General features: G+C 64.0%; 48 protein-coding genes. 17 read left to right on the top strand and 31 right to left on the bottom strand.

Annotated features, from left to right (window positions below; all coding sequences use genetic code 11):
• Together BH683_RS02160 and BH683_RS02155 are read left to right on the top strand one after the other, a co-directional pair.
• Nucleotides 1-1,729: HNH endonuclease signature motif containing protein (locus BH683_RS02160; RefSeq protein WP_084834621.1), on the top strand; the 1,729-nt coding region annotated here is incomplete at its 5' end.
• Between the two features lie 127 nt (nt 1,730-1,856).
• The gene (locus BH683_RS02155; protein ID WP_084834620.1) at nt 1,857-3,170 is read left to right on the top strand and encodes a TetR/AcrR family transcriptional regulator; all 1,314 of its coding nucleotides are present in this window, start codon (nt 1,857-1,859) and stop codon (nt 3,168-3,170) included.
• A 20-nt stretch (nt 3,171-3,190) separates the two neighbouring features.
• Here BH683_RS02155 and BH683_RS02150 read toward each other — a convergent pair whose 3' ends face one another.
• The 12 genes from BH683_RS02150 to BH683_RS02095 form a co-directional block, all read right to left on the bottom strand.
• Entirely contained in the window at nt 3,191-4,282 is a 1,092-nt protein-coding gene (locus tag BH683_RS02150; protein ID WP_084834619.1) for an ATP-binding cassette domain-containing protein, read from the bottom strand.
• A 42-nt stretch (nt 4,283-4,324) separates the two neighbouring features.
• A complete protein-coding gene (locus tag BH683_RS02145; protein ID WP_246833147.1) occupies nt 4,325-5,389 on the bottom strand; it encodes an ecdysteroid 22-kinase family protein in 1,065 nt (354 codons plus the stop codon).
• 76 nt (nt 5,390-5,465) lie between these two features.
• Complete coding sequence (locus BH683_RS02140) at nt 5,466-6,125, bottom strand: hypothetical protein (protein ID WP_246833146.1); 660 nt, start codon at nt 6,123-6,125, stop codon at nt 5,466-5,468.
• A 49-nt stretch (nt 6,126-6,174) separates the two neighbouring features.
• The gene (locus BH683_RS02135) at nt 6,175-7,134 is read right to left on the bottom strand and encodes an MlaD family protein (protein WP_084834617.1); all 960 of its coding nucleotides are present in this window, start codon (nt 7,132-7,134) and stop codon (nt 6,175-6,177) included.
• Nucleotides 7,131-8,123 carry an MlaD family protein gene (locus BH683_RS02130; protein ID WP_246833145.1) on the bottom strand — a complete coding sequence of 331 codons (993 nt, stop codon included), beginning with the start codon at nt 8,121-8,123 and terminating at the stop codon, nt 7,131-7,133. The genes BH683_RS02135 and BH683_RS02130 overlap by 4 nt, the downstream gene beginning before the upstream one ends.
• A gap of 11 nt (nt 8,124-8,134) precedes the next feature.
• Entirely contained in the window at nt 8,135-9,178 is a 1,044-nt protein-coding gene (locus tag BH683_RS02125) for an MlaD family protein (protein ID WP_246833144.1), read from the bottom strand.
• Between the two features lies 1 nt (nt 9,179).
• Nucleotides 9,180-10,184: an MlaD family protein gene (locus tag BH683_RS02120; RefSeq protein WP_084834615.1), complete on the bottom strand. Its 1,005-nt coding sequence runs from the start codon at nt 10,182-10,184 to the stop codon at nt 9,180-9,182.
• The gene (locus tag BH683_RS02115; RefSeq protein WP_084834614.1) at nt 10,169-11,179 is read right to left on the bottom strand and encodes an MlaD family protein; all 1,011 of its coding nucleotides are present in this window, start codon (nt 11,177-11,179) and stop codon (nt 10,169-10,171) included. The genes BH683_RS02120 and BH683_RS02115 overlap by 16 nt, the downstream gene beginning before the upstream one ends.
• A complete protein-coding gene (locus tag BH683_RS02110) occupies nt 11,176-12,258 on the bottom strand; it encodes an MlaD family protein (RefSeq protein WP_084834613.1) in 1,083 nt (360 codons plus the stop codon). The genes BH683_RS02115 and BH683_RS02110 overlap by 4 nt, the downstream gene beginning before the upstream one ends.
• Nucleotides 12,259-12,262: 4 nt before the next feature.
• On the bottom strand, nt 12,263-13,045 hold the full coding sequence (locus BH683_RS02105) for an ABC transporter permease (protein WP_246833149.1): 783 nt from the start codon (nt 13,043-13,045) through the stop codon (nt 12,263-12,265).
• 86 nt (nt 13,046-13,131) lie between these two features.
• Entirely contained in the window at nt 13,132-13,941 is an 810-nt protein-coding gene (locus tag BH683_RS02100; RefSeq protein WP_246833148.1) for an ABC transporter permease, read from the bottom strand.
• A 216-nt stretch (nt 13,942-14,157) separates the two neighbouring features.
• Nucleotides 14,158-15,546, bottom strand: coding sequence for an aldehyde dehydrogenase family protein (locus BH683_RS02095; protein WP_084834611.1), 1,389 nt, complete (start codon nt 15,544-15,546; stop codon nt 14,158-14,160).
• Between the two features lie 188 nt (nt 15,547-15,734).
• Between BH683_RS02095 and BH683_RS02090 the strand changes: the two genes are divergently transcribed.
• Entirely contained in the window at nt 15,735-16,550 is an 816-nt protein-coding gene (locus BH683_RS02090; protein ID WP_084834610.1) for an enoyl-CoA hydratase-related protein, read from the top strand.
• A gap of 8 nt (nt 16,551-16,558) precedes the next feature.
• On the opposite strand, the gene BH683_RS02085 is transcribed toward BH683_RS02090, so the two are convergent.
• The 3 genes from BH683_RS02085 to BH683_RS02075 form a co-directional block, all read right to left on the bottom strand.
• Nucleotides 16,559-17,845, bottom strand: a complete 1,287-nt coding sequence (locus BH683_RS02085) for a TetR/AcrR family transcriptional regulator (protein ID WP_084834609.1) — start codon at nt 17,843-17,845, stop codon at nt 16,559-16,561.
• A gap of 39 nt (nt 17,846-17,884) precedes the next feature.
• Complete coding sequence (locus BH683_RS02080; RefSeq protein ID WP_084834608.1) at nt 17,885-18,703, bottom strand: alpha/beta hydrolase; 819 nt, start codon at nt 18,701-18,703, stop codon at nt 17,885-17,887.
• A gap of 76 nt (nt 18,704-18,779) precedes the next feature.
• Nucleotides 18,780-19,472, bottom strand: coding sequence for a nitroreductase (locus BH683_RS02075; RefSeq protein ID WP_084834607.1), 693 nt, complete (start codon nt 19,470-19,472; stop codon nt 18,780-18,782).
• A 198-nt stretch (nt 19,473-19,670) separates the two neighbouring features.
• Between BH683_RS02075 and BH683_RS02070 the strand changes: the two genes are divergently transcribed.
• The 4 genes from BH683_RS02070 (at nt 19,671) to BH683_RS02055 (ending at nt 26,173) form a co-directional block, all read left to right on the top strand.
• On the top strand, nt 19,671-20,990 hold the full coding sequence (locus BH683_RS02070; RefSeq protein ID WP_084834606.1) for an oxygenase MpaB family protein: 1,320 nt from the start codon (nt 19,671-19,673) through the stop codon (nt 20,988-20,990).
• Complete coding sequence (locus BH683_RS02065; RefSeq protein WP_084834605.1) at nt 20,987-22,138, top strand: CaiB/BaiF CoA-transferase family protein; 1,152 nt, start codon at nt 20,987-20,989, stop codon at nt 22,136-22,138. Before BH683_RS02070 ends, BH683_RS02065 begins: the two co-directional genes overlap by 4 nt.
• A 126-nt stretch (nt 22,139-22,264) precedes the next feature.
• A complete protein-coding gene (locus BH683_RS02060; RefSeq protein ID WP_084834604.1) occupies nt 22,265-24,289 on the top strand; it encodes an NAD(P)/FAD-dependent oxidoreductase in 2,025 nt (674 codons plus the stop codon).
• A 33-nt stretch (nt 24,290-24,322) separates the two neighbouring features.
• Nucleotides 24,323-26,173 carry an AMP-dependent synthetase/ligase gene (locus BH683_RS02055; RefSeq protein WP_084834603.1) on the top strand — a complete coding sequence of 617 codons (1,851 nt, stop codon included), beginning with the start codon at nt 24,323-24,325 and terminating at the stop codon, nt 26,171-26,173.
• Nucleotides 26,174-26,257: 84 nt separating this feature from the next.
• Here BH683_RS02055 and BH683_RS02050 read toward each other — a convergent pair whose 3' ends face one another.
• The 5 genes from BH683_RS02050 to BH683_RS02030 form a co-directional block, all read right to left on the bottom strand.
• Nucleotides 26,258-27,403 (bottom strand): acyl-CoA dehydrogenase family protein, encoded by a 1,146-nt coding sequence (locus BH683_RS02050; RefSeq protein WP_084834602.1) that lies wholly within the window; start codon nt 27,401-27,403, stop codon nt 26,258-26,260.
• Complete coding sequence (locus tag BH683_RS02045; protein WP_094647189.1) at nt 27,400-28,563, bottom strand: acyl-CoA dehydrogenase family protein; 1,164 nt, start codon at nt 28,561-28,563, stop codon at nt 27,400-27,402. The genes BH683_RS02050 and BH683_RS02045 overlap by 4 nt, the downstream gene beginning before the upstream one ends.
• 174 nt (nt 28,564-28,737) lie before the next feature.
• Entirely contained in the window at nt 28,738-29,079 is a 342-nt protein-coding gene (locus tag BH683_RS02040) for a DUF1801 domain-containing protein (RefSeq protein ID WP_084834601.1), read from the bottom strand.
• Between the two features lie 55 nt (nt 29,080-29,134).
• A complete protein-coding gene (ychF, locus tag BH683_RS02035; RefSeq protein WP_084834625.1) occupies nt 29,135-30,214 on the bottom strand; it encodes a redox-regulated ATPase YchF in 1,080 nt (359 codons plus the stop codon).
• Between the two features lie 79 nt (nt 30,215-30,293).
• Nucleotides 30,294-31,520 carry an AI-2E family transporter gene (locus tag BH683_RS02030; RefSeq protein WP_094647187.1) on the bottom strand — a complete coding sequence of 409 codons (1,227 nt, stop codon included), beginning with the start codon at nt 31,518-31,520 and terminating at the stop codon, nt 30,294-30,296.
• Nucleotides 31,521-31,638: 118 nt separating this feature from the next.
• On the opposite strand from BH683_RS02030, the gene BH683_RS02025 reads away from it, so the two are divergent.
• Complete coding sequence (locus BH683_RS02025) at nt 31,639-32,742, top strand: crosslink repair DNA glycosylase YcaQ family protein (RefSeq protein ID WP_084834600.1); 1,104 nt, start codon at nt 31,639-31,641, stop codon at nt 32,740-32,742.
• A gap of 3 nt (nt 32,743-32,745) precedes the next feature.
• Here BH683_RS02025 and BH683_RS02020 read toward each other — a convergent pair whose 3' ends face one another.
• Nucleotides 32,746-32,985: a hypothetical protein gene (locus BH683_RS02020; protein ID WP_084834599.1), complete on the bottom strand. Its 240-nt coding sequence runs from the start codon at nt 32,983-32,985 to the stop codon at nt 32,746-32,748.
• Nucleotides 32,986-33,180: 195 nt separating this feature from the next.
• Between BH683_RS02020 and BH683_RS02015 the strand changes: the two genes are divergently transcribed.
• The 5 genes from BH683_RS02015 (at nt 33,181) to BH683_RS01995 (ending at nt 38,086) form a co-directional block, all read left to right on the top strand.
• Complete coding sequence (locus BH683_RS02015) at nt 33,181-34,707, top strand: AlkA N-terminal domain-containing protein (RefSeq protein WP_084834598.1); 1,527 nt, start codon at nt 33,181-33,183, stop codon at nt 34,705-34,707.
• Nucleotides 34,704-35,228, top strand: coding sequence for a methylated-DNA--[protein]-cysteine S-methyltransferase (locus tag BH683_RS02010; protein WP_084834597.1), 525 nt, complete (start codon nt 34,704-34,706; stop codon nt 35,226-35,228). Before BH683_RS02015 ends, BH683_RS02010 begins: the two co-directional genes overlap by 4 nt.
• Nucleotides 35,229-35,258: 30 nt before the next feature.
• Nucleotides 35,259-36,410 carry a DNA recombination protein RmuC gene (locus tag BH683_RS02005; RefSeq protein ID WP_246833142.1) on the top strand — a complete coding sequence of 384 codons (1,152 nt, stop codon included), beginning with the start codon at nt 35,259-35,261 and terminating at the stop codon, nt 36,408-36,410.
• A gap of 149 nt (nt 36,411-36,559) precedes the next feature.
• A complete protein-coding gene (locus tag BH683_RS02000) occupies nt 36,560-37,060 on the top strand; it encodes a hypothetical protein (protein WP_094647185.1) in 501 nt (166 codons plus the stop codon).
• Nucleotides 37,061-37,267: 207 nt separating this feature from the next.
• Nucleotides 37,268-38,086, top strand: a complete 819-nt coding sequence (locus BH683_RS01995; protein WP_143695953.1) for a DUF6542 domain-containing protein — start codon at nt 37,268-37,270, stop codon at nt 38,084-38,086.
• A 20-nt stretch (nt 38,087-38,106) separates the two neighbouring features.
• On the opposite strand, the gene BH683_RS01990 is transcribed toward BH683_RS01995, so the two are convergent.
• Complete coding sequence (locus BH683_RS01990; protein WP_084834592.1) at nt 38,107-38,661, bottom strand: nucleosidase; 555 nt, start codon at nt 38,659-38,661, stop codon at nt 38,107-38,109.
• Nucleotides 38,658-39,425, bottom strand: a complete 768-nt coding sequence (locus BH683_RS01985; protein WP_246833141.1) for a fructosamine kinase family protein — start codon at nt 39,423-39,425, stop codon at nt 38,658-38,660. Before BH683_RS01985 ends, BH683_RS01990 begins: the two co-directional genes overlap by 4 nt.
• Nucleotides 39,426-39,470: 45 nt before the next feature.
• Here BH683_RS01985 and nadE point away from each other — a divergent pair, with 45 nt between their 5' ends.
• The gene (gene nadE / locus BH683_RS01980) at nt 39,471-40,295 is read left to right on the top strand and encodes an ammonia-dependent NAD(+) synthetase (RefSeq protein ID WP_084834590.1); all 825 of its coding nucleotides are present in this window, start codon (nt 39,471-39,473) and stop codon (nt 40,293-40,295) included.
• Here nadE and BH683_RS01975 read toward each other — a convergent pair.
• From BH683_RS01975 to BH683_RS01960, 4 genes are all read right to left on the bottom strand, one after another.
• Nucleotides 40,264-41,214, bottom strand: coding sequence for an SDR family oxidoreductase (locus BH683_RS01975; protein WP_084834589.1), 951 nt, complete (start codon nt 41,212-41,214; stop codon nt 40,264-40,266). The genes nadE and BH683_RS01975 overlap by 32 nt on opposite strands.
• 28 nt (nt 41,215-41,242) lie before the next feature.
• The gene (locus tag BH683_RS01970) at nt 41,243-42,535 is read right to left on the bottom strand and encodes an N-acetylmuramoyl-L-alanine amidase (RefSeq protein ID WP_084834624.1); all 1,293 of its coding nucleotides are present in this window, start codon (nt 42,533-42,535) and stop codon (nt 41,243-41,245) included.
• Between the two features lie 289 nt (nt 42,536-42,824).
• Nucleotides 42,825-43,838 (bottom strand): GTP-binding protein, encoded by a 1,014-nt coding sequence (locus BH683_RS01965; protein WP_084834588.1) that lies wholly within the window; start codon nt 43,836-43,838, stop codon nt 42,825-42,827.
• Entirely contained in the window at nt 43,835-44,692 is an 858-nt protein-coding gene (locus BH683_RS01960; protein ID WP_084834623.1) for a rhodanese-related sulfurtransferase, read from the bottom strand. The genes BH683_RS01965 and BH683_RS01960 overlap by 4 nt, the downstream gene beginning before the upstream one ends.
• A 19-nt stretch (nt 44,693-44,711) precedes the next feature.
• On the opposite strand from BH683_RS01960, the gene BH683_RS28565 reads away from it, so the two are divergent.
• Together BH683_RS28565 and BH683_RS28560 are read left to right on the top strand one after the other, a co-directional pair.
• A complete protein-coding gene (locus tag BH683_RS28565; protein WP_168186945.1) occupies nt 44,712-45,392 on the top strand; it encodes a hypothetical protein in 681 nt (226 codons plus the stop codon).
• Nucleotides 45,393-45,481: 89 nt separating this feature from the next.
• Nucleotides 45,482-45,976 (top strand): DUF4190 domain-containing protein, encoded by a 495-nt coding sequence (locus BH683_RS28560; protein ID WP_168186944.1) that lies wholly within the window; start codon nt 45,482-45,484, stop codon nt 45,974-45,976.
• Nucleotides 45,977-46,052: 76 nt separating this feature from the next.
• Here BH683_RS28560 and BH683_RS01950 read toward each other — a convergent pair whose 3' ends face one another.
• Genes BH683_RS01950 through BH683_RS01940 form a run of 3 tightly spaced genes read right to left on the bottom strand, consistent with a single transcriptional unit; the run spans nt 46,053 to nt 48,215 of the window.
• A complete protein-coding gene (locus BH683_RS01950) occupies nt 46,053-46,688 on the bottom strand; it encodes an LON peptidase substrate-binding domain-containing protein (RefSeq protein ID WP_084834586.1) in 636 nt (211 codons plus the stop codon).
• Between the two features lie 50 nt (nt 46,689-46,738).
• Nucleotides 46,739-47,599 carry an SDR family NAD(P)-dependent oxidoreductase gene (locus BH683_RS01945; protein ID WP_084834585.1) on the bottom strand — a complete coding sequence of 287 codons (861 nt, stop codon included), beginning with the start codon at nt 47,597-47,599 and terminating at the stop codon, nt 46,739-46,741.
• A gap of 55 nt (nt 47,600-47,654) precedes the next feature.
• A complete protein-coding gene (locus tag BH683_RS01940; protein ID WP_084834622.1) occupies nt 47,655-48,215 on the bottom strand; it encodes a type 1 glutamine amidotransferase domain-containing protein in 561 nt (186 codons plus the stop codon).
• Between the two features lie 439 nt (nt 48,216-48,654).
• Between BH683_RS01940 and BH683_RS01935 the strand changes: the two genes are divergently transcribed.
• The gene (locus BH683_RS01935) at nt 48,655-49,170 is read left to right on the top strand and encodes a sigma-70 family RNA polymerase sigma factor (RefSeq protein WP_168186943.1); all 516 of its coding nucleotides are present in this window, start codon (nt 48,655-48,657) and stop codon (nt 49,168-49,170) included.
• Between the two features lie 16 nt (nt 49,171-49,186).
• On the opposite strand, the gene BH683_RS01930 is transcribed toward BH683_RS01935, so the two are convergent.
• Entirely contained in the window at nt 49,187-49,810 is a 624-nt protein-coding gene (locus BH683_RS01930) for a DUF1707 domain-containing protein (protein ID WP_084834583.1), read from the bottom strand.
• Nucleotides 49,811-49,962: the final 152 nt, after the last annotated feature.

The raw sequence follows: 49,962 nt of genomic DNA, 5'->3' as shown, positions 1-49,962 counted from the left end.
GATGACGCGGATGCGCCCGGGTGCTGCGAAGGCGCGGGTGGAGGCGATGGATGCGTTGACGCCGTCGGTGACTCCGAGTGGTGAGGTGATCGGTCCGCGGTTCCCGGAAACAGCGCAGTTGTTGGCCGCGGGTGTGATCGACCTCGATCATGTCGGGGTGGTGATCGAGGTGATGGCGGATATCCCGCACAAGATCGATGCCGAGCAGCGCGCGAACACCGAGGTCGCGTTGGCCGATCTGTGCCGCAAGTATCCGCCGGGGCAGGTCAAGACGATCGGTGAGCGGATCGTCGACTACTTGGATCCCGACGGCAAACTCGCTGACGATGTTGATCGCGCGAAGAAGCGGGGTGTCGATCTGGGTAAGCCGGCGACGGATTTCATGGCGAAGGTGGCCGGTCATCTGGATCCGACGACGACGGCGTTGATGGAAGTGATGTTGGGGGTGTGGGCGGCGCCGGGGATGAACAATCCCGATGATGAGTTGTCCCCGTCGGGGGCTGCCGATGACCCGGCACTGGATCCTGCGGTTCTGCAGGCCGCGGCGGACAATGATCTTCGTACGCAGTCGCAGCGTAATCATGACGCTCTCAAGGCGATGCTCATGTATCTGCTCGAGTCCGGACAGCTCGGCAAGACTCATCGCGGGTTGCCGGTGCAGTTGATCATCACCATGACCAAAGACCAACTCGACGAAGCACTTCGGGAGCAAGAAGCCGCCGCCGAGCCCGAGTCAGAGTCCGAGTCTGAACCAACGCCAGAGCCTGAGCCGGAGCCAGAACCTGAGCCAGAGCCAGAGCCTGAGCCGGTACTAGATCCGGAGCCTGAGCCAGCGACCGAGCCGGAACCGGAATCTGAGCCTGAGCCGGAGCATCCCGATCCGCGGACGCAGTGGCAGGACCCGACGTGGTTGCCCGCGTTGACCGGTGGCCCGATGCGTCCGTACGGGAGGGGTGTTGTTTATACCGCGACGGGCACGGTGTTGCCGATCAGCGATGCCATCAAGCTGCTGGCGCGTAGCGACAAGACATTGGCGGTGTTCGCCAACCACAGCAACGAAGTGTTGTACCTGGGCCGGGCGAAGCGGTTGGCCAGCGAGGCTCAACGTTTGGCGATGTTCGCCGCGCACCGGGGTTGCTCGTTCGGTGGGTGCACGAACCCGGCGATGTGGGCCGAGGCTCATCACACCGTCGAATGGGCGCTCGGTGGGCTCACCGATATTTCGCACCTGGCCCCGGCATGCCCGCAGCATCACAAGCTGATCGGTCCGGCTGAGCATCAGTGGCAGACCATCATGATCACCGAAGGCCCCGACGCCGGACGCTGCGCCTGGATACCACCGGCCTTCCTAGACCCGGACCGACAACCCAGGGTCAACCGCGCCCACCACCCCGACGAAGCCCTCGTCGAGGCCCGCCAGGCCATGCTCGCACGCCGCACAGCCCAACTCGAACAACGCAACCGAGAACTCAGCGGCCACAATCCAGATCCACCATGCGACCCATCGCCCGACGAATCACCGCCAGGCGCCCCGTCGGAGGACGCGGATCCGCTCTCACAACGAGACGGCCAGAGTGCACCACGAAGCCTATGGTTGCGTGGTGCACTCCGATGCTGCAATCACTGCTGCGCGGTGCGTCATGACCGGGCCTCTTGTGCACCGAATGCCGCTCACCACTACCGACTTCCCTCGCACAATTCCGTGGCGCTCCTGCGCCGCTGGCTGTAAATGCGCTCCGACCGACACACCGTCGGAACGCGTCGTCCGATAATTACCGCCGGTGTCAACTGCGGTCGTCACCGATGAAGCGCGAGTGTCCAGTCATTGTGTTCAGACATTCGCTATCCTCGGAGGCGTGAGTGTCAACCCAGCGGCGCGCCGTCGCCCCCGTGCCCACGATGGCCGGACCAAGGCCGAGGTTGCTGTTTTCGCAGCAACCGAAGATCTGCTCAAGGAGTCATCCCTGCAGGACATCACGGTGGCGCAGATCATCGCCCGCGCCGGGGTGTCACGCGCGAACTTCTACCATTACTTCGCTTCGAAGTACGACGTGCTGATCGCCATGCTGTCCCGGTTCTTGGAGGAGACCTACTCGGAGGGGCCGTGGCAGGCCGAACTGGGTAAGTCGCGCGCGCGGGCGATGGACGCGACCCTCCGTCGGACGATCGAGATGTGGTCGCAGCACGGTGCCGTCATCTGCGCAGCGATCGAACACATGCACAGCGAGCCTGCACTCGCCGCGGCATGGAACTCCACCCTGGAGAAGTTCGTATCGGCCATCGCCGAGCAGATCACCTACGAACGCGCGAATGGCAACGCCCCGGAGGGATTTCCCGCGGACACCATAGGTGCCGTACTGGTGTGTGCCCTCCAGCGCACCTTCTACGTGGGAACGAGAGGACTGGACCCCCGGCTCCCGGGCCCCGAATCCGCTGTCGATTCCATCATCGAACTCGTCTTCGCCGCCATCTACGGCACCCAGCGGCCAAAGAGCCGGCTGCGTCGCCGCCCCCGCGCGCAACGAGTAAAAGCGGCCTCTCAGAGCCCCGTTCCGTCGGTCACGTCTCAATACGAAAGTCCATCGAAGGAAGGCGACCCCGGAACAGCATCCGTGATCCTGGAGGCGACCAAAGACCTGCTCGCGGAGACATCACTCGACGACCTGAGCGTTGCCAAGATCTTGGAGAGATCCGGCATTTCCCGGGCGACCTTCTACTTCTATTTCGGGAGCAAAGAGGCTGCGTTCATCGCACTCTTCCAAGAGATCGCCGTGTCGATTGCCGACGGATTCTCTGCGCTTGCCGCGATGGATCGTTCGAAGCCGGCGAAGGCCGGTGCGCTGGTGCAGAATTGGCTGGACCTCGATCCGGGATCCCTCGCCGTGGTCCGCAATGCAATCCACGAATGGCCGAGGCGACCTGAGTTGCGGGACGTCTATCTCGGCACGATAGCAACGATGGCCGACGCCCTCGAATCAGCGATCGATATCGACCGGGCCTCAGGTCTCGCACTCGAAGGCCCCCCGGCGGGCGAACTCGCAGCAGTACTCGTCTGGACAATCGAGAGAAGCTACGCGGGGTCACTCGCCGGGGAGAAGCACCTGGAGGACGCCCCCACCGTTGCCGCCATGCTCGGAAATCTTCTTGTGGCAACGATATACGGACGCTGACACCGGAATCGGCCGCGCACTCACACCGGGGCAGCGCGATACGCCGGAAACTGTTCGGTCTCGGCCTCTGAGCCGGCGTTCCGCAGGTGGGTCTTGCGGTAGGCCTCGCGCTGGTTCTCCTGCGCGGCCTCTTCGACCTCGAAGCTCTCCTCGATCGCACGCTGCGCAGGCTCGGGCAGGGTGTGCAGGATCTCCCGGACACGCGCCTGACGACGAGCGACAGCCTGACGCTCGGGCAGACCCGGCGTGGCCTGCAGCTGCGGAACGATGCCACGCACATCCTCGGCGGTACCACCGTCAGAATGCCCGGCGTCGACCATCTCCTGCTCACGCTTCTGCTGCGCGTCGTCCTTCTCCTCAGACATACCGATCGGCCCGATACGACGACCGTTGAGGAACTGCTCGACCACCGGCTCATCCGAGGTCAACAACACCTCACGCGGACCGAACATCACCAGCTCCTTACGGAAGAGCATGCCGATGTTGTCCGGAACCGTACGAGCGACCTGAATGTTGTGGGTCACGATCAAAATCGTGGCATCGATCTGCGCGTTGATGTCGATCAGCAACTGCGACAGGTACGCCGTACGCACCGGATCCAGACCCGAGTCCGGCTCGTCGCACAAGATGATCTGCGGGTCCAGCACCAGAGCACGGGCCAGGCCGGCGCGCTTGCGCATACCGCCGGAGATCTCACCGGGGAGCTTGTTCTCCGCACCGGTCAAACCGACCAACTCGATCTTGTCCATCACGATCTGACGGATTTCGTCTTCCTTCTTCTTCGTGTGCTCACGAAGCGGGAAAGCGATGTTGTCGAACAGGCTCATCGACCCGAACAACGCACCGTCCTGGAACAGCACACCGAACAACTTGCGGATCTCGTACAGCTCACGCGAAGAACACTTCGTGATGTCGGTGCCATCGACGATCACCGAACCCTGCTCCGGGTGCAGCAAACCGATCAACGACTTGAGGAACACCGACTTACCCGTACCCGACGGGCCCAGCAGCACACTCACCTCACCCATCGGGAGAGTCAGCGAGACATCCCGCCAGATGTTCTGCGACCCGAACGACTTCGTAAGCCCCTCAACACTGACCTCAACACCCACTGAAATGTTCCTCCCGCTCTGTCATGACACTTACCCTGGCGGTCAGCCCAGGAGTAGACCGATCGGATCGTGATCTTCGATGGCAGCGGCGTATCGGGTGGCCATCGCGGCCACGACTTCCGACGGCTGCATCACCGTCGGAACACACATCCACGCAAAACCGTGCAGCGTATGCAGCCGGTACTCACGCCACGCGTCGTCCTGCCCGATCGTCGGACCACCGGCGGCGTGCAACGCCTCGACGTAGTGCTGCAGCAGCTCTCGTTCGTTCGCTCGCCGGTCCGCAACGCTCAAGGCCGATCCCATGAAGTACGAAACGTCGTGGGCCCAGGGCGCAAGACATGCGGTCTGCCAATCAAGGTACGCAGGAGCGTGTCCGGGCACCCGATAGAGCTGCGCAAAGTGGGCATCGCCGTGGTTGATGGTGTGGACAGAGCTGTCGTCGTGTTCCCAGAGCGCCCGGAATCCCGCTCGTACCCGGGCATCGTCGCGGAGTCCGACCGAGAGGGCGGGGATCTCCTCGCGTTCGATGAGCGGATGAAATTGTTCGGGACTCAGCATCACGGTGAAGGCCTCCCGCGCAGCCTGGCATCCGACCGGCAACCACGCGTGATCGCCTTTCTTGCTCCCCCACAGTGGCGCATGCCATGCCGCCTGCACGGCGAGCGTACTCGCGACGTCATCGATCGACCACAGGTTCGTCGCGTCGCCGAACTCGGCGCCCCGCAGAGTGAGGTCTTCGAGGATCACAACGCCTTGCTCCGGTTCAGCCTCTGCGTAGTAGCACTCCGGCACCTCTGCACCGAATCCTGCCGCCAAGTCGCGGTAGAAGTTGCCCTCGAGCTCGTACGCCGCCCCCAGTCCGAAGGCGCGGCTTCGCTCGTCGAACCCGCCCTTGATGCAGACGCGTTCTGGCACTCCCTTCGAATCGCCTTCGAATGTCAGGGTTGCGAACACCTTGGTCGCCGATCCCCAGATGATCCTGTCCACGGTCATCGATGTGATCTGGACACTGCCGCGCCCTGTGGACAGGACACCACTGAGCCACTCGGGAGTCAGATCCTCGACCGCTCTTGGCAATTGGCTTGTGCCGACCAGTTCACTCATAGCATTGACCATACATAGCGTATGAACATGATGTCAATCACAATCCGCAGATGGTGTGAACCATCGCTCCGCCTGGTCACTTGGGCGCCGCTGCCGGGTCGATTGCCGGGTCCATCCCGCTGATCTCGGTGATGACCCAACCGTTCTTGCTGTCGATGCTCATCTTGTAGGTCGCGGTCGACGACGTTCCGTCCGGCGTCTGGGTGTTCTTCGTCAGCACATCGACAAACGTCACGACCTGGTACACACCATCGGTGACGGATTCGACCTTGGCTGCGATCGGCGTCGCGGTGGATGTCCACTGCAACGGCTGGATCAACTGCTCCATGGACGTGGCCGCCTGCTCCAGCCGGTTCGACAGCTCGGGTGATGTCCCGGCCGTGAGCCGTCCGCGCCACTCGTCAGGGCTCTGGAAGTTCATCTCGGCCGCGCCCGTCGCGTAATCGAGAGAAATCTGCTCTGCCCGAGCATCATTCGACTGACCCTGCTCAATATTGTTCAGATCCGCTGATGTCGAGTGCCACTGCCACGCAAAGAAGGCGCTCAGCCCGACCAAACCTGCCACCAGCACGATCGACAGGATCGTCTTCAACCTAATCGGGCGGTCGGCGAACTTCGCCGCGGTCGCCTGCTTGGCGATTACGGGTTCTGCTGCCTTTGTCTCCGTGGTGGATTCATGGTCCTCCACATTGTCGTCGGCCTTGGTGATCTCCGCGACGGATGTTCCCTTGCTCATGATCGCCACCTTCCTTTCCTTCTGTCGTCAGTTTTCGGTTACCGCTTGTTCAGTTCGCGCCGGCGGGGATGGTGATGGTCACCGCGCCCGGAGGCGAGGTCGCGGCGAGGACCTTGTCGAGCATGCGACCCATGTCCACGGTGCGGAGCGAAGCTGCACCGGCACTCGCCGCCGGAAGCAGGTTCACCCCGATCACGTTGAGGTCGGCCGCCGTCAGGTCAAGGAACGTCTGCAGTTCGGTGAACAGCGGACTCGCACCGTCTCGGATACCGGCGAGCAGCGGACCGCGAATTGTTGCATCTCTCACCGAGTTCAAGAGGTCCTGGAACCCCGTGCCGAAGTCGGCCATCAGTGGCGCCGTCGCCCGGAAGTTCTCCGGCATGTCGCCTGATCGCATCAGCAGGGGCTGCAGCGTCGCCAACAGCGTCACCAAATTGTCCTGCTGCTGGGTGAACTCGTCCGCAAGATAGGTACCGGCACGATTGAGATCACCGATCACCCGCACATCGTCGGGCAGACCGACGTCCAGTGTCGAGAAGATGCCCTGAACCTGGTCAGGGTCGACCTGGCCCAAGATGTCGGTCAGCTTCTCGGACAACTCCTTGAAGGTTGTAGGCGTCGATACTTGTTCCCTGGCAATGACATCGCCGTCACCCAGAAACGGACCGTTGATGGAAGACGGCAGTACGGACACATAGGCCTCACCCAGGGCCGAGAGATTGTCCACGCGGAATGCGCTGTTGATCGGTATTTTCCGCTCGTCGCTGTAATTCCACCTCACATCGACCCCGTCGGCGGCGGGTTCGAGGTCGGTGACGTGACCTATGGGCACCCCCCGCAACAGCACCCTCGACCCGACCAGCAGCCCATTGGTGTCGGGTACCACCATCGACGCACTCCTGGTGCTGCTGAGCGCATCGACATGCAGACCCACGCGGGTCATGTAGAACACCGATGACACTGCCAGCAGAACCATGGCCAGCACAGAGATCTTCGTTCGGGTGATCATCGCACTGCTCCCAGCATTCGCAGGATCGTGGTCGCATCGCCGATCAGCTGCTTTCCGCCGTCGGTACGCACCGAGGTGATGTTGACCGAAGGGTTCTCGGAGAACGGCAACAACGTCGTCCGCAAGAAGTTGCTCAGCTGCGTGGTCACCTCAGGTGCACGGTCCCATGTTCCCCGTCCGGCTTCCGCCGTGTCCGCCAACGAGTTCAGCATCGGTATCAGCCAGAGGCCGCCCTCGAAGATGCTGCCCACCGACGGCAGGAGCGTACTGATATGGCCGACGAGAGACTTGGCCACCCGCTTCCAGTAGTAGACTCCCTCGTCGCCGAAGACGGCTCGCAATTGGTCGCTCCGGTCGGTCACCGACAGCGATACACCGTTGAATCCCTCGAGCATCCGGTCGATCTCGGTGGTGTTGCCGGCAAGGTCCTTCAGATCGACCGAGACCACCGAAGCCAGCTTTCTGATGTCGTCCGTGGGCGGCATCGTCTTGTTCAGGGTCGCCATCGTGTCCTGGACCTTCTGGATACTGCCGCCGTTGACGAAGTACGCCAGAACCGCGATTGTGTCCTCCAGTTGCGGAGGCGACGTGGTTCGTTCTACCGGGACGACTCCCCCGTCGCCGAGGTACTGGGCACCGGCTCCAGGCTCATCATTCGGGGTGAGCGCGATATACGTATCGCCCAGCAGGGTGTTCTGCCTGATGATGGCACGCACATCGGCAGGGATCTTGATGTCATCGGTCAGGCCCACCGTGACGTCGATCCCCTTGTCGCCGGGTTCTTGATCCTGGACCTGACCCACCCGCAGGCCGTTCATCACCACATCGGCGCCCGGTGGGAGATTCAGCACGCTGCTGAACTCGAGCGTCGCTTCGTAGTCGCTGCTGACTCCCGCGCGCACCGAGGGCAACTCATTGGGGCCGAACGAGCACCCTGCCGTCACGATCGCCACAGCGGCGGTGACAGCCAGCCCCAGAGCTCTTGTCATCTTGTTCATGGTCATCGCTGCCCAGCCGTCTGCAGAATCACGTCGAGAATGCTCGTTGCGGGCACGTTGTTTCCCTTCACGCTCACAGTGGGCGCCTGGTAAGGAACGGAGAGACCACTTGACGCCTCCTGCTGATTCAGCACCGCCGCGATGGAAGGGACTGTGGCGTAGAGCTGTTGGAGATCCGGAGCCCGGGTGGCGGCGAGATGGATCACATCGGCCACACCTCCCTGCATCAGCGGCCACAGATCGTCGCCGTAGTTGCGCTGGATGTCGTAGATCGTCGCCACCAGCCACCCCACCCCTCGGTCAAAGCGTGCGACATCGCCGAACAGCGTCGTTCCGAGCCTGGCAACCGATGGCATCTGGTTGAGGATGGAGGTGATCTCGCCCCAGTGCGCCAGCGCGTCCTCGGTCAGCGGCGCCATGTTCATGATGGAGGAGCCGATGTCTGCGGTGACCTGTTCGGGGTTGCGCGCCGCGGCGGCGGCCTGCCGCATCATCGAATTGGCGTTGGTGCCGGTGCCGTCGAGCGCCTTGTCCAGACCGGTGATGGCCGATTCGACGGTGTCTTCGTCGGTGGCCGAGAGTGCCTCGATGAAATCGGACGCAGACCCGGTGATCTCAGAAATGCTCTTCGGGGTGTGCGTTCGATCCATCTCGACACAGGTGCCGGATCGCAGCGTCGGGCCACCGGCGTAGTTGCCGACGAGTTCGAGACTTCTGTCCGCGAGCAGTGACTTGGATCTGGTCACCACCTGCACGTCGGCGGGAAATGAACGTCCCGCATCGAGTTCGAAGACTACTTTCACGTGGTCACCGAGCGGGTGTATCGAAGTGACGGTACCGAGTTGATATCCCATCTGCGTCACCGGGTTTCCCTCGTACAGCCCGATGGAATCGGCCATCTCGGCACAGAATCCGGAGCCATCTCGTGCGCTCGCCGCCGATGCCTGCGGAGCGTTCATGTAGCGCACCGTCGTCACAGCGGCACCTACCGTCACAACCACCGCGGCCAATGCGACGACTCGTTTCGTCAGTTCAGACTTCTTCACCTCAGCACTCCCGCCCCGGAATCGGTACACACACTTGCGATGTCCAGAGGTTTCCGCCACCGAACTGCTTCATCCCGTCTGGGCCGAGCCACTGTGCCAATTGTCCGCGTAACGACTGCAGATTGTCGATCGCCGGTCCCAGGTTCTGCTGGATGTCGGCGACCGTTGACTTCAGGCCCTCGACATGAGTCCGGACGAGGTCGGAGTTCTCAAGAAAGAACTTCATGAACGGCGTCAATTTGGACAGGACATTTCCGAGCAACAGATACGCGTAGTTGAACCCCGCGGCATTGTTCAGATAGGTGTTCACCACCGTGTCGATCTTGGTGATCAGCTCGAATACGAACTGGCGGTTCGCTTCGAAGGTGTGCAGATACTCGCGAGCGAGGGCGGCTATCTGATCGACCTGACCGCGTTGCCGCTCGAACACTCCCGTGATGCTGTTCAGCCCGTCGACAATGGACGTCAGCGAGGTTGAGTTGCCGTTCAGCGCATCGGCTACCTGGTCCAGGTTCGCCTGCACGGTCTGTGCGTCGACCTCCTCGGTCACGGTCGGTGCACTCTGCAGCACGTCACCGATCGAGTAGGGGACGCTGACGCGTTCGGTGGGGATGAGAACATCCGACTTCTGCTGCGCGCCGCGCGGGACCAGGCTGATCGCATACCCACCCACCGGCGTCAGCATCCGCACCTCGATCCGGGATTGATCCCCCACGAAGGTCGTATCGTCTACTCGCGCAGACACCCTCACGGTGTTCGGTTCCATCGTGATGTCCGAGACGGTGCCGATGCTGATACCCGCTACGCGCACATCCTGACCCACTGTGATGGCCGAGGCGTCGGTTGTCTCGAAGGTGATCGTCTTCTGATTCGGGGGGCGCATGTACAGCAGGCCGAAAGCGATCAGCACGATCACCGCGACAGCCACGACCGTCACTCCGACGACCACGTCATTGGACCAGATCGACCGCAGACCCCGGCGCGATGTATTCACTTGGCGTTGCACAGGACCACCTCATTTCCGGCCAGCAGGACGCCCACATCGGTGGGCAGAGCCGCGACCCCGTTGCTGCATGTGGTCGGCGTCCGCGACGTTGCTGCCGGCAGCTTCAATCCGGCGAGGGCGCCGGGTAGTAGCCGTAGCGACCCGGCGGCCTCTTCGAGCGAGTGGAATGCGTTCTTCAGGAAGACGTTGACGTCCAGGTCCTCCGAGATGCCGAGGGCGACGAGCAGTCGCTCCACGGGCTCCACCAGCGCCGGTCCGGTCGACGCCGTCTTGGGGAACTCGTCGAGGACCGTCATCGCATTGCTCATGGGAATGTTCACGGCCTCCAAGAATCCGACCACCGCTTCGGAGCGGCCGCCCATCACGTCCGAGATCCGGCTCATGTTCGAGATCAACGTCGAGATCACCTGCTGACGATCCTGCGCGAACTCGGCGAGCTTCTGAGTGCTGTCGAGCATCGGTCCGAGGCCTCCACCGTCACCCTGTAAAAGGGAGATCGCATTCTCGGTGAACGCATTGATCTCATTGGTGTTCATCGTCGAGAGCACCGGTTGCAACCCGTTGAAGAGCTCGGTGATGTCGTAGGACGGGTTCGTCGACCGGGTCGACAGGTGCGACACCCTGGGGCCGGAGGCCTCACCCAGGTCCACATCGATGTACCGGACGCCAGTGAGATTCTGATACTTGATCGACAAGGTGGACGAATCCGTCAGCTGCAGATCGTTTTCCAGAGAGAACTCGACCTTGGCCACTGCTCCCTCCGGCGATTGCTCCAGCTCGACGTCCGAGACCTTTCCGATCCGCAACCCGTTCATCCGGACGTCACCGTTCTCCCGCAACCCGGAGGCGTCAGTGAAGTCCGCGCTGTAGCCGCGGGTCTCCGCGTCCACGGGGTTGCGCATGGCGTTGATGACCAGGATGAACAGGAACACGGTCACCGCCCCCACAGCCACCAGCTTCACGGCGATGAGCACAACGCCATTACGTGAGATCATCGATTCCCTCCGCCACTTGTGATCGCACCTGATCTAGTCAGTGGGCCGGCCAGCCCCGGCAGATCGTCCAATACGATTCGCAACTGCAATGTCTTCTGCTCCTGCGTCCCGGTGAATGCCGATTCCACCTGTGTCACAGCGGTAATCAACTTGTCGATGGTTGCGCCCGAGCCGATGATGGCCGGCAGTGGGTCGGACAACGACTTGAGCAACTGAGTGAGAGGGGTCAGCTCGGAATCGTGCGAGGCGAGCAGTGCACCCGCCTTGCCGAACAGGTCACTGGCTGCCAACTCGAGAGCCTGATCGGTCTCGTCCATGAAGGCATCGTCGACACCGATAGAGCCATCGGGACGCCGGTTGTATGCACTGTCGTAGATCGAGTACAACGCGCCGGCAGCCTCGCGACTGAACGCGGGGAACTCGGCAAGCACATCGTTCATCCGATTCATCAGCACACTCGGCAACTCACGTTGCGCTCGAGCCACCGAGTCGGCCACCACGATGCCGGTTCGGATCAGCGGAGCCAGTCCGTCCGCGTACTGGACGACCTTGTCCAAACTGGAGATCATCGACTCGGTCAGCGTTCCGTCGATCACGAGAGAACCCTGCTCGAGCATCGTCGACATCGTGAAATCGGGTGCAGCCGAACGCCTGATCACCTGGCCATCAACCACAGGAATACCGTCGCCGGCCTCGGCGAGATTCACCGCAGTGATTCCGAAATAGTTCTCGGGCCGGAAGTCGACCTCGACGTCGTCGGTGATCAGTGACGCACTCGCGCTCTGCAATACCACTGCGATCGTGACCGAGTCGGCATTCTCTGCCGACACCTCGGTCACCTCACCCACCTCGGCTCCGTGAAGCAGCACCTTGGTTCCGGGCTCGACACCCGGGCCGAGTGCAGGCACCACGAACTGGACCCGCGTACCGGATGGGGCCGTCACGGTGGGATACACCCACGCTCCGATCAGCACTGCGATGATCACCGCCACTATTGCGATGGCTCCGGCAATGCCGAGCGAATGCTGCTGTCGGCGGGAATCTCCGCGGACAAAATCCTGGAATGAATAAACAGCCATGTCCTCAGCCCTTGAACGGGAGGTCTGGATTGAGACCCCAGATCGCCACGGTCATCAAGAAGTTCAACACCACGATGGCGACCAGACTGGCCCGGATCGCCCGTCCTGAGGCGGCGCCGACCCCGGCCGGACCACCGCTCGCGAAATAGCCGTAGTAGCAGTGGATCAACGTGACAACCGCACAGAAAACCAATGCCTTTGCCACCGAGGCGAAGAGGTCTGGCACGCTGACGAACTGGGCAAAGTAGTGATCGTATGTCCCGCCGGGCTGATCGTGGAACAGCTTGATGATCAGACCACCCGTTATGAAACTGACGACAATTGCCATCAGATAGCCGGGCAGCACCACCAGCATCCCGCCGATCAACCTGGTCCCCACCACAAACGGGATGGCCTGTAGGCCCATTGCCTCGGTGGCGTCGATTTCTTCGGAGATCCGCATGGCGCCGATTTCGGCGGTCATCCGGCAACCTGCCTGCGCCGCGAACCCGATGCCGGTGATGATCGGCGCTATGACGCGGATGTTGCCGAACGAGCCGATGATTCCGGTCAGGGCACCGAAGCCGAGCAGGTCGAAGGCCATGAAGGCCTGGATCGCGACCACCGCGCCGACGGCCGTGCCCAGGAAGAACATCAGACTGATGACGCCGCCGTCGACGATCAGTGAGCCACTTCCCCAGGCCATGTCGTTCATGGTCTTCGAGGTCTGTTTCCGATAGTGCCGGACTGTTTTGGGGAGCAGCGTCAGCGTCTTCCAGGTGAAGATCACGATTTGGCCGAACTCCATGGTGGCGTTTCGGATGCTGCGTTGCGCGGCGCCCAGGGCGCGGCCGGGTACACGGGTGAAAGCCTGCATTGTCATTGTCATCGCCTTTACGCCAGCTGCGCCGGGAAGAACATGGTCTGCAATTGGCTGACCAGCAAGTTGGTCATGAATATGCAGAACACACTGAGGACCACGGACGCATTGACGGCGTTGGCGACACCTTTCGGGCCGCCTTTCGCCTCGAGTCCGCGCAAGCTGGCGATCACGACGACGATGACCGCGAAGATGAGCGTCTTGAGCACCGAGAAAATCAGATCCACGGGTGTCGCAAAAGCCCCGAATGACTGCCAGAAGCTGGCCGGCACAACGCCGTTGACGTTCGCGGAAATCGTCAGGCCCGCACCGACGCCGGCGGCGATGATCATGATGCACAGGGCCGGCGAGATGGCCACCATGGCGATGAACCGCGGGACAACCAGGCGTTGGACAGGATTGATACCCATCACCCGCATCGCTTCGATTTCTTCCCGGATCGCCCGGGCGCCCAGGTCGGAAGCGATTGCCGACGCCGCGGCACCACTCATGAGCAGTCCGGCAGCCATCGGGGCACCTTGCCCCACCACGCCCAGTCCACTCGCCGCACCGGCCAGCGAGTTCGCACCGACCTGATCCATGACGCCACCGACCTGCACCGAGACCTCCGCACCGATCGGCACCGCCATGAGCAGGGCCGGCAGAGCGGTCACCTTGAACAGCTTCCACATCTGTTCGAGGACCTCTTGTACGGGCAATCGCAGTCGGACCGTGTCGACCACCGCAAAGCGGACGATCTCGCCGGTCAGACGAGCCGACCGGCCGATGGTCCCGAAACTCCGGATCACCCGATCGGTGAACACCCCACGCACTCGCTTGGCGATTGCGGAAGGCCACTGACCTGAGCGACTCCCCTGCGCAGGTGTCCCCTCGTGACCAGGCTGCGCCGGCCTCGCTTCTGGCAATGTCGAAAGCGTCATCGCTGCAGTCCCCAATCCGGACCTGTTGCGGCACCGGTCATCTGATGCGAGAAGATCTCCCACCCCTTTGGTCGTTTCGAACGATTGGATCCCCCGACCCATTCATGCGATACCACGCATTCACCCCATGGATCGGCGCAGGATCTTCTCCATCAGGCGGCCGTAGGGTGGGTACGTGGCATCCAGGTCTGGGCGACTCGGCTTACGGAGAACCGCCTTCTGGTGGCTGAACGTGTCGAATCCGTGTTTGCCGTGATAGTTGCCGATACCGGATTGACCCACTCCACCGAAGGGCAGTTCCGGCACCAGAAGTTGATAGAGCAGGTGGTTGACCACCACCGAACCGGAGGATGTCTGATCCAGCACCTGCCGTTCGACATCCTGCGACTCGGTGAAGAGATACAGGGCCAACGGTTTCGGCCTCGAACTGACGAACTCGATCGCCGCGGCCAGGTTCTCCACAGACACAACCGGAAGTATCGGGCCGAAGATCTCCTCCTGCATGAGCGGGGAGTCCACGTCCGGGTCGGTGACCAGAGCGGGGCTGATCTCGAGCTTGTCGACATCGACGGTACCGCCTGACCGGTGGCCCCCGTGAGTGCGCAACAGACCGCTCAGTCTATCGAGGTGCTGCCGGTTCACGATGTGTGTCGTGTCGGCGGCGGCTGCCCTCGGCAGTTCCTCCAGAAGGCGGTCGACCAGCTGAGGCCGAACCGACTCCTCGACGAGAACGTAGTCGGGCGCCGTGCAGGTCTGTCCTGCATTGATCGCCTTCGCCCAGGCGATGCGGCGGGCCGCGACAGCGAGATCCGCGTCGCGGGCGACGATGACAGGGCTCTTGCCACCGAGTTCGAGCGTGACGGGCGTCAGATGTTGCGCGCAGGCACCCATCACCAGTTTCCCGACGGTGGTCGACCCGGTGAAGAACACATGGTCGAACGGGATCTCGAGAAGTTGCTTGCCCACCTCGACATCACCGACGATCACCCGGACCGCTTCCGGGTCTAGGTAGTCCGACAGCCGTTCGGCCAGGACCGCGGCCGTGGCACCCGAGATCTCCGACGGCTTGATCACCGCTGCATTGCCGGCGGCCAGCGCGCTGACCAATGGCTGCAAGGTGAGCAGAAGCGGGAAGTTCCACGCACCCATGATCAGCACCACGCCCTTCGGCTCAGGTGTAGACCAGGCCTTTCCTGGCATGGTGGACGTGCTCATCCGGACCGAGACCGGCTTGATCCAGCGTGGCAGCGATGCCAGGGTGTGCCGCACCTCGTGCCGAACCGGACCGATGTCCGCCATGAACGTGGCGATCGCACTGCGTCCCAGGTCCGCCGACACCGCGGCTGCGAGCTCCTCTTCGTTCTCGTCGATGAAGCGCAGCAGGCCCTCGAGTTGCGCTCTACGCCACGACAGCGACTTGGTCCGTCCGGTGGTGAAGGCGTTGCGTGCGCAGTCCACCTCATCGTGAACCGACGGTGAGATCTGTAGGGCCGATGGCGCGATGGTCATTCTGTTGCTCCTCGTAGAGGCGGGACGGGGCGCGAGAATCGTTCAGCAAGCATCCTGCTCGCCGCATTCGGATCAGGCATGTCGTGGACCATACGCTGTGTTCAGACGTGATGTCAATCACTTCGGGCCACTCGGCTTAAACCTAAAGACATTATGTTCATACAGCCTAAACAGACTACGATGTCAATATGAGCGAATGGGAAAACTGTTCAGTGAGCGCTGTTCTCGAGGTTCGGCAGTCCGATTCATTACGCTGGTTACAGTTGGCAAGACCCACAGCATTGAACGCGTTCGACGAGGCTCTTCAAACGGAACTACGGATCGCGATCGACATCGCAGCGGCTGACCCGGCGGTGCGCTGCGTAGTAATAGGTGGCACCGGAAGAGCTTTTTCTGCCGGCGCCGACATCGATCTCGACTGCATCGCGGATGACGTCCGACTCGCTCCGAGGACCGAGGAAGAGTTGCGCATGCGCTACAACCCCATCATCGGCGCACTCCGCCGGATGCCCAAGCCGGTCGTCGCAGCTGTCAACGGGCCTGCCGTAGGTGCCGGTTGTTCGCTTGCACTCGCCTGCGACCAGGTCATAGCGAGCCGATCCGCCTCGTTCACGATGGGATTCGCGAAAGTCGGATTGACGCTGGACGCCGGCGCCTCCCTTCTTCTGGGCGCACGCATCGGACTCGGACGTGCGGCACGAATGGCGTTCACGGCCGAGCCGGTGGACGCGGACACCGCGCTGGCATGGGGCATGGTCGATGAGGTGGTCGATGACGACCGACTCGACCATCGGGTCATCGAACTCGCCACGGTGCTCGCCGCCGGTCCGACGCGTGCGTTCGCTGCCATCAAGCAGGGTTTGAACGTTGCGCTACTCCCGACCTTCGATGCCGTCCTCGAGTACGAGGTGCGGGCCCAGACCCAGCTGGTCGACTCCGCCGACTTCCGAGAAGGTGTGGACGCATTCGCGGGCCGGCGCAAGCCCGGCTTCACCGGGCGCTGAACCCGCGGTCAGGGTCGGCCGTATATGGCTGCTGACAACAACTGTGCGAGCATGGATTTCACCTTCGCGAAGTCTTCGAGATGCGACTCTCCCGCCAGCGACCCCGCGACCGTGCGTTCGACCATCCAGAGCAACGTGGCCGCGAACTGCGGGGCCGGGGGTCCGGGGGTCGCGAGCCCGCATTCACGATCGGTCTCGATGATCGACTGCAGGTGTCCGGCGAGACCTCCCATCGCAGCCAGGTACTGCACCCGCAACTCGGGGCGACGAGGCCACTCGTGCACGGCATTCCTTATGACAGACGTGGTCATCTCGTCCAGATCCAGCCAACCCCGCAATGCCGTCGACACCAGCGCAACATCGCCTCGTCTGGCGTGCGCGATCTCGGACATGCTCGCCACCATCCGTTCGGCAGCTTCTCGGAAGAGGGCCGTAAAGGCGTCATCGCGGTTTCGGAAATAGAAGTAGAACGATGCGCGCGACACCGAAGCGCACTCGATGATCTTCGCGACGCTGAGGTCCGCCAACGGGTGGACCAGTAGCAGCTCTCGCATCGCATCCAGGATCGCCTGCGCCGTCTCGGATCGAGACTCACGCTGGAGAACCGCGGTCCTGACCCGCTCGTTCACCTCACGAGTACCGATCAGCACGGCCGGCGGGGCTGGGCGGCCTCCGTAGATGGCGATGTCGTTGAGTGCCACGAGCGATTCGACCGCGTCACCGACGGTCGGAAGTCTGGGATCGAGGCCACGCGAACCCACATAGAGGGCCCGCTCGACGCCACCGATCAGCATGGCCGCCACCATGTCTGCAGGCGGGCCGGCCGACGCGCGTCCGGCGACCCGCTCGTGCTCGATCTGTTCACTCACCGCCGCCTGGAACCGCTGGTAGGTGGGTTGCCACGCCCTCGCGACGGCGGGCTCGCCGTGCATGTGCTCTACCACGGCGCAGATGACCGGACCATGCACCGACCAGAGCCGGAGGGTCTGCTCGAGGCTCGCGCCCATCGTTCTGGCGCGCCCCCGGCCCGGCGATCTGTCCCACGGTGCATCTTGCCCGTACACCTGGTCGAACAGCCTCGATGTCATCGCGACGAGAACCTGATGTTTGTTGGCGAAGTAGTGGTAGAAATTCGCGCGGGACAACCCCCCGCGCTCGAGGATCTGAGCGACCGTCAGGTCCTGTAGCGTCGTCTCGCTCAGTAGTTCCTCTGTCGCTTCGAACACCGCCAATTCCGCGGCAGTCGTGCCATCGAAGTCACGAGGCCGTTGCCTCGTGAAGGCCCCCTCGCTCATCAGGCCACCCTACGCGCTGTCTGAACACCATGTCCAGGGTTAGCGCGCAGACCCCGTCGCACCAAGTGCTCGCAGTAGGGCGTCGTCGAACTGATCCGCCATCTCGAGCATCGGGTAATGGCCACAATCCAATTCGGTCAACTGGCTGCCGATCTCAGCGCTGAGCCAGCGTGCTCCTCGCACCGACAAGGCCGGATCGGCCACCCCGATGATCTGACTCACCGTTGTCGCCAAACCGTTCAGCACATGAACCTGATCTGTGCACAGCAAAGTCTGCATGGCGGCAATTCCCGCCCAGCTGGGGGTCTGCAGCGAGATACGATGGAGCCAGTCGAGAATCTCCGGTGCCGGTGGTGATTTGAACGGGTCTGCAACCGCGCTGCGCCGCGAGTTGATCCGGTCGCCTTTCTCGCCGTTGATGATCCGCGGGAGCGGGACGTCGGCCGGCATCCCGAAGGGAAAGCTCTCGGTACGTGATGCAGACACACCGTTGGACGCGACCAGGACCACCGAGCTGACCCGATCCGGCGACATGGACGCCATCCGAAGTGCCACCATTCCGCCGAGAGACCACCCGACGAGATCGGCACGTTCGACATCGAATGCATCCAACACCGCGAATGCATCTCGACTCAGCTGCTCGATGCCATAACCATCGAGTGGCGCGTCTGATTTTCCGTGCCCCCGCATGTCCATGGCCAGCACGCGGCGGTTCGACTCGGCAAGAACCCTGATCTGCCGATCCCAGACCTCAGAACTCAGACTCCACCCGTGGATCAGCAGAACCGGATCCCCGTCCCCCACGATCTGCACGTTGACGCGCAGTCCCCCAGGAATATCCACCAGATGTTCGGACATGTCGATCTCCGTTTCCGAGCCGGCGCACCGCAGGTGCGTCCCGTATGAACGTGCGAAACAAGCAGCCGACCGACGGTCAGCGGATGAAGGTGGCCACCTCGGCGGTGCTCTGGCGCCCGGTGCGATAAGAATTGACCGGATCGCCGAGGTCCGGGTAGCCGAACGAGATCCCCAGCAGGACCTGGCGCTCCGCGGGGATGTCGAAGAACTCACGGATCGTTGGCGCCTGCGCGGCGAGAGCAGCCTGGGGCACCGTGGCGATACCCATGCTGTGCGCCGCCAGCAAGAAGTTGCTCACGAACAACCCACAATCCACCGCGCCGTACGGTCCGAGATTCTTCTCCGTCGTGATCATCGCGACGTGTGGAGCACCGAAGAAATCAAAGTTCTTCAGCATCTGCTTGCCCGATGCCACGCGGTCACCTTTGGCGATCCCCAGACTCTCGTACAGCTGCCATCCACTCTCCCGACGCCTGTCTTGGTAGACGCCCTCGTACTCGACCGGGAAGTCGATGTCGGGTTCCTGGGTCAGCTGCTGTGAAATACGCTCGGCGATGGCTTGTCTGAGCTGTTCGGTGGCGAATCCCTCGGTGATGTGCACGTGCCATGGTTGTGTGTTGCACCAGGATGGCGTTCGTCGGGCGATCTGCAGGATGTCTTCGATGTCGGAGCGGGGCACCTGCTTCCGATCAAAGGACCGGCAACTCCATCGCCCTTCGACCAGGTCGCGCAGAACTGCCGTCGAGTCACCCGCTTCCGACCGGTCCATATCTGCGACGCGGGCGTCGATTCCCGAACTCCGTGACATCTCAACCTTCTTTCCCTTTGAGCGGGCGTGGCCGCCTCCCCGTACACAGCCCTCCCGATGTTCTATACACAGAGTGTAGACATAGTGTTCAGTCGCGGTCTACCATCGCTGTAACGGCCATCACACAATGCAGGCAGAGGCCCGCAGAGGGAGTGCCCCATGACCATCACCGAACCCACAATCGGGCGAACCGCAGTCACCGGAGATCTCGATGTACCCAGCGGACTTCCCCGGGGAATCGATCTGGGACGAATCGCAAATCGCGACAAAGCAATTGCCATGTACGGACGTGAGTTCGTCACCACACTGACCGACCACGCACTACTCGCCGACGACTACGCATACCGCGCCATGCTCGAGTTCAAGGACAAGTCGAATGCCTCCAATTGGCGCACCTTCGACGTCGCGCTCGAGCAGGGTATCGACGCGGTCGACGAACCGGGACCTGCGATGGTCGACTTCTTCAGGCAACTCGATCGTGTTCCGGAATGGGTTGATCACGATCAGCTCTATCGAGGTGCAGTTGCGTTCTGGCGCGCAGGACCGATTGTTCCGCCGATCCTGGCCTGGGCGACGATCGCGGGCGGTTTCTCGATGTTCAGCGCAACTCGACCCGTCTTGTTCAGCGGCCGCCTGCGTAAACCCGACAAGGTCGGCACCCGCCTCATCGAGAGTTTTCGGTACGTCGTCGCCGCGTATACGCCCGGTGGGATGAATCGTTTCGAAGAAGGCTTCCGCCTCACCGCCAAAGTGCGGATGATCCACGCTGCGGTGCGGCACAGCCTCAATCAGTCCGATGCCTGGGACTGGGAGAACTGGGGCATCCCCATCAACAATCTCGACAGCATGGAGACGCAGGCCGGGCAATTCGGCGTGAAGTTCGTCGATGCCGTACAGAGCTCGGGCGTCCGCTTCTCCGACCGGGAGCTCGAAGACATCTTCGCACTCAGCCGCTACGTCGGTTATGTCATCGGGGTCCCGGAGGAAATCCTGCACACGGATCCGGACGATGCCAGAAAGAAGTCCGACCTGCACACCCTCATCGAGCAGCCACCAGACCAGCTCTGCCGTGACGTGGTGCACTCGGTCATCAAGTACAGCGTCGAGAACCCTCCCGGCGACGTCGAGGTGCTGCCCGCCCCCATAGCCAAGTTCATGACCACCGAACGTCGACTGTCACTCGCTTACGGCATGCTGCATTCTTGGATTCCGGCTGATGTCATGGAGGCACTCGAGGCCGAGCGCACGCCGTGGCGGGCAGTCCTTCCCACGATCCGGCCACTCCTGGCCGCGACCGATCGCATCGGCCGCCTTCTGCCGCACGACGACGAGAAGAAGGCATTCGCCATGTTGCGCCAGTTCAACGACGCAATCGCCATTCCGGAGTCGGAGAAGGCGCGAGCGGTCGCGGTACCCGACGAAGTCCATGCCGACATCGCCGCGAACAAGGGCGGCATGCCGACGGTGGCACGCCGTTGACCAGCACCCCCACACCTCCGCTCGCCGGCGTCCGGATCGTTGAACTCGCGGGCATCGGCCCCGGACCGTTTGCGGGCATGCTCCTCGCCGATCTGGGCGCGGAGGTGATCTGCGTCGATCGCCCCGGAGGGAATCCCTGGGCGGTCGGCGGGCACGGCATCATGTTCCGCAGCCGCCGACATCTGGCGGTGGACCTGAAGGCACCGCAGGGCGCCGAGATCGTGCGACGGCTGTGCGCCGGATCCGACGGCATCATCGAGACGTTCCGTCCCGGGGTTGCCGAGCGGCTCGGTGTCGGTCCGGATGACTGCCTCGCCATCAATCCGAATCTGGTCTATGGGCGGATGACCGGGTGGGGTCAGCACGGCCCCATGGCATCCATGCCAGGTCACGACATCAACTACATCGCACTCACGGGGGCGCTGCATGCGATCGGCAGGAAGGGCGCTCCGCCGACACCCCCGCTCAATCTCGTGGGTGATTTCGGCGGGGGCGGAATGCTTCTCGGAATCGGGATGCTCGCCGGGCTGTTGTCGGTCCGCGGTGGCGGCGGTGGACGTGTCGTCGATGCAGCAATGATCGATGGCGTCTCGGCTCTGATGGCGATGTTCCACTCGCTCCGTGCCGAAGGCAGTTTCACCGAGGCACGCGGGACCCACCTTCTGGACACCGGCGCGTTCTTCTACGACGTCTATCAGACGAAAGACGGACACTGGGTCAGCATCGGTGCCATCGAGACGGCCTTCTGGCATGAGCTGTGCGACCTGCTCGAACTTCCGCAGAACGTGCGGGACAATCAGTTCGACCAGTCCCGGTGGGATGAGTTCCGAACCATCGTCGCAGCCCGGATCGCCCAGTTCACCCGCAGCGAGCTGGACACGCTGTTCGAGGGGCGGAACACCTGCTACGCACCGGCTCTGACGATGGCCGAGGCGATCGAGCATCCGCACCACACCGCGCGTGGCACCTTTGTCGATGTCGAGGGGGTCGTGCAACCGGCACCGGCACCGCGATTCGACGGCGCACCTCCCACCAGGCCGACGCCGCGACGCTCCCCGGGCGCCGATAGTCGAAACATCCTGTCCGAGGCCGGTTTCGACGCCGATGACATCGACGAGTTGGTCAGCCAGGGCGTCGTCGAGACGTGACAAGCCGTCGTGGCATAACGGTGGTTGCTCGGATTGGGCCGGGCAACCACCGTTTGCGTTGTGCTGGAACCATTCTCCAAAATATTGTGATTGACGCCACGTCTGGACAGACTGTATGGTCAAAGAATGTCCCCGACTCATCCTGAAGCACAACCTGCGCCGAGCGACAATCCTCGCGGAAGCTTCGTTCCGTCCAGAGACTTCACCGACGTCGACCTGGATCGCGCGCTCAGCGACGCCAATCTTCCCTACCTGTTGGGTTCACTGGCGCTGCTCACGGGCAACGATCGGTGGATCTCTGCGCCTTTTCTGCCCAGCGCACCGAAAGATCTGGGCAACAACGATTCCGGCGGGTTCGACGAGGAGACCGGCCGGGCGATCCGGTTGGCCGCGAGCGCAATCCTGCGGGACTGGCGTGATGGGTCGACGGACTTCCCCGCGGCACCACCCACCCCGGAACGACTGACCCACATCCTCTCGGTGATGCTCTCCGATCGAATCCCCTCCGACTACGGAACGCTGCTCGGAGAAGAAATGGGCATCTATGCCCGGCACACCGCGCCGGCCGCGCCGGTGGATCCAGAGTTCCGGGTGATCATCATCGGAGCCGGCATCTCCGGTCTGGCGATGGCCGTGCGCCTCGAACAATCCGGAATCGACTATCTGCTCGTCGACAAGAACGATGCAGCGGGTGGTACCTGGCACGAAAATGTCTATCCCGGTTGCGGCGTGGACACGCCGAGCTACCTGTACTCCTTGTCCTTCGACCCCAAGCCAGACTGGTCCAGTCATTTTGCGCCACAGTCGGAACTCGCCGAATACTGGAACGCTCTCGCCCGAAAGCACAACGTGCTGGCACACACCAGGTTCGGCACAGAGGTGAGTACGGCCACGTACGACGAGGACGCGTTCGTGTGGAACGTGACCGTCCGCGCCGCCGACGGGTCGGGGAACGAAGAGACTCTCACCGCCAACGCTGTGGTCAGCGCGGTCGGTTTGCTCAATCAGCCGAGCATCCCAGACCTTCCGGGACTGGCGGATTTCGGGGGGCCTGCGCTGCACACCGCCCGGTGGGATCAAAACCTGGACCTGACCGGCAAACGTGTCGCGGTCATCGGGACGGGTGCCAGTTCCATGCAATTCGTCCCCGCGGTCAGCGAGATCGCCGACGAGGTCCGGGTGTTCCAACGCACACCGCAATGGTCGATGCCGCATCCGTTGAAAGGCAAGGCCGTCGACGACTCGACCCACTTTCTCAACAGCCATGTCCCCTACTACCTCGCCTGGCACCGCGCAGCACTCTTCTGGAGGATGGGCGACAAGGTGTGGCGACTGCTACAGGTGGATCCCGAGTACCCGCACCTCGGTCGCGCGGTGAACAAGGCCAACGACCGCCTCCGCGCCGGGCTCACCGCCTTCATCGAGCACGAACTCGACGGTCGGCCGGACCTGCTGGCGAAAGCGCTCCCCGACTATCCCCCGTACGGCAAGCGCCTGCTGATCGACGCCGACTGGTTCAAGACGCTGCGTCGTGAGAATGTCGACCTCATCACCGACGGAGTGGAACAGATCACCGCCGACGGGGTGCGAACGACTGACGGAAACCACTACGCCGCCGATGTTCTCGTGTTGGCAACCGGGTTCAAGGCTGTCGATGTCCTGGCGTCACTCGAAGTCCGGGGCCGCGCAGGCAGGACACTTCAAGAGGTGTGGGGCGAGGGCGACGGCCGGGCCTATCTGGGCATCACGGTGCCGGGCTTCCCCAACTTCTTCTGTCTGTACGGTCCCAACACGAACACCGGACACGGCGGGACCGTGATCGCCGGCACCGAGATGCAGGTACAACATGTATCTGCGCTGCTTGCCGCGATGATCGACGACGACGTGGCCGAGATCGAGGTACGCACTGACATCCACGACCAGTACAACTCCGAGCTGGACAAGGCTCTTGCGCACACTGTCTGGGACTTCGGCGGCACCAGCACCTACTACCGGAACAAACGCGGACGCATCGTCACCAACAGTCCATGGAAGTACATCGACTACTGGAAGCGGGTACACGAACCACGGCTCGATGAGTTCCGGCTCACCAGTCGGCGCCCGGTGGCGCAGACTTCCAGCGCACCGGCCGGTCACGCCGACCAGATCTGATCACCGCTCATTCGCCCGAGAGACGAGGTCCTCATGTCAGACACCATCGAAACACCCATCCCTGCATCACCTTCCGCAGCCCCCGGGGTCGGGGAACCCACGCTGCCCGCGGCGTTCCAGGCAACCGCCGCCGCGCGTGGTGATCAGATCGCCCTGATCGAGTTCGGCGACGACCGCACGCTGACCTGGGCCGAGTACGCCGCCGCCGTCGAAGAAATCGCCACGGGTCTGTACGACATCGGAGTCCGACACGGAGACACCGTAGCCCTCATGTTGTCGAACAGCCCAGAGTTCCACCTGGTGGACACCGCCGTGCAGCACTTGGGCGCCACACCCTTCTCGATCTATCTGACGTCGGCACCCGAACAGATCAGCTATCTGTTCGACAACGCCGACAACAAGGTGCTGGTCGCCGAGAGCCGGTTCCTCGACGTCATCTCCCGCACCGACACTCCCGGCCTAGACACCGTTGTCGTAGTGGACGCGCTGCCGGTGCAGACCACGACTCCTGCGGCAGCGCAGAACATCCTCACACTGGACGACGTGCGTGGTCGCCGAAGTGCCGGCTTCGACTTCGAACAGTCCTGGCGGTCGGTGCGGACATCGGACTTGGCCACCCTGATCTACACCTCGGGCACCACGGGCGCACCAAAAGGGGTGGAGCTGACCCACGCCAACCTGATGTTCGTGATGCACACATGCAACCAACGGTTCCCGTTCGACGAGGATGGCGCGGCGATCTCCTACCTGCCGACAGCGCACGCTGCTGATCGCGTGTTCTCGCACTACCTCTCGACCGTGACCGGGTGGCCGATCACCACGGTGGCGGACGCCGGCTCGGTGTTCGGTGCCGTCGCACAAGCTCGCCCGTCGTGGTTCCTCGGAGTTCCGCGGGTGTGGGAAAAGCTCAGGGCGGCGCTCCTTGCACGGTTCAACGGCATGCCCGACGCGCAGCGAGTAGGCGTGCTGGGCGCGCTCGACGCGGCGAACGAACGAGTGCAACTGCAACAACGCCGCGAGGTGGTCCCTGCTGACCTGGAGGTGGCCGCGACGCGAGCTGAGTCTGCGATCTTCGGACCACTACGCGCTCAGTTGGGCCTGGACCGCGTCTCGCTGCTCATGACCGGCGCTGCACCGATCGCGCCGGCCGTCCACGAGTTCTTCCTTGCTCTCGGGATGCCGCTGCAAGAAGGTTTCGGTATGTCGGAGACCGGGGCTTTGGGCTTCACCAACATCCCGTCCGACATCCGAGTCGGCAAAGTGGGTCTGGCCCAGCCAGGCACGGAGGCCAAGCTCGCAGCGGACGGCGAACTCTTGCTGCGCGGACCGCACGTGATGCGGGGCTACCGCAAGGATCCCCAACGAACCGCCGAAGCCATCGATTCTGAGGGATGGCTCTACACCGGAGACATCGCGACCATCGACCCCGACGGTTGGGTCAGCATCGTCGATCGGAAGAAGGAGCTGATCATCAACGCGGCGGGCAAGAACATGTCGCCGGTCAACATCGAGAGCAAGCTCAAGAGTGCCACGCCACTCATCGGTCAGGTCTGCGTCATCGGCGACGGTCGACCGTACAACGTCGCGCTGATCGTTCTCGACCCCGATTCCGCGCGCACTTTCGCCACCGAGCACGGTCTCCCCGACGCCTCGCTCGCGGCACTAGTCGATGATCCCAGTGTAAAAGAAGCGGTCGATACTGCTGTGGCACAGGCCAATGCACAACTGTCCCGCGTAGAGCAGATCAAAACCTACCGATTGCTCGACGCGGAATGGCTACCCGACTCCGAGGAGCTCACGCCGACGATGAAACTCAAACGCCGGGGCATCGGCACCAAGTACCAGGATGTCATTGAAGACATTTACGCATCCTCATCGAGGTGACGCCTCTTCTTTAGATCCCCGATTCACAGCGAAAGCCCCAGATGTCCGGGATTCCGGTATCTGGGGCTTTTCGCGTATGAGCTGTCAGAGACCGAGGGACCGTCCGACGATCTCACGCATGATCTCGTTGGTGCCGCCGTAGATGCGTTGCACCCTGGCATCGCGCCAACGCCGCGACACCTCGAACTCGTCCATGTAGCCGTAGCCACCGAACAGCTGCAGGCAGCGGTCGAGTGCCTCGAATTCCAACTCCGTGGTCCAGAACTTCGCGCCCGCCGCGTCCGCCGGCGACAAGTCACCCGCGTTGTGAACCTCGATGCACCGGTCGACGAAGACCCGCGCGATCGACACCTTGGTCGACAACTCAGCCAGTGCGAACTTGTTTGCCTGGAAGCTTCCGATCGGTTTTCCGAAAGCCGTTCGCTCCTTGCCGTATTCGACCGCGAGATCGACGGCGTACTCTGCGCTGGCGACCGCGACCACCGACATGGACAGTCGCTCCTGGGCAAGGTTCTTCATCATGTAATGCAGTCCCTCGCCGGGCGTGCCGAGAACATTGCCGCTGCTGACGTGCACATCGTTGAAGAACAGCTCGGCGGTGTCCTGGGCCTTGCGGCCTACTTTGTCCAGTTTCCGGCCCCGTTCGAATCCGTCTTGACCAGCTTCGACGACGAACAGACCGAAGCCACCTCCGTCCTCGTCCGGGATCCGGGCTGCGACGATGACCAGGTCTGCCTGGATCCCGCTCGTGATGAAGATCTTCGAACCCGACAGGCGCCAACCGTCCCCCACCCGCCGCGCGGTGGTCTTGATCGCCCGCAGGTCGGATCCGGTGCCCGGTTCACTCATGGCGATCGCGATCACGCTGTCGCCCTTCACGATGCCCGGAACCCACCGCTGCTGCTGCTCGGCGTCGGCGATGTCGAGAAAGTAGGGCAGGACGATGTCGTTGGTGAGTGAGAAGCCATCTCCGACGGTACCGGTCCGGACCACTTCCTCGTTCAACACCGCGTTGAACCTGAAGTCGCGCAACCCTGCTCCGCCCAAGGCCTCGGGTGCGCTGAAGGCGACGAGACCCTGGGTCGCCGCCAGCTTCCAGAACGACCGATCCACCATCCCCTCGGCCTCCCAGCGGGCGGTGTGGGGCACCGCCTCCTTTTCCAGAAAACCTCGAACCGAATCCCGGAACGCTTCGTGTTCGGGCTCGAAGAGGGTGCGATCGAAGCTCACAGGCCCATTCCCTTCCCGATGATCTCGCGCATGATCTCACTCGTTCCGCCGTAGATGCGCTGTACGCGGGCGTCGACGAAGGCGCGAGCGATGGGGTACTCGGTCATGAACCCATAGCCGCCGAACATCTGCAGACACTGATCGGTGACGCGTCCTTGGATCTCGGTCGCTGCAAGCTTCGCCATCGCGGCGCGGTCTGCGGTGAGCGCACCGGCCACGTGCGCCCGCAGGCAGCTACGGACAAAGGTGTCGAGCATCTCCACTTCGGTGAGTGCCCCTGCGAGAGTGAATCTGGTGTTCTGAAAAGACCCGATCGCTTTCCCGAAAGCCTGGCGTTCGCGAACGTACTCCGCGGCGAGTTCTACCGCGCGTCGAGCCGACGCCGCACTCGCGATCGCGATCGTCAACCGCTCCTGGGCCAGATTCGACACCAGGGCCTTGAAACCGCCGCCCAACTCCCCCAGCAGATTCGTCGCCGGGACCCGGGCGTTGTCGAAGAAGAGTTCCGCGGTGTCCTGACCATGCATCCCGATCTTGTCGAGATTGCGGCCGCGAGAGAATCCGGGGGTGTCTCGCTCGACCACCAGCAGCGACAGCCCGCCGTGTCGCGAGCCGGATTCCGTACGCGCGGCAACGATCACCACATCGGCGTTGACGCCGTTCGAGATGAACGTCTTCGCGCCGTTGAGGACGAAGTGATCACCGTCGGCAACGGCAGTCGTCGCGATGCCGGCCAGGTCCGAACCGGTGCCGGGCTCGGTCATCGCTATCGCGGCGATCAGTTCCCCCGAGGCCAGACCCGGCAGCCAGCGCCGCTTCTGGTCGTCGCTTGCGTACCTCTGGAAATAGGGGATGCAGATGTCGTTGTGCAGGTTGATACCGAAGGACACGGCTCCGGTAGCAGCGATCTCTTCGGCGATCACCGCATTGAACCGGAAATCCTCGACCCCTCCGCCGCCGAACTCCTCACCGATCTCCATACCGAGGAAGCCGTGAGACCCGGCTTCCTCGAACAGCGTTCGGGGCAGGATGCCTTGCTTCTCCCACTCCAGGTAGTCGGGGACGACCCGGGATTCGAGAAACGAGCGAAAGCTGGCACGGAAGTCCTCGTGCTCGTCTTCATATACAGATTCTGGGATAGAGCTGATCATGGTGGTCATCGCCACACCATACTCTTCGTCTATACACTGTGTATAGACCGTGATCGAAACCTCGGGTGACGTTGACCCGGCAGCGCAAACCCACCAGTTCTGGTCAAAATCAAGGGTCTATGCCCCGTGGGTTTGACCAGAACTGGTGGGTGTGCTGGATTGAACTGGTGCGGTCGAGACCGGCTATCCCCGATTCAGTGCCACCGCGCTCTGCACCAACGCGACGAAAGCATCGGCGTCGAGCGCATCTGTCTCGTTGATGTCGATCGCACGCCGAACACCGGCACCGAGACTGGCGTTGAACAGCTTCGCCGGGTCCGGGAGGGACGCGCCCTTGGCAAATGTCACCTTGATCTTGTCTCTGTACGTCTCGACTGTGCAGACGAGACCGTCGAGTGAAAACGTCGGCACGCCATCGGGGTTGGAGGGCTTACGCCACTTCACTTCTTCGACGACGTCGGGCTCAGCCCGCATGATCAGTGACCGCACTTCACCGACCCTGGATTCCCGCCAATCGTTACCCATGCGATCACAATAACGGATGTCAGGTTGGGTGAACCCGGTTGCTTCAAACCGTCGTTTACACGTTGAAGCGGAACTCCACGACATCTCCGTCAGCCATGACGTAGTCCTTACCTTCCATCCGCACTTTGCCTGCAGCTTTCGCGGCGGCCATCGAACCGGCGGCGTCGAGGTCGGCGAATGACACGATCTCGGCTTTGATGAAGCCCTTTTCGAAGTCGGTGTGGATGACGCCGGCGGCCTTGGGAGCGGTGTCGCCCTTGTGAATCGTCCAGGCGCGCGACTCTTTTGGTCCAGCGGTCAAGTATGTCTGCAGACCCAGGGTGTGAAAACCGGCGCGGGCCAGCGAATGCAGACCGGGCTCGTCCTGACCGATCGAGTCGAGCAATTCCTGGGCGTCCTCCGCATCGAGTTCGAGAAGTTCGCTCTCGACCTTGGCATCGAGGAACACCGCATCTGCCGGAGCCACCAGTTCTTTGAGCTTTGCGATCCGCTCGGGGTCGGTCAGCACCGACTCGTCGGCGTTGAACACGTAGAGGAACGGCTTGGTGGTCATCAGGTGCAGCTCGCGCAGTTTCCCGAAGTCCAGCTTGTCCTTCTGCGAGAACAGCGTCTTGCCCTCGTTGAGGATCTTCTGCGCTTCTTGAACAGCGGCCACGACCTCGACGAGGCCCTTGTCCTTGCGCGCATCCTTCTCGAGCCGCGGCAGCGCCTTCTCGATGGTCTGCATATCGGCGAGAATCAACTCGGTCTCGATCACCTCGATGTCGGAGACCGGATCGACGCGACCGTCGACGTGCACCACGTCATCGTCGGCGAACACCCGCACAACCTGACAGATGGCCTCGGCCTCGCGGATGTTGGCGAGGAACTGGTTGCCCATCCCCTCCCCCTCGGAGGCGCCCTTGACGATGCCAGCGATGTCGACGAACGAGACCGTGGCGGGCAGGATGCGCTCGCTGGAGTGGATTTCAGCCAGTCTCGCCAACCGGGAATCGGGCAGCTCCACCACACCGACGTTGGGCTCGATGGTGGCGAACGGGTAGTTCGCAGCCAGCACATCGTTGCGGGTCAGCGCATTGAACAGGGTGGATTTGCCAACGTTGGGCAATCCGACGATTCCGAGGGTAAGACTCACGGGTGACCAGTCTAGTTGCCGGTCGAAGTCTCTTCGCGCGCCGCCGCCGGAACAGATGCACCAAGTGCTTTTGTTCGGGTCAGGCCTGCTCGGGTCTGGCGACGCCGTCGTCGGGGACGACGAGGTCGTCGTCCTCGTCGTCGGCCACCACCTTCTCCCCCGCCCTGATCGCGATCTGTTCGTTCAGATACCGCAGGATCACCGCGACCACGGCGGCCACCGGCACTGCGAGGAATGCGCCGATGATGCCGAACAGAGTGCCGCCGCCGGTCACCGCGAGCAACACGATCGCTGCGTGCAGGTTCATCGACCGCGACTGGAGCCATGGCTGCAGCACGTTGCCCTCGAGCTGTTGCACCGCGACGATGATGCCGAGCACGATCAGCGCCGTCCAGGGACCGTTGCCCACGAGCGCCACCAGAACGGCGAGGGCTCCGGCGACGAACGCGCCCACGATCGGGATGAAACCGCCGAAGAACGTGATGATGGCGAGCGCATAGGCAAGGGGCACACCGAGTATCACGAGTCCGAGCCCGATGAGCACTGCATCGATGGCGCTCACCAGTGCCTGGGTGCGGATGAAGCCACCGAGAGTCGACCAGATCCTGGTGAGCACCTCGGCCAGGTGCTCGGCGGCAGGCGCCCCGCTGGTGCGACGCAACCACGGGACGAACCTCGGGCCGTCTTTGAGGAAGAAGAACGTCAGGAACAAGACGGTGAAGAGCGTGATCAGCACGGAGGTCGCAGCCGTGACACCGGTGAACACTCCCGATGCGATGGTGGCGCTGGAATCCTGGATCCGGCTGGTGATCGCGTTGACCGCATTGTCGAGTTGATCGTCGCTGAAGTTGAACGGCGGGCCGTGCAGCCAGTCCTGGATCTTCACGACACCGTCGGTGGCCTGAGAGGCCAGATCCCCTGACTGGTCGACCACCGACGGTGCGATCGCACCCATGATCCCGGCGACCACCCCGACTGCGAGCAGCAAGACCACGGCAGACGCTGCCGCAGCGTTCATGCCTTTGCGCCGGAGCCAGCCCACCGGCGGCCACAGCACCGTGCACACGATGATGGCGAGGAGGATGGGCAGCAAGACGACCCAGGTCTTGCCGATGATCCACGCCAGCACCCAGGCACCGCCGGCGATGAGGATCAGGCGCAGGCTGTGCTTGGCGAGCCACTGGGTGCCTTGCCCGATCACGAAACCCCGGTTCGGGGTCAGCGTGGCGGGCGAACTCGACACCACGTCCTTGTCGTCCGCCCCCGCCGCACCCTTGAGTGGTTCCCCCGACGATGTTTTTGCCATTGGTTGATGTTCACACACCCGGAGGACGTTCGACGCCCCGGACGTCATCGGCCCTGCAGAATGTCGGCCTTTGTGCGTACGGTCGTCACCGAAGAGACATCTGGCGTCGGGAGGCCGTATGGACACCATCAGCCGTACTCAACTCCTTGCGGCGCGCTGGCACGTCCAGCAAGTCGGCCGCGAGCCCGGCGCGAAGGAGTGCGACCTCCTCGACTACGGCGTCCAGGACACCGGACCCGACGGCGCCCCCTGGGCACTTCACATCCGCGGATTCGATCAATCCGACGACAGTCTGGCCGTCGCCTGGACGATTCGGGGCGCACCGCACTACTACCGGCGCGCCGACCTCGCGGAGGTCTCGGTGGCCGTGAGCCCCCTGTCATCCGAGGACGCGGGTAAGCGGATCTACGACGCGAGCAAGAAGTTCAGAGATGCGGGCACCGATCCCCTCGAGGCGATGGCCGAGCTCGCGGCCGAGATGCGCAAGATCGTCACCACTCCGACGGTCAAGGGCGAGATGTCGAGGCAGCTGACGTCGGTGCTGCCGGATCACTTTCTGCGCTACTGCAAGCCGTGCGACGCCATTCATCCCTACGAGAACTCGTTTCGGCTCGCTGCAATCCAGGCCGGGCTCGAGTTGCAGCCGGACACCAGTCCCCCGGTTCTCCAGCGGATCAAGGGCTTGCGTCCGAACAATTTTCGGCGGCTGGGAACCGACGCCGCCGAGCGGTTCGACGTCGTCCGCAACCACCTACGCTTCTACGGTGCCGCCACCCCGAAACAGGTCGCGGAGTTCCTCGACGCGCCCGTTCGGGACGTCAAGGCCCACTGGCCTTCTGATGTCACAGACGTATCGGTGGACGGTCAGACGAGGTCTGCGCTGACCGATACCGTTCCTGTGCTGGTCGACCCCCCGAAGGCCGCCGGCCTCCGGCTGGTCGGTCCGTACGACCCATTGCTGCAGACCCGCGACCGCGAGTTGCTGGTACCGGACGCGACACTCCGTAAGGCCACCTGGCCCGCCCTCGGTCGCCCTGGCGTGATCTTCTCAGCAGCCGAACCGATTGGCACCTGGCGGCCGGCGAAAGCAGGCAAGAAACTCAACATCACCGTGGAACTGTGGTCCAAGACCACCGCGAAAACCACCGCCGCCATCGACGAGCAGGCAGCGGAACTGGCTCAGTTCCGGGGCCTCGACCCCGGAGCCGTGAAAATCAAGTGACGTTCAGGCGCGTCGACGCTGTAGCCAGCGGAACATGCCGCTGACCGCGTCGAGGTCCTGCTGCACGGGATCGACCTGCGGGGCCGGCTCCACCGGCACGTCCGGCGCGGCCGCTGCCGGCTTCTCGGCCTCGATCGCCGACTTCACAGACTGTTCGCCGTACAGACCCATCATGATCTCGATGCCCCAGCCCGGAAACTGCGACAACGGCGCTTCTTTGCGTCCCCATCGTGTTACGTACATATTTCACACTCTGGCACGCATCGGCAGTTTTGTCCCCCTTTTGCTGCGTAGAGGGCATAAGGCCACCACGAGGGCAGCCCTCGCCCGTAGACCACAAGTGATGTGGACCACAGCGTCGACGCGTTTCGGACTGCCCTCCACCGCGACGTCCGATTTCCGCTAGTGAAGTCCCGTGAACACTGCCAGAGTGGTGACATGAGCCCAGGTCCCGCAGCGAGCGCACGTCAGCTCGACTTCGACAGCTGCTACCGAGCCGTCCAGTCCCGGGATGCGCGCTTCGACGGTCAGTTCTTCGTCGCAGTGCGTACGACGGGCATCTACTGCCGTCCGTCGTGCCCCGCCGTCACCCCCAAGCCACACAACGTGTCGTTCGTGCTGACCGCCGCCGTCGCCCAACAGGAGGGCTACCGCGCGTGCCGCCGCTGCCTGCCCGACGCGGTGCCCGGATCCCCGCGCTGGAACGTCAACTCCGATCTGGCGTCCCGGGCGATGCGTCTGATCGAAGACGGGCTGGTGGATCGAACCGGGGTGAGCGGACTGGCCGGTCAACTCGGATATTCGCCCCGCCAGCTCAATCGGGTCCTCGGAGATCAGATCGGGGCAGGGCCGCTGGCCCTGGCGCGTGCCTACCGCGCGACCACTGCGCGCATGCTCATCCAGTGCACGGACATGTCCATGTCCGATATTGCGTTCGCTGCCGGGTTCGCCAGCATCCGGCAGTTCAACGACACGGTGCGCGAGGTGTTCGCGCAGACACCGACAGAACTTCGCGCCAAGGGCGCGCCGCGCGGACCCGGGGTGGCCGGAGCCGCTGTCACGCTCAAACTCGCCGTCCGGCAACCATTCTCGCCGCCCTGGCTGCACTGGTTCCTGTCCGCACACGCGGTGACCGGGATCGAGAGCTGGGACGGACAGACCTACCGTCGCTCACTCGATCTGCCCCACGGACCCGCCATCGTCGGCCTGCAGATCGACACCGACCATGTGCGCGCCGAACTTCGGCTGCACGACATGCGCGACCTCGGCGTCGCGGTGCACCGAGTCCGCAAACTGCTCGATCTCGACGCGGATGTCTCCGCTGCCAACGACGTCTTGCAGCGGGTGCCGGCCCTGTCGCCCCTGGTCGAGGCGATGCCCGGAATCCGGGCGCCCGGCAGCATCGATCCGACTGAACTACTCCTGCGAACAATGATCGGTCAGCAGATCTCGCTACCCGCCGCCCGCACGCACGCTGCCAAACTCGTCGCCGCACTAGGTGTTCCGCTCGACAACCCGGACGGAGCGATCACCCACCTGTTCCCGACGGCCGCGGCCATCGCCGAACGCGGGCACGAGGTGCTCACCGGGCCTGCGGCCCGCACCACGGCGATCGTGGACGTCAGCCGGGCCATCGCCGAGGGCCACCTGACAATGCACCCTGGCCAGCCGGCGGCCGAACTGCGGACCCAGCTGATCGCCCAACGCGGCATCGGGGCCTGGACCGCCGACTACGTCATCATGCGACTGCTGGGTGACCCGGACATCCTGCTGAACACCGATCTGGTCCTACGCAAGTCCGCGGCCGACCTCGACATCGACCTCACCGACACGAGTAGCTGGTCACCCTGGCGGTCCTACGCCTCGATGCACCTGTGGCGCAGCGCAGTTGCTCGCGTCGAGCCCACCCTTGCCGTCGCGCCGGCACCTCCGAACACCACCCGAAGCCGAAAGAAGGTCTCATGAGTACCGCCGCCTGGACCACGATCACCACCCCGACCGGTCCGTTCACCATGGTCGTCGACAACGACGGTCAGGTGCTGGCGTCCGGATGGTCTGCCGACGCCGATTACCTCAATGCGTTGGTGCACAAATCGATTCGACCGGACGTTCTCGTCAACAAGCCGGATCTGGGAACGGTGAGCGCCGCCGCGGAGGCCTATCACCGCGGCGACGTCACGGCCATCGACGACGTCGCGGTGAAGCAACGGTCAGGTGCCTTCCTCGAACACGCCTGGGACGTGTTGCGCCAGGTGCCCGCGGGCGACCCGGTCAGCTATACCGAATACGCCCGCCTCAGCGGCCGACCCGCAGCCATCCGGGGCGCCGCCAGCGCCTGTGCACGCAACGCGGCAGCCCTGTTCGTACCGTGCCACCGGGTCCTGCGTTCCGACCGGACACTCGGGGGCTTCCGCTACGGCCTGGACGTCAAGTCCTGGCTGCTCGCCCACGAGAACCCGGAGGAAACGCTGTTCACCTCCGCGTGAGTGTCAGACCTCTCGTGCACCATCACTCGCATGAGTATCACCGCGGTCGTCCTGCTGGCAGTCGGCCTGGCCATCGGATTCGTGCTCGGCTGGCTGCTCCACGCCGGTCGGTCGGGCACCGAGCTCGCCGTGGCGCGCGCCGAGGCCGATGCGGCCCACGCCAACCACGACCTGCTGGTCCGGTCGCTGTCGGCGGCGAGTGAGGACGCGGCCCGCCGGCAGTCCGGTGCCATCGGCCAGCAGGTCTCCCACATCGTCACCCCACTGCGGGAGACGCTGGACACCCTGGCGGGGGAACTGCGTCGCACCGAGCGCCACCGCATCGCGGCCTATGCCGGCCTGTCCGAACAGGTGTCGGGGATGCGCGAGACCTCCGCTCATCTGGGGTCGCAGGCCGAGCAGCTGGCCGGAGCCCTGCGGTCGCCGCAGGCTCGGGGCAGGTGGGGTGAGCTGCACCTCGAGCGCGTCATCGAAGCGGCCGGCCTGCAACGCCACTGCGATTTCACCAGCCAGGTCAGCGGGACCACCAACGACTCGTCCAAGGTTCGCCCCGACCTCGTGGTGCATCTGGCAGGCGGCCGCGACGTGGTGATCGACGCGAAGGTGCCCCTGTCTGCCTACCTGGACGCCTCCGACAGCACCGACCCCACCATCCGCGCACAGGCGTACCGGGCCCACGCCCGGGCGTTGCGCGGCCACGTGCTGCAGTTGTCCTCCAAGGCTTACTGGGAAGCACTGCGGCAGTCACCGGAGTTCGTCGTCCTGTTCGTCCCGGGTGAGGCGATCCTGGAGATGGCGTGCCGGGCCGACCCCGATCTGATCGAATACGGCTTCACTCACGACGTGGTGATCGCGACACCGACCAATCTGGTCGCGCTGCTGCGCACGATCGCGCTCGGCTGGCGGCACGAAGCACTCACCAGGGACGCCCAGCAGATCCACCAGCTCGGCAAAGAGCTCTACCAGCGGATCGGTGTGGTCACCCGGCACCTCGACAAGCTGGGCGGATCGCTGGGCAAGGCCGTCGAGTCGTACAACTCGGCGATCGGCACCATCGATTCCCGGGTCACCGTCACCGCCCGCAAGCTCTCCGAGCTGGACGCGTTCTCCGACCTGGACGATCTGGACCCGCCGGTGGCCATCGACGTCGCCCCCAGGCGTACGGAATCACGCGTCAACTGACGCACATCGTGCGGATTCAGTCGCGTTCAGGCCTCTGAGCCAAGCAACTTGGAAGCGCTGTTGCTCGGGTTCCATGCGAACTTCAAGCCCATTCCAAGCGGTGCACGACAACCTGATCCCAGTCGCCCTTCACCCCTGGAGTCAGTCACATGTCTGTCAGCCGCTCAGCAGCCGCCGCCACCGCCCGCACCAGCCCGTCCGGATGCGTCGTCGGAGGCTGGCTCCTCGCCATGGCGGTGGTCGGCGGAGTTGCCTTCGCCGCAGGTGACAACCTTCAGAGCACCGTCGATACGCCGATTCCCATGCCCACGGTCGCGGCCACCGAGGCGCCGATCGCTCCACAAGGATCCGCCCTCGCCGTGTATCTACCCATTCGCGCCGGAGCGCTCTCGGACGGTCGCGTCGTCGCCGCCGTCACCACACCCGCACCGGTGCAGTCCCTCCCTGCGGACATCGCCTGCGGCCTGAACCAGCGAACCGGACTCGCCATCACCCGGGTGCACGCTCCCGATCGGGCGGCCCACTCGTCGAACCGTCGCGGACCGGCGAGTGTGTCCCGGGTCAGTGCCACGGCGTGCCGACTCGCCGCCACGCAAGCATCCCCTGCCAAGCCCGCGATCAAGGCCGCCGCCGGGGTGTCGGGCCACTGATCTGAGTTGTGACCTGGCGCGGGCGACCGAGAGGGTCGGAGGTCGAACTCGGTGAGATCTTCGCCACGGGGTGCCCGCCGTTCACCCCCATCTGGCTGCTGACCCGCGGATCCTGTCACCGCCGCGACCGCTCCGCGTTCCGATACGTCTGGCGTCTGCGCGGCGTTCGTTACCCGGATTCTCAGCATTTACCGGTACGGTCAACATGTGATTTCTGGCCCGCGCTCGCGCTCGGGGGTACCCCTCGACGAGCAATCCGCACTTCCCACCGCACCTGGCGTGCCGTGGTGGGGTGCGGTTCTCATCGCCGTAGGTCTGACCACGGTCGGTGCGGTCATCGCCGTCTCCGGCGATGAGACCAATCTCGGGTTCTCGTTCAATGCCCTCTACGTCGTGGGCTGCGTCGCCGCGGTCCTCGCGGTCCGCCGCCGAGCGCTCTTCACCGCCGTCGCCCAGCCGCCTCTGGTGCTCTTCGGTGTGGCGGTGATCGCGTTGTACTTCCTGGTCTCCGACTCCGGAGCCGGCCTCAAGAAACTCGTGTTCGATGTAGCACTGCCCGTGGCGAAGCTGTTTCCGCTGATGGGATGGACCTTCGTTGTCGTGTTCGCCATCGGGGCGGCCCGTTACTGGTTCACGCACCCGAAGAACGCCGGTAAGCCGGCGTCGAGCCGCCGATCAACGGCGAAGAAGGCGACTGCGACGAAGTCCGAGTCCACCGCCCGGCCCAGACGCGCGAGTTCACCCAAACCATCGATGGTCAAAGAGGACGCCTCGAGCACCGCGATCCCGCCGCGTTCGCGGGCAGGCCAGACCCCGCGGACTCCGCGACCGCCCGAGCCCCGGCTCCGGAACCCCGAGCTCGGTGACGAGATACCGCGCCGCCGTCGAGCGGCCCCGGACGCTCCGGAACCGCGACGCCGGCACGCAGAGTCATTCGACACTCCGCCCCAGCCCGGTGCACGCGCCTACCGCAGCCCTGACGGTTACGAGCCGACGCCACGTCTGCGCCACCGCGACCTGCGCTGACCTGACGACCGCCGTTCAGGTCACGCGGGAACGTTGCGCTCCAACCACTCTCCGATCAACCTGGCCGCCGTATCCACGCGGGCAGGCCAATCCATGGCACCTTCGTCTGCGTCGTCGCTGATGACCTTCACGAGCCGGCACGCCACACCGAAATGACGGCACGCCTGGGCGATGGCAAAGGCTTCCATGTCGACCAGCCCTGCCCTGGCGGCGAGCACGTCGCGGTGCGCCGGATCAGCGACGAAGGTGTCCCCGGTGGCCACCTCGCTGCCGTCGCCTCCCGGCAGGTCGTACCGGTCGATCACCGGGTAGCCCATCGAGCGCAGGGCCGCGCTGCTGATGTCGTGCTGATGGACCACCGACGGGACGAACAGGCCCGCAGTCGCGGGACGCAACGCTCCGGCGGTGCCGACGTTCAGCACCGTGAGACCAGTCGTGTTCGCATGGTTCGCCAAGGTCTGGGTCATCGCGATGGCCGCCGAAACCTTCCCGATCCCGCAGATCAGCAGCGGTAGCCGGGAAGGCACGTAGGCAGCCTCGGAGCGGGTGGCCGAGACGATCAGCACCTCGTTCACGCGGCGAGTTCCAGGGTGCGCCGGGCGGCTCTGCCCAATTCGGTGCCGTAGCCGGGACCGTGCCCGGCGGCGTGGACGGCCAGAGGATGTAACTGATGCAGCGGGATGCGGTCCTGCCATCCCGCGCGCAGCCGATGGGCGCGCTGATACCCGTCGATCACGGCCTCGAACTCGGGACAGCCGAAGAGCGCCAGCATCGCGAGGTCGGTCTCCCGGTGTCCGCCGTGGGCGGCCGGATCGATCATCACCACCCCTTTCGGCGTCCACATCACGTTTCCACTCCACAGATCACCATGGATCCGCGCTGCCGGCTCGTCGTCGTCGAAGAGCCCGGACGCGATGAGCTCGCAGGCGGCCCGGGTGTCCTCGGCGTCGGAGTGCGTCAGATTGCCCGCAGAGACGGCGATGTCGACGAAGGCCAGCACTCGTTGCACGGCGTAGAACTCGCCCCAGGTGGGCTTCGGCTCGGACGGCATCGCCCTGCTCCCGATGAACAGCTGGCCGTCGAAACCGGCTGGTGGGCTGCCGAACTCAGCGGCACCGGCATCATGCATCCTGGCCAACGCAGCACCGAACTCCTCGGCGGCGACCGGCGTCGGCGCAGCGGAGGCCACCCTCTCCAGCGTGATGTGTTCGGCCGAGACCTCGAGCACCTGCACTACTGGCGCCCCGGCGTCGCCGAGCCAGCGCAATCCGGCCGCTTCTGCGGCGAAGAAGTCGGGGTGGGCGCCGGGGCGTCGTTTGACGAATTCTGCGGTGGTCACCCTTCCAGCGTGCCGGATCACCGTCGGTCGCACTACCATCGGCTCATGGCCAGCCTGCAGAAGAGCATCATCGCCGAACTCGAGGTGTCCGCGACCATCGACCCCCAGTCGGAGGTGGACCGACGCGTCGACTTTCTCAAGGGGTACCTGACGTCGACCGGGATGAAGGGATTCATCCTCGGTATCAGCGGTGGACAGGACTCGGCCCTGGCCGGGCGTCTGTGCCAGCTGGCGGTCGAGGCCGTGCGCGCCGACGGTGGCGAGGCGACCTTCCTCGCTGTCCGTCTCCCCTACGGTGAGCAGGCCGATGAAGACGACGCGCAGATCGCTCTGCAGTTCATCAAGCCCGATCGCAGCGCGGTCTACAACGTCAAGCCGGGTTCCGACTCCACCGCGGAAGAAGTGGTGCAGACCCTGGGTGAGCCGCTGCTCGATCTGGTCCGCGGCAACATCAAGGCCCGTGAACGCATGGTGCTGCAGTACGCGGTGGCCGGCCAGGAGAATCTCCTGGTGGTCGGTACCGACCATGCCGCAGAAGCGGTCACCGGGTTCTTCACCAAGTTCGGGGACGGTGGAGTCGATGTCACACCACTGACCGGTCTGACCAAACGACAAGGTGCACAGATACTCTGGCATCTCGGTGCACCCACATCGGTGACGTCCAAGGTGCCGACCGCCGACCTCGAGGACGACCGCCCGGCGCTGCCCGACGAAGAGGTTCTCGGAGTCACCTACAGCCAGATCGACGACTACCTCGAAGGCGGCCAGGTCGACGACGCCGTCGCCGAACGGATCGAATTATTGTTCGTCCGGACCAGGCACAAGCGGACTGTGCCGGTCACCCCTTTTGACGAGTGGTGGAAGAGCTAGAGTTCGAATCAGAGGGCGCCGCAAGATCTTCGAGATTGCGGCCGCTGATACGGGCCAGTTGGTCGAAACGGTTGTTCGCGATCCGCATGACGATTTCATAGGGCAGTGCGAATTTGCGCGCCACGAAGTAGCCGAACCGGATGTCGAACGACGTGTAGACCATGAACTGGTTCTTGCGAATCCCCGTCAGGATCGCCTCGGCCGCCTTCTCCGGGGAGACCGCGACCTTGTGGAAGTGCCCGATCTCACGCTGGATCACCGGGTTATCGCGGTCGAGACCCGCGATGTCGACGGTGCCGACGAGAGGGGTGTCAACACCACCGGGGCAGACCAGCGACACGCCGATCTTGTGCCGGCGCAGGTCCATGCGGAGGACCTCCGATACGCCCCGGATCCCGAACTTGCTCGCGCTGTAGGCAGCGTGCCACGGCAGTGCCAGCAACCCGGCCGCCGACGAGACGTTCACGAGATGACCGCCGCGGCCGCGTCGCACGATCTGCGGGACAAAGCACTCGATGATGTGGATCGGCCCCATCAGATTGACGTCGACCATCTTCTTCCAGTGCCTGTGCTCGAGGTTTTCCACTGTGCCCCAAGCTGACACACCGGCGATGTTCATGACGACGTCCATCACGCCCACCTCGGCATCGACCTGCTGAGCGAACCGACGGACCCACTCGTAGTCGGACACATCGCCTGCGCGATGGAACAGGATCTTCCCGTCGGCCCTCTTGACCTCGGCCACGGTCTCGTCGAGGTTCTCCGCCGCTATGTCGGTCAGCACCAGGGCCGCGCCATCACGCGCCGCCGCCAACGCCGTCGCCTTACCGATCCCGCTCCCCGCGCCGGTGATGAGGACCCGTTTACCTTGAAGGTTCTTCACGGGCACGCTCATCACCAGGAGATCTTTGATGCTCATGACTCAACCCTACGGGTCACATCAGTACTCAGATGGGTAGTTTGCCGCCAAACATCTCATAGATGACCGAGAGCATCGCCTTGAGAACCTGCGACGAGGCATCGCTGCCCTCACTCGACAGGAGCCCCTCGATCACCTTGGGATCCTTGGTGTCCGAGAGCTCGCTCAGCAGCGGCAGGATCGACTGCAAACCGGAGAGGTCGAGTCCCGATTCACCACCGGTGGCATCCGGGGTTGCGGAGTCCTGGCCTTCGAGCGGCAAGCTCGGCAGACCCAGTCCGGGAACGATCGGCGTGGTCGTCGTGGTCGGCGTGGTCGGCGTCGTGGTGGTCGTTCGGCCTGATGTCGACGGCGCCGAGGGCGAGGTGGTGCGCGGCGTCGTTGCCGAGGGCGGTGCTGTCGACGGCGTGGTGGCAGGCGCCGAGGTGGTGGCGTAGGAACTACTCGCCGGGGCTTTGTTCTGTCCTGACGCAGCGGGTGCCGACGGGCTCGCCGGGGCGCTCGGCGCCGTGTTTGCGGGCGACGGGGTTACCGGCGCAGCGGTGGTGGCCGGCGCGCCTGTCGTCGACGGTGCGGTGGTCGGGGCCGCCGGGGTCGAGCCTGTCAGCAGAAAACGCAGGATGCCGTCGACGAGTCCGACGGCGTACTTGAGCTGCCCGTCTTTGCTGGACAGCGTTGCAGCGTCGGTGGGGTTGGACAGGTTGCCGAGCTCGGCGAACACGTCCGGGACCTTCGTCAGGTTCACGGCGGCGACGTCGGCGCGGGTCTGCAGGCCGTCCTGGGCTCCGGCATAGTTCGCGGGTACGAGACCGGCCGCCTTGAACGCGTCGCGCATCTGCTCTGCGGCCTTGCGACCGGGGCCCGACTGGACCTCGTTGACGGTGGCATCCGGAATCGGCAGCTCGGGGACGATGATGTGGAAGCCACTCTTGTCCGCGTCCGTCCCGGGGGAGGTCGAGTCGGCGTGGATGTTGACGGCGATGTCGGCACTGGAGGCGTTGGCCGCGTTGGCCCGCTCGTCGATGCAGCCGCCCCATCCGGTGTCGTCCTGGCGACTGAGGACCACCTTCGCGCCCTGGCTCTCCAAACCGGCCTTGACCAGCTGGGTGATGTCCCAGTTGACCGTGTGCTCGGCGATACCGTCCGGGCTGGTCGCCCCGGTGGTCTGGCACGGCTTGGTGCCGCCCCGACCGTCGGGTACCGGCTTGTTCAAGTCATTGCCCGCGGCCGACCCCTGGTGCCCGGGGTCGAGGAAGACGGTCTTGCCTGCCAGCGAATTCCCCTGTGCAGGAGCAGGATCGGCTGAGGCCGTGGTGGGCATCGCGATCAGCGAGGCCGCCAGAGCCAGGCAGGTGAGCCCGGCAACGCGGAGGTCCTTCTTGGTCACGGTGTTCCTTTCGGGTGCGCCAACAGGCGCAACATCAGTCACAATATTCACTTCAGTAACAGTGAAGCAGTAGTTGAGACTTTTGGGAAATGCTGGGCCTGCGGTCGACAAACCGTTGTGGGGTCGTGATCGGGACGATGCACAATCGTGCGTCCCACGACGATGACGGGCCCCTCAGACGTCGGTACCCTCTGACAGTTTCGGCACAGCGAGCCGAGACCCCCTACCGCACGTACCTCGTGATACTCAGCATCGACTGGGCGTCCACGGCATCGTCGGCGCGAGCTTTTTCGAGGGCGGCTCGCACCTGCGCTTCGTCGATCCCGGCGCCGATGACGACCAGTTCGGTGCGGCGGGATTCCTGCGGGTCCCAGGGCCGGGTGTGCACGCTGACGTAACTCCCGACGGAGTGCACCACGTACTTGCGACGGTGCCGGGCCACCTCGAAGTGGACGAATCCCTTGACCCGGAACACTCCGGTCGGCGGCTGCTCGAGGAACGCTGCCAACGCTCTGGGATTCATCGCTCCGGGTTCGACGAAGCTGACTGATTGGTAGTCGTGGTGCAGGTGCCCGCAGTGGTCGTCGTCGGCGAGGAGTTCGTCGAGGCCGAGCTGTCGCGGCGCGCCGTCGTCGTCGCGTTGTGCGGACTCCAGGTCGGCGAGCAGCGCGAGGTCGACCACCGCATCTCGTGTGGTGATGATCGGCGCGCCGGCGTTGGCCTCTCGGATCAGCATTCGCGCGTGCTCCACCTCGTCGGCGCCGGTGAGGTCGGTCTTGTTCAGGACGACGAGGTCGGCGAGTGCGATGTGCTGATCGATCCGTGGATGCTGCTCTCTCGTCTCGGCGTAGTTGCGCGCGTCGACCAGGTAGAGCAACCCTCCGTACTCGATGCGCGGGTTGTCGCTGCCGGCGACCATGCGGATCAAATTGCGCGGCTCGGCGAGACCGCTGGCCTCGACGACGATGAGGTCGAGACCGGCGCGGGGTGTGACGAGGGAGGCGAAGGTGGCGTCGAGACCGTCGTCGTCGACGGTGCAGCACATGCACCCGTTGCCGAGCGACACCGCGCCGTCCACCTGGCCGGCGACGAGCATGGCGTCGATGTTGACCGCCCCGAAGTCGTTGACCACCACTCCGATCCGCAGACCAGACCGTGTTCGCAGCAGATGATTCAGCATCGTCGTCTTGCCGGCACCGAGGAAGCCGGCCACGATCACAACAGGTATTCGCTTCACGACACCTGATCCGCGAGGCAATCGGGGCAGACCACCACCAGTTCGCGACCGTTTGCGTCCGGGTAGTTCGCCACGTTCTTCGTCGGGTTCCCGCACCTGGTGCACGTGCCGACAACCTTGGCGTGGTCGGTGAAGTCGACGCTCATCCGTTTGTCGAAGACGTAGAGCGAACCGTCCCACAACCCGTCGTCGCCGTACTGCTCGCCGTACCGAACGATGCCGCCGTCGAGTTGGTAGACCTCGGTGAAGCCGCGATTGCGCATCAGAACCGAGAGCACCTCGCACCGCACTCCACCGGTGCAGTAGGTGACCACGGGCTTGTCTTTGAGATGGTCGTAGTCGCCGCGATCGATCAGCTCCACGAAGTCGCGGGTGGTCTCGGTCGGTGGGACAACGGCGTCACGGAACCGTCCGATCTGAGCCTCGATGGCGTTGCGCCCGTCGAAGAAGACGACGTCATCGCCGCGGTCGGCCACCAGTTCATGCAGCGACTCCGGGCTCAGGTGGGTTCCGCCCCCGACCACACCACCTGAATCCACATGCAGCTCGTCGGGCGCACCGAATGTGACGATCTCAGATCGAACCTTGACGCTCAGACGCGGGAAGTCATCACCCACGCCGTCTGACCACTTGATGTCGGCGCCGGAGAACGCGGCATACGCGCGTGTCCCCCGTACATATCGTTTGACGGCCTTGATGTCGCCGCCGACGGTGCTGTTGATTCCGTGCTCGGAGATGATGATCCGACCCGTGACCCCGGCCGCTTCGCATAATGTTTGCTGCCATAGCCGGATTGCTTCGGGGTCGGCCAGCGGCGTGAAGACATAGAAAAGCACAATCTTGGGTGTCGACACAGGGGTAAGGGTACTGAACATGTGGACAAGAACGATCGGCATGGTGGCTGCGGCGGGGGCGGCCGCAGCGGTGCTCGCGGGCTGCTTCCCCCAGGACGGACCGAGCACCAGAGACATCCCTCCCGTCGACGAGTTGTCGACCGAAACATCGGTGACCACCACGACCACCACGCGGAGCACGACGGCGAACCGATCGGACGGACTGACGCTTGCAACCGCGATCAGTACCGCCGCCCGGGTCAACAACAGCGACTTCCACGAGGCCGCGCTCGAGGGCGGCCGCCTCGAGGACACCTCTGAGTTCCACTTCTCCACCCCGGACGCGGCCGTGAACTGTTCGACGGTGCAGCGCGACGTCCCGACGCTGGCGTGCGATGTGGCGGGCACGCCGGCGCAGACCCGCGACTACTGCACATGGGAGGCCGGTTACGTGGTGCTGACCGACACGGCCTCTCAGGGAACCTGTGCGGACACCCCGTGGGTGTGGACCCGCGGATCAGTATTGCCGTTCGGCTCGACCATCTCGGTGGGCACATTCCAGTGCCTGAGCGACTTCTCCGGTCTCTACTGCCTCAACACGCGTTCGGACAACGGTTTTGCGCTGCGGGACGGCAAGTATCGCGCGATATCCGGTGCCGACCCCGCTCCTGCCGCACTCATCGACGGCGCGGAGCCGACGATCACCACGTCGGGTCGGTAGGGCCGATAGACTGCTCGGCAGACGAGCCGGCCACAGGGCATTGTTTCCCACCACCTGTCCGGTATCTGCACTCTCGAAAGGTGATGGCCGTGACTTACCCTCCGCCGTACGATCCACCGTCAAACGACCCGCTGCGCAAGCGCGATTCGAGCGGCGATGACCAGAGTGCGTCCGGCCCGCCGCCGGCCGACCCCGGGTTCGCGCCCACCAACTACGACTACGGCAACCAACAGGGCGGCTATCAACCCGGGTACCAGCCACCCGCGTACGGGCAACCCGGCGGATACCAGCAGCCCGCCTACGGGGCGTACGGCGCACCCGTCTCCGAGACCAACTCGAACGCCATCATCGCGCTGGTGTGCGGTATCGGCGCGTTCGTGATCTGCGGTCTCGGCGCGATTCCCGCGATCATCTTCGGCAACAAGGCGATTGCGGAGATCGATGCGTCCGGCGGCCGGCAGGACGGTCGAGGGATGGCGCAGGCAGGCAAGATCATCGGCTGGGTCGCCGTTGCGATGTGGGTCATCGGAATCGTCCTGTTCGCGATCATCTTCGTCGCCGCAGCCGCGTCGTCTTCTACCTGATCAGCGGGCCGGGGCGATCGTGCGCCGATGCTGCGTCCGGTCCCTCCGTGTTCCCCTCACAACATCTCGGAACCTTCTAATCGCTCGGCAGCCCCGAGAATTCGATGACGGCTATCAAGTCGTCGAGAGCCTGTGCCAGTGCGTCGATACGGGCACGGGTGCCCGGGGCAGAGAGGATCTTCTGGCGGTCGGCGGGTCCGAGACCCAGTCGCACCGCGGTGCCGTACACCTTTGCGTCCAGCGGTTCGTCGGCTTCCAGCGGTTCGGTGAGCCGATCGCCAACCTCGATGCCGCGCACCCTGTCCAGGGTGGCGGCGAGTTGCCCGAGCCGTGCGACGACCGGGTTGAGCGCACCGGGCACAGTGATCGGATCGGTGCTGGGCCACAGCTCGATCTCGGCCTGCGGATATGGATCGTCGGGTAGCCAGGATCGGACGCGGAATCTGTCGGTCCCCACACAGGTCAGGTGGAACCTGCCGTCCGGACTCGGACTGCATTCTTCGATCTGCGCGAGCGTGCCGACGTCGACCCGTTCCTCGCCGCCACCCGTTTCCCGGCCGCGGGAGATCAGCACGACTCCGAACGAGTTGTGACCGGTGTCGGCGGTGCAGTCCGCGAGCATCTGAACATACCTGGGCTCGAAGATCTGCAGGCTCAGCGGTTCGCCGGGAAGCAACGTCATCCCGAGCGGAAACATCGGATGTGCGCTCATGGCTCCAGCATGCCCGTCCGGGTCCGAACCCAACCACCCGCCCGGCAGGGTCAGGTCGGGAGCCGACCGAGCACGACTCCGGCGCCCGCCGCACGGATCGCCGCCACCCGCTGCAATATTCGTGCGTACCGGGGCATCAGTTCCTCGGGGCGATGGTGGACGGCGTGCGTGATCCAGCGCGCGGCTTGCTCGGCGGTGAGCGCGGGCAGCGTGTTGTACTCGGCGGTCGGCGCGATCATCGGGGTCCGGATCAACGGGAAGTAGATCGTGCTCACCGCTATGCCCGCAGCACCGAGTTCGAGGCCGATGCTGCGACCGACGATGCTCAGCGCCGCCTTCGACCCGGCGTACGCCGAGAATTTCGGCATGGTGCCTGCAGGCACACCCCAGGTGGAGACGTTGACGATGTGCCCACTGCCACGCAGCTTCATACCCGGTAAGAAGCCGAGCATGAGTCCAACCGGGCCGAAGTAGTTGACGGCCATCGTCCGGCGGTAGTCGTGCAGCCTGTCGACGGAATCGATCGCGGATCGCCGGATCGAGCGGCCGGCGTTGTTGATGAGCACATCCGGCGTCCCGTGGTTCTCCAGCACCGTCGCGACCAGCCGTTCGACGTCGCCCTCATCGGCCAAGTCGGCAGTATGCGCGGTGGCCGCGCCTCCCCGGGCGACGATGGTGTCGCGAACCCGCGTCAATTCCTCGGCACCTCGCGCGACGAGGATCAGCTCTGCCCCCTGCGCGGCGAGCGCCAGCGCAGCGGCCTCCCCGACCCCGGAGGACGCACCCGTCAAGAGAATCTTCTTGGCGTCGATCCTTTCGGGCGTCGCAGAAAACGGCAGATCGTTCAGCGAGATCGGCCGGTCGAGGCCGAAGTGCGCAATGCGAGCTGTGAGGCGGCGGGCGGTCGTCATGAGTGACCACCTTGGCACACGCCTTCTACCGTGGTGGCCTACCCGTAGGCAGGCGCTACTTCTCGGCGGCGAACTGCGTGACCAATGTCGAGCAGAATGCCGGCAGATCCCCGGGGTTGCGGCTCGTGATCAGCGTGTTGGGGCCGTCTGCACACACCACCACTTCATGATCGGTCCACGTGCCACCGGCGTTGGTGATGTCGGTTCGCACACTCGGGAACGACGTCAGGGTACGACCTGACACCACGTCGGCCTCGACGAGTGTCCAGGGCGCGTGGCAGATGGCCGCCACCGGTTTGCCCTCCGTGAAGAAGTCCGCGATGAACTTGACCGCTGCCTGGTCGGTCCGCAGATTGTCCGGGTTCGCCACGCCACCGGGAAGGACCAGAGCGTCGAAGTCTGCGGCGGGCACATCAGCGACCACCGCATCGACCGGAAAGGTGTCGGCCTTGTCGAGGTGATCGAACGCCTGTATTTCGCCGGTCTCGGTCGACACCAGCGTCGGTGTCCCCCCTGCTTTTTCGATCGCTGCCCACGGATCGGTGAGCTCGATCTGCTCGACACCTTCGGTCGCGACGAGAAACGCAATCCGCTGCCCTTGGAGTTCATTTGCCATGCGGCGCGAATACCCGCCCCCGATGCTCACGAAACGCCTCGCGGGGGCGGCGCCGGACCACGTGGCACGATTCGGCGGCAGCCGGACCGGAACCCTGGACGTGACCTGGGTCACAGACCTATCGTGAGATATGGCTACCAAGACATACAGCAAGCACGTCATTCATCACTGCGAGGACTGCGGCCGATCCATGGAGGTCGAGGTCAAAGAATTCCGCACCTTCGGCGGGGAAATCCACAAGACCAAGTCCCAACCCCACTGCGTCAATCCCCAATGCAGAAGTTACCAAAACTAAGCAACAATAATATAAGTGAACTTACGTTCGGCAATTCCCGGCGACGTGTAACAAATGTCGCGCAGCATCCTATAGTGGAGTATGACCGCGGAGTCAGACCATGACCGGGACACGCCAGTCGACTTCGCAAATTTGCTTGCGCGAGTGGCAGATAAGGACGCCGAGGCGTTCCGCGAACTCCATGACGCAACGCGCTCGAGACTATTCGCGTTGATATACAAAGTCGTTCGCGACGTCGGCTACGCCGAGGAAACTCTTCAAGAGGTTTACCTCGAAATCTGGATGAAAGCCGATACCTATCGGCCCGAATTGGGCAAGCCGCTCTCCTGGCTGATGATGCTCTGTCATCGTCGCGCGGTCGACCGCGTCCGGTCCGAAGAAAGACTGCGCCGCAAGACCGCTCTGCTGGCGATGATCTCCTGCGATGTCGACGCCGCGAGTGCCGACGAACCGGTCCTGCTGCGCGATGAATATCAGCGACTCATGCGCCATCTCAGCGCCCTCACACATCGGCAGCGCCAGAGCATCAACCTCGTCTACTTCGCCGACCTCACCCAGCGCGAGGCCGCCAAGCATCTGAACATTCTCGTCCCGGCCCTCAAGACGCGGCTGCGCGACGGGGTCCTGCGGTTGCGGACGCAGATGCGCTCCGAGGTCTGACCCCGGCCACGGCCCGTCAGAACTGCGATGCCGGCGCTGCGGATCGTTTGATCGTCACGCCGGTCATCGCCGAGATGGACCCGCTCACGTTGATGACCGACCCACCCGGCCGAACCGGCGGTCCACCCTTGTCCTTGATGCTCGACCACCCCGACTTGTCGAGTTCCGAGTACCGGATCTCTTGATCGGCACCGACACGCAGCTTCACCGTGCTCGTCGACACCTGCAGCTGCACGTTGACCAATGGCCCGGGCAGGGTCGCGTTGGTGAAATCGAGGTCTATGGTGCCCATCGACCCCGTGACCAGAATGTTGGGTGGCACCGACCAGACACCTTTGCGTCGGACCGTCTCCCACTCTGCGTTGAACTGGACCGGTCCCGCCGGTACGACAGGCGCTTGGGCGGGCAATGCTGCTGCGACCACCGGCGAATCTGGGAACAGGTGCCCAGCCACAGGCAAGTGCTCGAGCACCACGCGCAGATCACCTCGCGTCTTCGCTGCGTACACCGCCTCGGAGCGATCTTCGAACTCGACGATCTCTAGATAGCCGCCAGAAAACGCGTCATTGAGCAGAGCAATCGCGCGCTCGCGTTCTGAATTTCCCACCCGAATGTGGTCGTCAGCGTGATCCGGTGCCATGCGGCCAGTCTAAGAGACTGTCCGTTTTCCTCCTGTCACGTCCCAGACGGCCGACAAATGCACACCGTTCAGTCATTTGCACACGTTCGACGGAAGTTGTCAACCTGTCTGAGACAGGTGTGGGTTTTTCGATTGTTCGGCCTGTTCGGCCT

Source organism: Williamsia sp. 1138, from assembly GCF_002095435.2.
Classification (GTDB): Bacteria; Actinomycetota; Actinomycetes; order Mycobacteriales; family Mycobacteriaceae; genus Williamsia.
The sequence above is the reverse complement of the archived record's forward strand: the minus strand, read 5'-3'. Positions and strand labels throughout refer to the sequence as shown.

What these genes read in the sequence shown, in the direction of transcription:
- BH683_RS02145 (WP_246833147.1), bottom strand. Translation starts at nt 5,389, where the DNA reads ATGAGTGAACTGGTCGGCACAAGCCAATTGCCAAGAGCGGTCGAGGAT.
- BH683_RS02140 (WP_246833146.1), bottom strand. Translation starts at nt 6,125, where the DNA reads ATGAGCAAGGGAACATCCGTCGCGGAGATCACCAAGGCCGACGACAAT.
- BH683_RS02135 (WP_084834617.1), bottom strand. Translation starts at nt 7,134, where the DNA reads ATGATCACCCGAACGAAGATCTCTGTGCTGGCCATGGTTCTGCTGGCA.
- BH683_RS02130 (WP_246833145.1), bottom strand. Translation starts at nt 8,123, where the DNA reads ATGACAAGAGCTCTGGGGCTGGCTGTCACCGCCGCTGTGGCGATCGTG.
- BH683_RS02115 (WP_084834614.1), bottom strand. Translation starts at nt 11,179, where the DNA reads ATGATCTCACGTAATGGCGTTGTGCTCATCGCCGTGAAGCTGGTGGCT.
- BH683_RS02110 (WP_084834613.1), bottom strand. Translation starts at nt 12,258, where the DNA reads ATGGCTGTTTATTCATTCCAGGATTTTGTCCGCGGAGATTCCCGCCGA.
- BH683_RS02105 (WP_246833149.1), bottom strand. Translation starts at nt 13,045, where the DNA reads ATGGAGTTCGGCCAAATCGTGATCTTCACCTGGAAGACGCTGACGCTG.
- BH683_RS02095 (WP_084834611.1), bottom strand. Translation starts at nt 15,546, where the DNA reads ATGACCATCGCGCCATCGGCCCTACAGATCTCACCGTCGGTTCACGAT.
- BH683_RS02090 (WP_084834610.1), top strand. Translation starts at nt 15,735, where the DNA reads ATGAGCGAATGGGAAAACTGTTCAGTGAGCGCTGTTCTCGAGGTTCGG.
- BH683_RS02085 (WP_084834609.1), bottom strand. Translation starts at nt 17,845, where the DNA reads ATGAGCGAGGGGGCCTTCACGAGGCAACGGCCTCGTGACTTCGATGGC.
- BH683_RS02080 (WP_084834608.1), bottom strand. Translation starts at nt 18,703, where the DNA reads ATGTCCGAACATCTGGTGGATATTCCTGGGGGACTGCGCGTCAACGTG.
- BH683_RS02075 (WP_084834607.1), bottom strand. Translation starts at nt 19,472, where the DNA reads ATGGACCGGTCGGAAGCGGGTGACTCGACGGCAGTTCTGCGCGACCTG.
- BH683_RS02070 (WP_084834606.1), top strand. Translation starts at nt 19,671, where the DNA reads ATGACCATCACCGAACCCACAATCGGGCGAACCGCAGTCACCGGAGAT.
- BH683_RS02060 (WP_084834604.1), top strand. Translation starts at nt 22,265, where the DNA reads ATGTCCCCGACTCATCCTGAAGCACAACCTGCGCCGAGCGACAATCCT.
- BH683_RS02055 (WP_084834603.1), top strand. Translation starts at nt 24,323, where the DNA reads ATGTCAGACACCATCGAAACACCCATCCCTGCATCACCTTCCGCAGCC.
- BH683_RS02045 (WP_094647189.1), bottom strand. Translation starts at nt 28,563, where the DNA reads ATGACCACCATGATCAGCTCTATCCCAGAATCTGTATATGAAGACGAG.
- BH683_RS02040 (WP_084834601.1), bottom strand. Translation starts at nt 29,079, where the DNA reads ATGGGTAACGATTGGCGGGAATCCAGGGTCGGTGAAGTGCGGTCACTG.
- BH683_RS02030 (WP_094647187.1), bottom strand. Translation starts at nt 31,520, where the DNA reads ATGGCAAAAACATCGTCGGGGGAACCACTCAAGGGTGCGGCGGGGGCG.
- BH683_RS02025 (WP_084834600.1), top strand. Translation starts at nt 31,639, where the DNA reads ATGGACACCATCAGCCGTACTCAACTCCTTGCGGCGCGCTGGCACGTC.
- BH683_RS02020 (WP_084834599.1), bottom strand. Translation starts at nt 32,985, where the DNA reads ATGTACGTAACACGATGGGGACGCAAAGAAGCGCCGTTGTCGCAGTTT.
- BH683_RS02015 (WP_084834598.1), top strand. Translation starts at nt 33,181, where the DNA reads ATGAGCCCAGGTCCCGCAGCGAGCGCACGTCAGCTCGACTTCGACAGC.
- BH683_RS02010 (WP_084834597.1), top strand. Translation starts at nt 34,704, where the DNA reads ATGAGTACCGCCGCCTGGACCACGATCACCACCCCGACCGGTCCGTTC.
- BH683_RS02005 (WP_246833142.1), top strand. Translation starts at nt 35,259, where the DNA reads ATGAGTATCACCGCGGTCGTCCTGCTGGCAGTCGGCCTGGCCATCGGA.
- BH683_RS02000 (WP_094647185.1), top strand. Translation starts at nt 36,560, where the DNA reads ATGTCTGTCAGCCGCTCAGCAGCCGCCGCCACCGCCCGCACCAGCCCG.
- nadE (WP_084834590.1), top strand. Translation starts at nt 39,471, where the DNA reads ATGGCCAGCCTGCAGAAGAGCATCATCGCCGAACTCGAGGTGTCCGCG.
- BH683_RS01975 (WP_084834589.1), bottom strand. Translation starts at nt 41,214, where the DNA reads ATGAGCATCAAAGATCTCCTGGTGATGAGCGTGCCCGTGAAGAACCTT.
- BH683_RS01970 (WP_084834624.1), bottom strand. Translation starts at nt 42,535, where the DNA reads ATGCCCACCACGGCCTCAGCCGATCCTGCTCCTGCACAGGGGAATTCG.
- BH683_RS28565 (WP_168186945.1), top strand. Translation starts at nt 44,712, where the DNA reads ATGTGGACAAGAACGATCGGCATGGTGGCTGCGGCGGGGGCGGCCGCA.
- BH683_RS01950 (WP_084834586.1), bottom strand. Translation starts at nt 46,688, where the DNA reads ATGAGCGCACATCCGATGTTTCCGCTCGGGATGACGTTGCTTCCCGGC.
- BH683_RS01945 (WP_084834585.1), bottom strand. Translation starts at nt 47,599, where the DNA reads ATGACGACCGCCCGCCGCCTCACAGCTCGCATTGCGCACTTCGGCCTC.
- BH683_RS01940 (WP_084834622.1), bottom strand. Translation starts at nt 48,215, where the DNA reads ATGGCAAATGAACTCCAAGGGCAGCGGATTGCGTTTCTCGTCGCGACC.
- BH683_RS01930 (WP_084834583.1), bottom strand. Translation starts at nt 49,810, where the DNA reads ATGGCACCGGATCACGCTGACGACCACATTCGGGTGGGAAATTCAGAA.